Origin of the sequence: Microcoleus sp. S13_C5 (genome assembly GCF_036700845.1) — a bacterium.
GTDB lineage: Bacteria > Cyanobacteriota > Cyanobacteriia > Cyanobacteriales > Microcoleaceae > Microcoleus.
In genome coordinates, this window is record NZ_JAUBPR010000011.1 from 20,402 (window position 1) to 78,072 (window position 57,671).

Consider the following 57,671-nt stretch of genomic DNA (forward strand, 5'->3'; position numbering starts at 1 on the left):
TGTCGAAGTCCCCGTCATCGTTGTCGAAGTCCCCGTCATCGTTGTCGAAGTCCCCGTCATCGTTGTCGAAGTCCCCGTCATCGTTGTCGAAGTCCCCGACGACGGCGTAGGCGACGGCGCCGTGCCGCTATCCAAACTATCCCCGTTCTCATCGGGTAGTCGCCCTTCGAGAAAAATTACTGGTACTGCACCTGGCATTGTTCCGCCTCCTTGCGACGCTACTCAAAAACTACTAAATAAACTTAAAGTCAGATGCAGTAATGACGGTGCTGAGCGCTCCCGGCACTGTAGGAATAGAATTCAACACTGCCAAATCGAAAGCTGGGAGACTGTCATCTGCTACATTTGGGTCAAACCCGAGAACGTACTTGTTAAAAGTATTGTTCAGGTACACGAAGAAAGCTCCCGTTTTGCTCGAACCGTTTTGATTTTTCAACACTGCATTTACTGCTTGAGCGTTGTCAAATTTAGATTCAAACAAAATGACTGATTGCTTGCTAATGTTGTCGCCGCTAGACCCGATATTCCTGACGATAAAACTGGTGAAATCGAGAGTAGTTCCTGAGTTGGTTAAACCTGCGAAATTTGACGACCTGAACAAAAATCTGTCTGTCTCGCTGCCGTTAGCGTTAAAGTCAGCAATCACGTCCACGCCTTCGCTGGGAGTTTCGTAGTAGAAGAAATCATTGCCAGCATCGCCCGTGAGCAAGTCAGAACCGTTACCACCGCCCAAAATGTCATTGCCGGCACCCCCGGAAAGCGAGTCGTTGTCATCGCCGCCCAATACCAAGTCATTGCCGAAGGCGCCGCTGAGACAGTCGCTGCCGACACCGCCGTCGAGAGTGTCGTCGCCCGCTTGGCCGTCGAGGGAATCGGTGCCGGCCTCGCCCAACAGGTAGTCATTGCCCGAACCTCCCAGTCCCGTGTCGTTGCCCGAACCTCCCAAAACCGTGTCATCGTTGTCGCCGCCGGATATGGAATCGTTATTCATACCGCCGTCAAGCAAGTTTCTGCCCAGTCCACCGTCGAGGATGTCGTCGCCTGCACCGCCGTCTAGGGAGTCGTCGCCAATGCCACCAAGTAAGGTGTCAATCCCGGCGCCACCAAGTATCGAGTCGTCGCCGGATTCTCCCAATATCGAGTCATTGCCTGTTCCGCCGTCAATGGTGTCGTTGTTGTCACCGCCCAAGAGGATGTCATTGTCATTGCCGCCGAACATCAGGTCGTTGCCCAGTCCGCCGATTAGCGAGTCTATGCCGTCTTGGCCGTCAACGGTGTCGTTGCCCAGTCCGCCGTCAACTGTGTCGTTGCCGATCGCACCCACCAGCGAGTCGTTGCCTGCTTCACCGAATAGGAGGTCGTTGCCGCCATTACCATCGATGATGTCGTTGCCGTCGCCCCCAGAGAGGGTATCGTCGCCGGCCCCGCCGAGGATGAAGTCGCTGAGGTTGCTGCCTGTAAAGCTGCTGGCCGGGAGTGCGCTGCGATCGACAATATTATCTACCACCGTGATGCTGAAGGATGCCGGCCCAACAGTTGCAGACCCGTCGGAGGCTGTAAACGTGAAACTGTCGCTGCCACCTGTCGCCAGCAAATTGTATTTGACGATGTTGTTGTTGATATCGTCTTGCGTGAATTTGCCACCGACGTTGAGAAAGGTGGTGCCCCTTTGGACAAAACCTCTGGTAGCGTCGGGGGCTTTGGTAATCGTGTAAAAGATTTCCGACGGCGTGTTGTCGGGATCTGTCACTAACAAATCCGCAGCGGTGATTGTCTGGGTAGGATTACTTTTGGCAACCACCACACCGTCGTTAATTACTAGCTGCGGGGGGCTGCTGACGCGGATGGTTGCTACCGCCTGACTTGTGCCACCGTTACCGTCTGAGATCGAGTAGCTGAAGCTGTCAGTACCCGAGAAGCCCGGATTCGGGGTGTATTTGAATACGCCGCCGCCCACGGGAACCAGGCTCCCCTTGCCTGTTGGACTAAAAGTCGTGACAGTCAGAGCACTTTGTTCCGCGTCAGTGTCGTTCAACAGAACGTTGAGTGTGAGTGGTTGACCCGCAACCGTGGTGAAGTTATCGTTAACTGCTTTTGGAGGTTGGTTAAGGATGGGCGTCGGACTTGGTGTCGGTGTCGGACTTCCTGTCGGCGTCGGCAACCCCGGTGTCGGGAACGTCGGTGTCGGGAACGTCGGCACCGGCTCAGTCGGCGTCGGACTTGGTGTCGGTGTCGGACTTGCTGTCGGCGTCGGCGTCGGTGTCGGACTTGCTGTCGGCGTCGGCGTCGGTGTCGGACTTGCTGTCGGCGTCGGTGTCGGACTTGCTGTCGGCGTCGGTAAGGGAAGCGGAGTTGCGCTGCCGGGAACTGTGGGGGCAATTACAAATGAGCTTCGCCCTAGGGTTCTGCTGTCCACTCCGGGCAATACTGCTAAAAAGTCGCCGCTGACGCCGTTGCGAATAATCGTACTGCCGGCTTTGGTCTCGGTGCTTTGGAAGATTACCAAATCTTCAAACTTGAGGTCGCCACTTAACCCGATTAAATCTTCGCCTTGGCGAAAGTCTGTGAAAATGTCGGCATCGGCGATATCGGGGCCGCCTGTAGTGAGAAATGCCGGGTTAGTGCCGTTGCTGCTGCCACTGGGGGAACTGAAGGCACCGATGACGAAGACATCTCTGCCTTCGCCTCCTGCCATTATGTCTTTGCCTGCTTCGCCCCAAAGAACGTCGTTGCCTGCACCGCCGTCCACGATGTCATCACCGTCGCCGCCGAATACGATGTCGTCGCCGTCGCCGGAAAAAAATGTGTCCCCGCCGGCGTTTCCGTAGAGCCAGTCGCCTCCTTCGTTGCCAAATAGCAAGTCTTCGCCGTCGCCACCGAAGAGCGAGTCGTTGCCTTGGTCGCCCCAGAGAATGTCGTCGCCTCGATCGCCCAAAAAGCTATCGTCGCCAGCACCGCCCCGCAAGCTGTCGCTGCCTTTGCCGCCGTAAGCCGTGTCTCTGCCTTCGCCTCCGATTACCGTGTCGTTGCCGTCATTGCCGTACAGCAGGTCAGGGTTATTTCCTCCGTCTAGGGAGTCGTTGCCTTTGCCTCCGTAAAGGGTATCGAGTCCTAAACCGCCGTCGAGAACGTCGTTGCCTGGCCCCCCGAACAACACATCATCATCATCGCCCCCGAATACTAAATCGTCGCCGTCGGCTCCTTGCAGGTTGTCGTTGCCTTGCAGCCCGGAAATCACGTCGGGCCCGGGACTGCCAACTAAGGAGTCGTTGGTTTCGGTGCCGCGGACTACGCCGCCGATGACTCCAGGCGAGGTACCCGAACCTCCGCCCAATGTGTCGTCTATGCCGCCAAATGTGTCGTCCCCGGAGGGAGTTGGAGTTCCCGTCGGAGTGGGTGTTGGTGTTGGAGTCGGAGTTGGTGTTGGAGTGGGTGTTGGTGTTGGCGTCTCTGGTGTTGGCGTCGGTTCTGGTGTTGGTGTTGGTATAACTACTACGGGCACTGCACTTGGCATTATTTTGGCTCCTTTAAACGACGATCCCGATTAACTTTAAGAACTGATTAGTATCAGTTTGTTGCCACAAATCTGGCTTAAAATTGATTAATAACCCCATCATTTCTAACATACTAAATCAAAACTGCAACGGCTATAGATATTTTTTAAGCGCGGCATCTTTTGATCTCAAAATATTAATGATTGCACGTTTTGATGACTATCTTGGGTATACTTTAATATCGCGCCATTTCGATAGAGCCTAGAAGTCGGGCTTTGAGTCAGCCCAGTGTATTTATCCAGAATCAGAAAAAAGAAAAATCTTCGCCGTCATAATTTTTTCTTTCCGAATGTTCAATGCCGAATACATCTGTGCCTCTTGCCTTCAGAAGCCGACTGTCTTATGCTGACTGCTGACAAGAAACAGAGCTGTTAATTAGGGGCAGAAGTGGCCCGGTTTGTTCTTGTCCACTGACGGATAGTTCGCTGTGGCAAAGGTAAAGCAGAGAACAGCGACTTAACAAATCTAGCAGAATTCGCCGCAGTCGCTGTTGGTCGGCAGCCGTTTCGTCTTCGGTTTCCCAGGGACGCCCGAGTTGGGATCGCAAAAATAAGGGAGCGCCAAACAATGTCGCCGCACCGCCGCTCAGCCACAGGGGCGAGCCGGCATCGAGCCAAAAGTGCCATTTGTGGGCGCGGCGGCTGCTGCGGTACTGGAAGATGTTGGCGAGGGTGACGGCTCTGGCTGCTGGGCCTTCTGGACGCACTGGAAAGGGGTTGGCGGTGACGGTTCCTTGGCGCAACAACTGGATGAACCGGGCGATCGTTTCTGAGTCGCCGCCGTTTGTTGGTTCTACGCGCTGCATTCGCCCGTTGATTTCCCAGTAGTGGGTGGCGGTTTCCATTAACTCGCGCAGGGCTGCTAGCCGATCGTAGGGCAGGTATCTGTCGTTCATGAGAAATTTCTGGATGGCTCGATCGAGCAGGGCAATTGGACTCGGCAACAGCCGCTCCTGCTGTTGCGACCGCTGTTGTTCGATCCACTCGACAATCTGCTCGTAGGCCCTGGCTGCTCTGTGTCCCAGTCTGTCCCACCGGGGAAAAGCTGTAATTGGCAGCAATTGAGGTCGATCGATATCTGGGCAAAAACAGTGATCGGCGATTAAACCTGCTCTCACTTGGTCGATCGATTTTTGATTGTGAATTTGAGATGTTAGATTGAAAGTTGAGTTGGAATCTTCTGTTTCCAATGAACTGTGTTTCTGGCTGCCCAACACTACCAGCATTTCGGCTGCGCCGTCTCGATCGACTAAACGGCCGAGTCCCGGATAAACTAAGGCTAACAAAGTGAGTAAAGCTCGAATCTCTGGGGTAGCCGAGAGGGGACGCTGATCGTTGAGAGATACGGCGGCGATACCATCTCGCGCGAGAATTTCCGTTAAACTGTAACGGGCGATCGCATCCATCCCGGGGGCAATTACGGCGATTTCCTGCGGTTCCACGGCTTGTGACTTCACCGCATCCACGATGATTTCGGCGGTTTCTCGCAGCAGTTGAGCCCGGGAAGTGGTTTGGAGCGATCGAACTTTACCGGGCAAACTCAAGCCTAAAGGATAAAAACCCTCAGAATTAACTGCTAAACTTACCGCTAAATCTCCAATCTCTGGGGCTAAACCGGCTTGTGCGTCCAAATTTTCCACGCTTTGACAGCGGTCTTCGAGTCGGGCTAGGTATTCGGTGTCAGCGCCCAAGCCCAAACGCACTCCTCCATCCGGATTGTAGGAGAAGGCCCCCGCTGCACCTAGGTCGAGCATTCGATCGAACAAATGGCCACTGATCGCGGGATAATCGTCAACATCGTCTGCGATCACAGCTTGGTATCTAGAGGCTAAATGCTGCTGGTAACTGCCATCCGGCAACAAATAGCGCCAGTAGAGTTCGCAAACAATCCCGTAAGTCAGGAACCCCCGCGTCAAGCACCATTCCCGCCACCTTTCGAGCAACTCTCCCATGCTAGTCCACAGGTTGGTCGAGCCGCCTGAGATAGCAAATCCCTGTTCCAGAATGCTGGGAATCTCTTCTCTGGGCGTACCGCTGACAGCAGCAAGTTGTAATAAGTCTAGTGTTCGACGCACCATTCGGTTTGGGCTTACCCCTGTTTGTTGCAAAATGCCTTCGTCTAGTTCGCGACGCCAGAGTCTGGCTGCAAGTTCCAGTTCTGTTTCAGGTTGCAGCCGCAGGGGAAATTGAGCCCTCAAATCCAGCGACTGAACTAGCAGCGGCCAAAATAGCAATACCTCCTGCTCAAAAAAACCGAAGGGCGTTGTGGAGTGAAAGGTATATTTTCCTTCGGTAGCGACGGCGATGCGATCGGCCAATTCTAGCCGGTTGTCTCCGTTAGCTGCTAAGACTAAAATTGCTGGGGCAGCTTGTCCAGCCCGCCGCCGCCCGGAACTCGATCGCCCTGAAACTGTTGTGGGCAGGGGCTTGACAGTTTTGCTCCAAATGCAGAACTGCTCGACTAAACGAGTGGTTTTGCCACTGCAGGCAGATCCGACAATCCAAATTGAATCCTCGGTGGCAGTTCTCAATTTAGGTAAATTTGTTACCATACCGTGAATAGTTTAATCACTAATGTCTACAGCCAACTAACCAGCTTTAGCTATGAATACTTCTTTGTGGAACAGGATTGTAAAATATCTCTACAGCGCTAACCAATGGTATCGAGAAACGCCTGAGAGGGCCCTAGAACAGGCCTACGATGCTGCGTTAGCAATTAAGGCTATCGAAGACGAGCATTTTGGGGGCCAAGGAATCTCTGAGCGATCGGGAGATTACGGACAAAGCACCCTGTCTTACTTTAAATCCGAACTGCAAAAATACCTCAAGGTCATCCAAACCAGAATGGTTGAGTTTAATGCTAGCCGTTCTTTTTTGGAACTGCCGGAGCGAGTGGGGGCCAAACCGAAAACGGGGCACAACGCTGACCGTCACCAGCACGGATTAGATCTCAACAATAAAGATAGAGCCTCCCTTGTATTTGAGAAGCTAGAGTTTATTGATGGAGTCATCGACAAGTATATTAATAATAGTAGATCAACGGCCATTGTTCCGGTTGTCAGTTCAGTAAATCTGCAGGCAAAATCTACAACAAATAGCAGCTCTCCACCTGACCCCAAAAATAAAGGTTCAGCTAATTCGGTTCAAATTCACGATGGTGAGGTTGACACTAATTATGAAGAAGTGAATTTATTACCGCGATCGCTTTTGGGAACTTTGAATCGAATTACTAAAGATTTAGACCCGGAAGCGGAAAAAGAAGTAGTTAAGAATTTCCGCAATTCCAAAGTAAAAACAATTATTTCTCTGAGATTCATTTTGCTTTTGATTTTAGTTCCGCTGTTGACGAATCAAATTTCCAAAAACTTTCTAGTCGGACCGGTAGTTGACCATTTTAGAGGTCGAGAAAATGCCCCAGTTTTCCTAAATGTTAACCTGGAAGAAGAAGCATTCCAAGAACTGGAGAGATTTGAGCAACACCTCAAATTTGAAAGGTTAATAGGCACTGCTCCGTCGCTTTCTTTAGAGGAAACGGAAAAGATGATGGCAGAGAAAGCAGTTGAGCTAGCGGAGGAATACCGTGGTGAAAGTGGTGGAGCTATTAAAAATATTTTTGCCGATTTGATTTCCTGCATAGCCTTTGTCGCGATCATCGTCACTAACAAGAAAGAGATTGAGATTTTAAAGTCTTTCATGGACGATGTGATTTACGGCCTCAGCGACAGTGCGAAAGCTTTCGTAATTATTTTGTTTACAGATGTGTTTGTCGGATTCCACTCGCCTCATGGTTGGGAAGTAGTTCTCGAAGGTATATCGAGGCATTTGGGACTGCCAGAAAATAGGCAGTTCATATTTTTGTTCATTGCAACGTTTCCAGTGATCTTGGATACGGTATTTAAGTATTGGATATTCCGTTATTTAAACCGGAGTTCCCCTTCGGCTGTTGCTACGTACAAGAATATGAACGAGTAATCAGATGCGAAGGAAGTTCGGCAACGGATTCTCTAACGGATGTCATGAAGAAGGAAGTTCGGCAACGGATTCTCTAACGGATGTAACGGATGTAACGGATGTCAGGAAGAAGGAAGGAGGAAGAAGAAAGGAAGAAGGAAGAAGGAAGGAAGAAAAAAAAGTAATAATAGCAATGGTTTCAGGCATTGATAACGTCCTCAGTAGGGCGTCCATGGCAGAGAGTGTGGCTTACCCCTAGCGCACAAAAGCATTTATTGTTTGCGTCAGGAGTGGTTGAATTAAGTTGATGTACTTAAGGTGTTGGGCATCTAAATTTGATTTGGGGGCGGGTTCTCGCGCGCACCCCACAAGAATTTTATCAAACTTAAGTGTCCTAAAGGCTCCGCTCAGGAACCGTAAAATTTAGATGCGCCTAGGCCGAGCAAAAAAAAATGCGATCGCCCGCAGAATTTCTCGAAAGAAATCAAAAGGGCGATCGCATTCCCAGAAGCAATTACCAATGACCTAATTCCAACGCTTCTTGCGCTGTCGCTGGCTTGCCACCGCCTCCACCAGCCCCAGGCCGAGAAAATTACTCAGCAGCGACGCATTCCCGTAACTTAGGAAAGGCAGGGGAATACCCGTAACCGGAGCCAAGCCAATGTTCATCCCAATATTTACGAACACCTGAAAAATCAACATTGACAGTATGCCGATCGCCAGCAAAGAACCAAAATTATCGTTAGCAGTTTGAGCGATCGTCACCAACCGGAAACACATTATCCAGAACACCAATAGCACGCAAATGCAGCCAATAAACCCCAATTCTTCGCCAATAGCGGAAAAGATAAAGTCCGTATGCTGTTCGGGAATAAAGTTAAGCTGAGTTTGCGTTCCGTGAAACAAACCCCTGCCTTTTAGTTCCCCAGCCCCAATAGCAATCCGAGATTGAATCAAGTGATATCCGCTGCCTAAAGGGTCTTTCTCCGGGTTTAAAAACCCTGTCAGGCGCATTTTTTGATAATCCTTGAGCACATTCCAAAAAATATGTCCCAGGTGTCCAGAAACAACGTTCACCAACACAGTACCGAAAGTCCCTAACCAGGGCCAAGGCAGGGTTCGCCAAGCGATAATACCCGCAACAACTACCCAGGCTATCCAAATCGGTGTAGACAGGTTATTGAAGAGAACTGACAGTAGAGGAGAGAATAGCAATATTAGCCAGCCGGGATTGACATTACCCCAGTAAAACATCCCCATTGTGATTGCGCCAAACACCAAGGAAGTACCTAAATTTGGTTCGGCAAATATCAATCCCCAGGGTACAGCCATAATCGCCAGCATCCTCAACATATTACCCACCGTGGGGACAGTCTTGTCGTGCAGGAGAGCTGCTAAAGTGACAATCATGCCTACTTTGGCAAATTCTGACGGTTGCAGGTAAAAGCCGCCGATGTTGATCCACCGCTGGGCACCGAGCCCTGTAGTACCGATAAAACGCACTGCGATCAGGGACAAATTGATTAATATGTAAATCGGCCATTTCCACTCAAGCAGTATTTGGTAGCGGCAGCGGGAAATGATGATGGCGAGGAACAAACCGACTGCCCCAGTTACCCAGTGTCGCCACCAGTCGATCAGCCCCTGGTTGATTTCGACGCTGCGGATCATGATTCCCCCGAAGATGGTGAGGGCGATGCAAGCGGCGAACAGCCAAGGGTCTGCTTCTTCCCAGGGTTTGAAGATGGATTTCCAGCGGTTTCTGACTTGTATTCTCTGCAACATGAGGATTTTAGATTTTAGATTTTAGATTTTAGATTATCGAGCTGATTTTCGGAACTTGTGGATATATTTCTGATTCACAGCCTGCACCTTAAGGTAGAAGCGTCGGTGTGAGTACCTCACATTATTCGGGGAGTTGCAGCGAGGTTCCGGGCCGTCAGCAATCGGTTAGGAGTGGGCCGACACACTAATCTGTAGCGTGCGCGGCCTGGCGCACCTTACGCGGATTTAGCCCGCTCGCGATCCGCAAGTCCGAAAATAGTCAGGCTGGTTCGTAAAGATACTCGAAGCCGTTCCCATCTGGATCTCTGCCGTAGAAGGATGCAGTACCGTCGCGGTGTTCGTGAATGTGGGTGACGGAAACACCATCGGCTTTGAGTTGTTCGTAGGCGGATTCCATTTCGGTACGATCGTCAAATACAAACCCAAAATGCGCCCCTGCTTGGTCGTAACTCGGACTCAACAGCGCCAATCCGTCCTCTCCTGCTTTCAAATAAGCCCAGTCTGCATCTTTCCAGACTAACTCCATACCCAAGTTGCGGTAAAATTCAGCAGACTTCTCTATGTCTTGCACGCAGACGGCTACGTGTCCCAATCGTTTTAGTTTCATATCTACAAAGTTTATGGTTGTTCTTTCGTTTATTGTATCTATTTTCTGATTTTTTGCTCGATTAATTAGGTATTTTTTCTGTTTTTTTTGTCGCGGCTAACTGTACTTTTTCTACTTGTTTGCTAGCGTCCATTTCGCTGAACAGTTGAAGGGCGCGCTCAAAATTTTCTTGACTTTTCTCAATGTTACCAAGTTTTTGTTCTGTTAGTGCTAGTTGATAGCAAGCTTCGGCTCGGTCTAATTTGGCGGTAGCTTGATCGAGTATTTCTATTGCTTCTGCATGGTGCTGTAGGGCTTGGTCTAATTCTCCCCGTTCTCGGTACAGCGCTGCTATACCGCTGAGAGATTTGGCTTTGATGGTGCTGTACTGGTTTTGATCGGCTTGGGCGATCGCTTGGCGGTACAAGCTCAAAGCTTTATCTGTCTCTCCCAGGTTTTGATAGGTGGCGGCGAGAAAAACTAACTTGTATCCCGTACCCACCAACTGACTGTTTTCCCGATCGGCATACAGTTTTTCGGCGAGTTCTTCCGCCTCTTTTTTGGCTCCGATACAGGAGTTGAGGAAAGCTAACCCGACATTGAGCGAATAGCTATTAATCCCGATTTCGTCCCGCGAATTTTTCAGCTTGACAAATATCTCCATAGCTGATTCTAATTCCCGCATTTCTATTTTACAAAAACCTATATTAATTGCAGCGTTAACTTTCCAGAATTCTAGATTAGCTTGTTTGTCATTTTCCGGTTCGCTGCTTTTCGCTATAATTTGCAAAGACTTAGTTGCTTTTATTTCCGATATTTGGTGGCATTCTATGGCTTGATTTATCTCGCCTAATATCCGGTAACAAACGCCTAAAATACTGTAAAGACCGCTCAAATAATAGTCAGAAGTTACATTGTTGACGATGCGAGTAGTTGCTGAAATTATTGGCTGCAAGAAACCTAATTTGTAGAGCGCTTGACCGAGCTTGTAATCTTTTGCAAACTGGATATTTATTTTTTTGAGGATGACGCTAGCGGCCTGCTCGAAACAGCTAATTGCCACATAATGATAGTAAGCTTCAAAAGCTTTCAGCGCATCTTCTACAGTTTCAATAATCTCGACACTCTCTGTCCAGAACTCGGCTGCTTTGCGGTTTGCAGTTTCCCAGTCTCCGGGCGAGAGGCGATCGACCGCTTCTTCCCGAATTGCTGGATGCAGCCAGTATTCGCCCTTCTGAGACTCGACTAGCGATCGGTGCAACAGCGATTTAATGATTTGTCGGCGTCCGGCTTCGGGCACGTCCCACAGCAAACACAAAAGTCCGTCAGTAGGGACTGTCGGCACGTCTTGATACCGATAACAGCCCAAGCGACAGAGGAGTTGATAGGCTTCAGGATCGAGTTCGAGGAGGCGGTTAAATTGACTGGTAACTAAATTTTTTAAGTCTGTTTCAACGAGGGGATGGTCGCTGTTTTCCAGCCAGTAAGCCGCCATATCTCCGTCAAAATCTTCTCGGATCGTGCCGCAAATAATGCCCATTGCTTTGGCATTGCCGCCGTAAACTTTGTGCATTTCCTTGAGGGCGACATCATCTATGTTGATGTTGCGGCAGCTAAAAAACTGCCACCAAACTTCAACTTCCAATCCCGGAAGCAGGTAGTGTTCGACGGTGACATCAGAATCGCACAGTCGATCGCGACTGGTAATCAGCGTTACCGACTGCACTGCTGCGTCTGCCAAAACTCGCAACAGTTCCACGTAAAGCCGATGCGGTTCAATAAACTTACCTTGTCCGTCGAGTGCGGCTTCCAAATTGTCAATCAATACGCCGACTTTGTGAGTCTGAAGCTGCCGCTTGAGCCGCCCCAAGGTGACGCCAAAGTCTGGGCCGGGTTCTTCCTGAAAGTCTTGCTTGAGCCATTCTTCGATCGCGCTTTCCAAAGCTGTGATGTTTTCTGTCTCTTTTGCCATCAACAGTTCAATTACTCGATCGAACCCTTGAGATTTGAGATACTGTCTGGCCAAAGTTGTTTTGCCGATACCGCCGGCACTTTGGATGACAATCACTTTTGCACCTTGGGCGACAAGAGTATTGAGATCTTCGATCGCCCCGAACCGGCCCAAAAAATTCGGGTTTTCGATTTCCAAATCCGCATCAAGTCCAGGAGATACTTGGGCCGGAACAGTTTGTCCCGACTGCGGTTCAAGTTTCGAGTAGCTGCGCCAATACCGCTCTACAACCGCTTGAAGGTTGTCTCTTTTTACTTTTTCTCCTTCTCCAAACAGCGCTGAAAGCCGCTTCCACAAATTAGAGGCAGCATCCTTAACAGTCCCTACTCCATACCCTTCACTATCTGCAACCTGTTGGTACGTCCTGCCTTGCACTCCCATCCAAGCTTCGCGAAAGATAGCGCTGTCAAGGTTGTCGAGAGTTTTCAGGTTTCGAGCCACAAGTAACGAATTAGTAAAATCCAGTGCACGATCGGCTTCCATTGAGTCACCAGGTTTAGCGTTACCCATCTGACACAACTTTAACAGACTTTTTCCGACTCGCTTACACGCTCAAACAGTGGACTTGTATAGACTTTTCCCGACTGACACGGCCGAGGTTGGCCGGGGATACTGTTGAGTGTGGAGGGGAAGTTGACAGACAAGCTTCTAACTTACACGCCTATTGAGTCGAGTTTATATTTTGGAGCAAGCAGCTATGTCTATTAACGATGTTGAAACAGCGATCGTAGATGAACAAATTCGCCCTCAAGAATGCGGCCGCGTTCGTTTCCAAAACAGTTGGTGGCCGGCGAAGTGCGATCGAGACATGACTTTTGAACCTGGTGAGGTAGTTCGCGTCGTGGGAATTGAAAATATTACTTTGATTGTTGCAGCGTCGTTTGCGATCAATTCTGAAAGTTAAGGCAAATCTACAATCGGGAGTAAGCAATCATGAATTTTGACAATTCCGAAAAAGCGATCGTGGATGAAGAAATTCGACCTAATGAGCCCGGTCGCGTTCGTTTCCAAAACAGTTGGTGGCCGGCGAAGTGCGATGGAGACCTGACTTTTGAACCCGGTGACGTGGTTCGCGTAGTCGGAATTGACAATATTACTTTAATAGTTGAAGCGTCGTTATAAATCAATGGGTTAGGGAGTCGAGCTATAGGTTTATAGCATCCCAAAGTTCAGGCCAACCTAGAAGCAGGAGAAAGTAATCATGACTGTCAGCCATTTAGAAAGAGCGATCGTTGAAGAAGAAATTAAACCCAATCAGTCCGGCAGTGTGCGATTTCAAAGCAGTTGGTGGCCTGCCAAGTGCGTTCGAGAAATAACTTTGCAACCCGGTGAAGTTGTTCGCGTCGTGAGACTTGAAAACATTACTCTGATAGTTGAAGCGTAGTTGAGAAACGATCTGTAGGTGGGGAGTTATCGGAGGGTAGAAAAAATAAAGTTGCGATCGCGTTCCTATTTCGATACATTTCTCTTCAAGCGCGCGATCGCACTCCTCACCTCTGTTAATTTCAATATGACTTACGCAAGTACGCCCGATCGGGCGTACAACGGCAATGGCGATCGCAGCCTCTAGCTACTGTAGGATCGCCAAAACTGAAAAATCTCGGAATGGACGATTATTAATAATAATAAAATAGCTTAAGGATTCAGCTCCCCAATTGTGGTAATCTGACAACAATCCACTTTCATTTTCGATCGAGTGCGTGCAGCTATGCGAATCGGTAAAAAATTACAAAAGTTTCTGCTTTTTACAATAGCGTTATTTTTCGGAGTATCACTGTTGATTAAAGTTACTAAATTTCACAATTATTTCGGCATCAACCGTGCCGATACCGAAGTTAAAGTTGTTGCCCTCACCTACGACGACGGGCCCTATCCTCCCTACACAAATCAGCTTTTAGATATCTTAGACCGCTATAAAGTTAAAGCCACTTTTTTTGAAATCGGCCGCAATATTGAGAAACATCCAGAAATCGTGAAAATGATTATCGCGAGGGGAGATGAGTTGGCAAACCATTCCTACTCTCACAAAGATATGATGTTTAAACCCCGGGAAGTTTTGGTGTCTGAGATTGAAAAAACGGACAAACTTTTGCAGGAAGTTGGGGTTAAGCAAGACAGTATTAGTTTTCGGCCACCTTGGGGTAGGCGATTTGTAGTTTTGTCTTATTTGGTATCCCAAATGCACAAAAAACTGATAATGTGGGATGTGGATTCTCAAGATTATGAAAAAACACACACCGTAGAAGATATCGCAAAGCGGGTGATTGCAAATGTGCGATCGGGTTCGATTGTGGTGATGCACGACGGCGGGGGCGATCGCTCGAAAACCGTAGCAGCAACCGAGATGATTGTCAAGGATTTGCAGTCGAAAGGTTACGAGTTTAAAACTGTTTCTGAGCTGTTGAAATAGCAGTAGGGTGCGTCAGCCACAATTATTTTTGCGATCAATCAACAATCTCATACTGACGCACCAGGAAATAAATGGTGCGTCAGAATTAGACTTTTTGTGGCGCTTGAAAATTTCAAACCTGACGCACCCTACCACAATCAATAACCCAGATAGTTTGCCACGTAATTAGCAATTTTTATGCTGCCGCCCGATCGCCCCATTCTTTCTAAACCATTGTGAATGCAACTGGCTAAATATTTATCATCTTGCAAAGTGCGCTCGACTGCCAAAGCAGCTTCCTTGATAATATCACAATTCACAGGTTGTGTGCCAAGAACCTGCACCGTATCACCTAAAAGCCGATTTTGAGCCTCCGCAAACCGATAGGTAAATGCAGGGCCGTTTCCCGGTACTGCAATTACAGGTTTTCCCAAGCCCACAGCTTGTTCGACAGCAGTTCCAGTCATCCCAATTACTAAACTAGACTGCTGCAAAATATCGGCGAAAGCATCGGCTGAGGAAATTACTTCTAGTTCTAATTTTTGTTCGCGAAAAGACCGTTTGATTGCTGGAAAAATGAGCTTGCCCGATCGGTGTTGCCATCCAGAGCGCGCCGCAATATCATCTAATTGAGGTATCAAAGCCGGAACTAAAGCTGCCCGAAACTGCACCAGTAAAGTAGAGTTACTAGCAATTTCTTTAACCAGATCCAGGAGCAAAACGAGGTTGTTAGTGGCTTCCGGGAGGCGAGAACCGGGAAGAAGGGCGATCGTCCGAACTCCGGGAATTAACTGCAAATCTTTGCCCGTAGAATTGAGGTTGTCCATGACAGGATTGCCGACAAACTGAGCTTTCTTTAAACCCTGTCGATTTAAGTCAGCAGCAGTCAAAGCATCTCTAGTAAAAACCGCCAGACATTTCTCTGAGCAAAGCAACTGCCACAAGATTAAACCCAAATCGACTCGCCCTTCGTAATAACTAGAATGGGCCGATAGAAAAATTATATAGGGGCGGTTGCTGGCATGGGCGATCGCCGCCGCGACAATATCCCCAGTCGCCACCACCAAATCGCAGTGGCGCGAATGCCTCCAAACAGCCTGCAATTGCTGCCAAGTCAAAGCAATTAGCCCTGCCCCAATATCTTTGAGGAAAAACAGGGGATTCATGTAAAAAACTCCCCCAGACGGCATTTGACTGGTGGGCCCAATAATTGGCACGGTCGATCGGCGGTAAGCAGCCCCGTCACCTACAATCGGCATTGCCGAAACATCAACATCCGCGCCAGATACTCTCAAAGCTTTGAGAATTTGACAGTTAATCGCGTCTTCCCCGTGGCCGTTGCTGAGGAAAAGTATCCCCTTCGATTTCATATAATCAGAATACAATCAGAATCAGTGCCGAGTTTTTTTGAAAGACAGCCGTGCGATAGCTAAACTCCGGCGGGCTAACTTTTTGTTACTCTAATTTAAATACATTGTGGAAGTGAAACAGCGTGAATATTGAAATTGGGCGGGGCAAAAGTGCTCGCCGAGCTTACGGCATAGATGAAATTGCGCTCGTACCAGGACAGCGCACCCTCGACCCGAGTTTGGCAGATACCAAGTGGCAGATTGGTGGGATCGATCGAGAAATCCCGATCATCGCCAGCGCCATGGATGGAGTAGTCGATGTCCGCATGGCCATTTTGCTGTCGGAATTGGGAGCACTGGGCGTGCTCAACCTAGAAGGAATTCAAACCCGCTATGCCGACCCCCAGCCAATATTAGAGCGCATCGCCAGTGTCGGGAACCACGAATTTGTTTCCCTGATGCAGCAACTCTATGCCGAACCCATCAAGCCAGAATTAATCGACCTGAGAATTAAAGAAATTAAAGCTGGAGGAGGGATTGCCGCCGTCAGCGGTACACCAGCCGGCGCGAGCAAATACGGCCGGACGGTTGCTGAATCTGGAGCCGATATATTTTTTGTGCAAGCAACTGTAGTCTCGACAGCTTTCCTTTCCCCTGAATCAATCTCATCTTTAGATTTGACACAATTCTGTCAAGAGATGCCGATACCAGTAATTTTGGGCAACTGCGTCACCTACGAAGTCGCCCTGAATTTAATGAAAACCGGCGCCGCAGGCATTCTCGTGGGCATTGGGCCGGGGGCTGCTTGCACGTCTCGGGGCGTATTGGGTGTCGGCGTTCCCCAAGCCACAGCGGTCGCAGACTGCGCCGCCGCGCGGGACGACTACTATCGCGAAACTGGCAAATACGTGTCGGTGATTGCTGACGGCGGTTTAATTACTGGCGGCGATATCTGCAAGTGCATTGCCTGCGGTGCCGATGGAGTGATGATTGGTTCGCCCTTTGCCAGGGCCGCCGAAGCTCCCGGCCGCGGCTTTCACTGGGGAATGGCCACTCCCAGCCCGGTTTTGCCGCGCGGCACTCGCATTCGCGTGGGGACTACGGGGACTGTGGAGCAAATTTTGCGCGGGCCTGCGCTGCTAGATGACGGTACCCACAACTTGCTCGGAGCTCTGAAAACTAGCATGGGTACCTTGGGCGCTAAGGATATTAAGGAGATGCAGCAAGTGGAAGTGGTAATTGCTCCTTCTCTGCTGACTGAGGGTAAAGTCTATCAAAAAGCTCAACAGTTGGGCATGGGTAAGTAGATTTACCGATCAAATACCAGCATACCTTGACAAAATTTGTTCAAGAGTCTCGAAATTTACAGAATATTGTGGAATTATCCAGAAGGAGATGTCACAATATAAGAAGCGGAGACGAATGTTTCCGTTCACTCCTCACACCACACTCCGCCCGGACTACTGTTCGGGCGGTTCCTTTTTTGCCGGAAATCTTCGCTCTTGCTTACTAGATACAGAACTGAGGCTTGTAGCTCCGGAGAGGCCCAGAGTGGGAGAGTGGGAGAGTCTGGGAGTGGGAGAATTTTTCTTCTACATAAGTCCATTCTGCCTTCGGAAACATAAGTGCCTTCGGAAACATAAGTGCCTTGTTCCTTCAGAAACCTTGTGCCTTCTTCCTCCTACCGTCTTCCCTCTTGCTTCTACCGTCTTCCTTCTTCCTTCATAAGCCTTCTCTTAAAATCGTTGACGCAAGTGGTTACACTTTTTGCTAGACTTGTTATCCGAGAAATAGTATTTACAAGGATGGCTAGGGATGTCAGCAGCCGCGCAAGTAACCGACTCTACCTTTAAGCAGGAAGTGCTCGATAGCGAAGTTCCAGTTCTAGTGGATTTTTGGGCTCCCTGGTGCGGGCCCTGTCGGATGGTGGCGCCCGTCGTAGACGAAATTGCCCAGCAATATGAAGGGCAGGTCAAGGTAGTAAAAGTTAATACCGACGAGAATCCTAACGTGGCCAGCCAATACGGTATCCGCAGCATTCCGACGCTGATGATATTTAAGGGTGGTCAACGTGTGGATATGGTGGTTGGGGCAGTTCCGAAAACTACTTTGGCCAACACTCTGGAAAAGTACATTTAACTGAACTACGAGCGGTTTCGCGCTGTTCTTTTTGGGCCGCGACAGCTAACTCGCTTCAGAACTGGGGCAAAGCTACTGGAAAAGTTATTAGTTGCCAGCAGGGCAATTTGCTGGTCGCTATTAGCTTCTAAATTTAGCTTGCCCCTTAATTTTTAGTAGCGACAATTTGTTATCGTTTCGGAAAAATTCATGATTCGTTCTGGGTCTGGTCAAGGTTTTGAGTCCCTCCAAGCTGAAGTGATGGATTTGCTCGATCGCTTGCCAAGGTTGAAGCACTCTGAGTGGATCGAACGATCGCTCTCTACTATAGTGCAAATGGCCCGAGAGGATCTCGATCGCCTAGACTTGAAGATTATTGCTGCGTCGCTCCGAGATATGGAGAGCGCTTTTGAGCTGTTTTATCCTTACCGCCACGTTCGCAAAATTGTGATTTTTGGTTCGGCGAGGGTGTCACCGCAATCGGCGGAATATTTGATGGCCAGAGACTTTGCGCGGGCGATGGCCCAGCAGGGGTTTATGGTGATTACTGGCGGCGGTGGGGGAATTATGCAGGCGGGGAACGAGGGGGCGACTGCTGAACGTTCTTTTGGGCTGAACATTCAGTTACCTTTCGAGCAGAGTTCTAATCCTTTTATTGCCGGCGATCCCAAATTGCTCAATTTTAAATATTTTTTCACTCGCAAATTATTTTTTCTCCGGGAGAGCGATGCTTTAGCTCTGTTTCCGGGCGGTTTCGGCACTCTCGACGAGGCTTTTGAGTGTCTGACTTTGACTCAAACTGGCAAGTTCGGGCCGGCTCCTGTGGTATTGATCGATCGACCGGGAGGAGATTATTGGCACGATTGGAATATTTTTGTGCAAAAACAATTGCGGGGCCGGGGTTTGATTTCAGCCGACGATCGCAGCCTGTATACGATTACTGACGATGTAAATGTCGCTTGCGAGGCGATCGGCAGTTTTTATCTGGTTTATCACTCCTGCCGCTACGTGCGCGAAAAATTGGTAATTCGCTTAAAAACACAGCTTTCTGAGGAGAATGTTGATCGGCTAAATACTGATTTTAGCGATATTGTGGTCACCGGAAAAATTGAAAAAAGTCAAGCTTTGGAACCGGAAATAGGAGATGCAACTTTCGATCTGCCGCGCCTGACTTTGCATTTCAACCAGCGGGATTTTGGGCGGCTTTATCAGCTAATTGCTGCTATTAATCAAATGGGTGCAGCTTCGCCGGCGGCGACCCATCCAGAACAAAAGTAGTTATTAGTCATTAGTTATTAGACTTGTAGGGAGCGTCAGGCTTTCGTTAGAGGGCCATTATTAATGGTTTAGACCTCAGACGCACCATAGTATATGTGTCAGTTGCGTAAGTCCTAATAAAGTAAAAACTCAAGGGTAAAATGTATGGCTTACAGCGATTTTAGTTTGGCAAGCGTCAAAAAAACTTTGAATTTAACGATTTCGCCGAGGCAAGATTTGTTTTCGACCGTACCTGCTTTAGAATGCAGCAATCATTTAACAGAAACTTTAGCTTATAATGTTCCTTTTGCTCTGGCGAGTAATACGGAAAAATCACGCTCAGAAATGATTATTACGCCGATTTTACTGGAACTTACCAAACAGTTTCCCGATCGCATTAGTTTGTTTTCGGGAGTCGATTTTACGGTTGACAGCGACTTGGGATTAAACGGCAGTTGCGATTTTCTGATCAGTCGATCGGTAGAGTTCCTGATTGTTAGCGCGCCGGCGATTTTAATCGTTGAGGCTAAAAAGGAAAATATTAATGCTGGGTTGGGTCAGTGCGTAGCGGAAATGTATGGAGCTCAACTGTTTAACGAACGGGAGGGAAATCAGGTATCGAGGATTTATGGGGTTGTGACAACGGGAGAAATTTGGAAGTTTTTAATGCTGGAAGGGCAATCAGTTCAAATAGATTTATTGGAGTATTTTTTGAATCAGGTTGATAAAATTTTGGGAATTTTAGCGATGGGCATTCAAAATGGGTAGTTGGGCGGAGCGAAGCGGAAGGATGGGGCATTAGGCCTTGGGTAATAGGTAATAGGTAAGCAGTAAAAACAAATCTAAAATCTAAAATCTAAAATCTAAAATCTAAAATCGCATGACTCAAGATGCTAGACCTGCTGCTAATGACAACTTTGGGATTTCTCGGCAGTTTCGGTCACTGCGCGGGGATGTGCGGCCCGCTGACAATGGCGTTTTCTCTTTCTAATTCCGGCAACGATAAATTAGCTGCTTTCCGCTTTCATTTGCTGCTAAATTTGGGGAGAATTGCTGCTTACGCTTTGGTTGGTGCTGCAATTGGCGGGCTGGGTTCGGTGTTAATTGCTGGCGGACTTTTGGCAGGTACGGGTAGCGAATTGCGGCGGGCGATCGCACTTCTGACGGGCACGATGCTGATTTGGTTCGGAGTAGTGCAAATTCAACCGGGTTTGCTGCCGCAATTGCCGCTGCTGCACCCAATGTCGCACGATCAAGTCGGACAAGCAATGAGCAAGCTTTCGGCACAAAAAAGCTGGTGGGTGCCGGTTGCTTTGGGTTTGCTTTGGGGTTTGATTCCCTGCGGTTTCCTCTACGCGGCGCAGATTAAGGCGGCGGAAACCGGAAACCAGGTTTTGGGTGCGGCGACGATGCTGGCTTTTGGACTCGGCACACTGCCAACTATGCTGGGAGTGAGTTTTTTTGCTGGCAGATTGAGTGCGGACAAGCGCAGTCAACTGTTTCGTGCGGGTGGGTGGGTGACGGTGGCGATCGGGATTCTTACCTTGCTGCGAACCGATGAAATGGTCGATTTTACCGGCCACGCAGCGCTGCTGTGCTTGATGCTAGCACTGTTGGCGCGTCCGGTTAGCAAGTTTTTGCCGCAACTGCTGCGCTACCGCCGCGCCTTGGGTGTGGGCGCGTTTGTCCTAGCAGTCGCCCACACGTTTCATATGCTGGATCATACGCTGAAGTGGAATTTTGACGCGCTATCTTTTATGTTGCCACAGCACCAGTTGGGAATGGCGGCTGGGATGACGGCGCTGCTGTTGATGTTGCCGGCGGCGGTTACAAGTGTCGATCGCATTCAAAATTATTTAGGCAAGCTGTGGCGAATGCTTCACCTGTTAAGCGTTCCAGCTTTCTTGCTGTGCGCTGTACACGCGGCACTCATCGGTTCCCACTATCTCGGCGGCTTTGAATGGAAGTTGCACAATCAACTGCTGACAGCCGTGTTAGCCGTGGTTGCGGTGTTAGTTATGTTTGTGCGATCGCGCTTGTTTTGGTCAATTTTATCACTGGAGAAGTTCTATGTTTCGCCTGTCAAACAAAAGTAAAAGTTTAGGATTGTTAGTTTTTTTGGGATTGCTAATTGAAGCAACAATTCCCAATGCGCCGCAGTTAAACTCGATTTCTGTTTTGGCGCACGAAGTCGAAGTCTCCGGAGATGTCGCCGCTACCTTTCACCTAGAGCCGAACCACAACCCCCGCGCCGGACAGCCTTCCAGAGTCTGGTTTGCACTGACTCGCAGGGGCGGTCAAATTATCCCTTTAGAGCAGTGCAATTGCAAATTAGCGGTTTATCCGAAAGAACGCAAAGAAGCGGATAAGCCACTGATGCAGCCGCCTTTAAAAGCCGTATCTGCGGAGAAATATCAAGGAATGCCAGGAGCAGATATCGTATTTCCGAAGGTTGGCTTTTACGAACTTGAATTGAGCGGAATAGCGAAAAATAAAGCTAATTTTCAACCGTTTAAACTGAGTTACACGGTCACGGTTAGGTAATACCATTTTAGATTTTAGATTTTAATGACTGATCGAGAATTTTTATATTAATTAATCGCCAATACCACAAAGACAGGAAACAAGAGGAAGATTGAAAGCAAGTTTTCTATTTGAAGTGGATATGGGCACCCTAGCCATAATTTTGTTAAATTACTATTATAGCAACTCCCAAGAGGGTTATGACGTGATTCATTGCTGAAACCCTTAATTTTGCGCTTTCCTTCTTCCTTCAAACTGCAAATCTTAATTTTTAATAAAGATAAGTCGGTTCATTCTGCACTAAGTAAATTTCTGCGTTACCTTGTCAATGTCCATTATGGAATTTGTGCAAGCTAACCTCTTTTGAACTGAGCAAAGGATATAACGATGGATATCTTATCTAACACCGTGGCGCTATCGCGGATGCAATTTGCCCTAACCGCCATATTCCATATGCTGTGGCCAGTTCTGACTACTGGAATGGGGATTTATCTGGTAATTGTTGAAGGAATGTGGCTGAAAACTCGCAATCCCGACTACTACCATCACGCTCGGTTTTGGTCTAAACTATACGTCCTCAACTTCGGTATTGGAGTAGCTTCAGGAATTCCCATGGAATTTCAATTTGGCACGAATTGGGCACCATTTTCTGAAGCAGTTGGTGACTTTTTTGGCAGCATTTTGGGATTTGAAGCTTCCATGGCATTTATGCTAGAAGCCGGCTTTTTAGGCATTATGCTGTTTGGTTGGGAGCGCGTTCACCCGATCGTCCATTATTTCGCTACAATCATGGTAGCCTTCGGCGCTAACCTATCCACAGTCTGGATTTTAGTCGCTAACTCTTGGCTGCAAACTCCTGCGGGTGGAGAAATGGTCAATGGCAAGTTTATTGTCAGCGATTACTTTCAAGCAATTATGAACCCGTTCGCATTAAACAGCATACTCCATATGTTTTTTGCGACCTTAGAAACTTCGCTGTTTGTCATTGGCGGCATTAGCGCTTGGTACATTCTCAATAAGCGCAACCAAGCGTTTTTTTCCAAGTCTTTAAAAATTGCCATAGCAACAGCAATCGCCGTTGCACCTTTGCAAATATACATCGGACATTTGAGCGCCGAACAAGTTTATCACTATCAACCCACTAAATTAGCAGCAATCGAAGCTAAGTGGGAAACCTCACCAGCGGGAGAGTCAGCCGATTGGACTTTGCTAGCTTTGCCTAATGAAAAAGCCCAAAAAAATGACTGGGAAATTAGCGTGCCCAATGGCTTAGGATACGTTCTGGAATTCAAACAAAAACTCTCCGAACCCGTACTCGGATTGAAGGAATGGAAGCCAGAAGATAGACCGCGAATGGTGGGTTTAATCTACTATTGTTTTCGCATCATGTCCGGGATTGGATTCTTCTTTTTAGGACTGATGCTATTCAGTATAATTCAGTGGATGCGAGGCACACTTTCTCCTGAAAATATTAGCAGTCAACCTTGGCTGATGCGCGCTTGGGTATTAGCTGCTCCCCTGGGATATATTGCTGTAGAATCGGGTTGGATTGTCCGCTGTGTCGGCAGACAACCGTGGGCTTTATACGGGCAAATTCGCACTGCTGACGCGGTGTCAAACATCCCCGCCAGCAATGTTTTAACTTCTCTCAGTTTCTTTGCCGTTGTTTACAGCTTTTTGTTTGTTTGTGCCTTGTATTTTGGCAGCCGAATTATCCGCCAAGGGCCTAATTTAAGTCTTCCTGTGCCAGGTTTAGACAATGAACCTGCAATCGAAAGTCAACCCGGAGAACACCTTCCCGATCAACGTCCCGTAGAAGCACAACAATAGGAGATTGTATGCAAGCTTTGGAGCATTTTCTCCCGCAAGTTTGGTTTGTAATTTTGGCTTTATTCCTATTGCTTTACGTCATGCTAGACGGTTTTGACTTAGGAGTAGGCATTCTGTCTCTCACTGCTTCCGATGAGGAACGCAGGGGCATTTTAATGACGAGTTTGGGCAACGTTTGGGACGCGAACGAAACGTGGCTGGTTTTAATGGGTGGCGCTTTATTTGGCGCATTTCCCCTCGCTTACGGTACGATTTTGACAGCGCTGTACATACCGATTTGCATGATGCTTTTTGGTTTGATATTTCGGGCTGTAGCCTTTGAATTTCGCGAGCATTCTAAGCGCAAATTACTCTGGAATTATGCCTTTGGTGCTGGCAGTTTTTTAGCAGCTTTAGCTCAAGGATTTGCCCTCGGTGCGGTGCTCGAAGGCATTGCGGTTGATGAAGCCGGTCATTTTGTAGGTTCTACTTGGGATTGGCTGGATTGGCGATCGATCTTGGTTGCTTTGACGCTGATTCAAGGCTATGTTTTGATCGGTTCAACCTATCTAATTATGAAAACGGAGGGCGAACTGCAAACAAATCACTATCGCACGGCTAAAATTGCAGCCGTGACAACTTTAATCGGAGCGATTTTAATTACGATCGCCACTCCGATTTTTTACGATAGTGCTAGAGCCAGGTTGTTCGAGAAACCGCTAGTTTATGTCTTTGCCACGATTCCTTTGTTGGGAGTGCTGTTGGTGGGACTGCTGCTGAAAAGTCTCGCCAGCAAAGAAGAACGAACGCCGTTTATCTGGACGATTCTAATTTTTTTGCTGACTTTCATCGGCTTGGGATTGATTGTTTTTCCCTACATTATTCCCTCGCAAATCACGATTTATCAAGCCGCAGCTTCGCCCAGCGCCCTGGTATTTATGATTGTGTTTATGGGCATTCTGCTCCCGATTATGATTTTTTACAACATCTACAATTATGTTGTGTTTCGGGGTAAGGTTGTCGGTGGTCACTACGGGGAATAAAGCATAATACAACCGCAGAGGTCGGCAAATATACGCAGATAGTCTCAAGTTTATATGCTGGTTTATCTGCGTATATTTGCGGTTAAAAATTACCAATTATGGTTTTATGATACCATCACAACTTACGCAACTATACTATACATACCATAGCGTAAATAGTGCAGAATAGGCAAAGGAACGGGTTGAGAATTAGCGATCGCACGTCATGCCACCTGAAAGTAGAAATTTGAGATTTGAGATTGCTCCCACGGATGAGTCCGGGGGGTTACGATCATGATGGCGAGGTGTTTTCACAGGTACACGGATGAATCCGGATGATTGTGACCAAATTGCTTTCGGTTAAATAATAGTTGATAAACATTGGGGAAAAATTACAGTTAATTCTGTCCCTCGTAAGGGTGCATAGTTGGCGATCGGTATCTTTGTCAAATAATAAAATACAATGGAATAGAAGCTTTTAATTTAAGTGTTTTATAATAGAGGGTCAACCAGTTATGGATGCGATCGCAAATTTTTCAGGTTATCAGATTACAGAGAAACTTTATGTAGGTACACGTACCCTAGTCTATCGAGGCATCCGTACCCGTGACCAATACCCAGTCGTAGTCAAACTGCTGCGAAACAAATACCCCACCTTCAACGAGCTCGTCCAGTTTCGCAACCAATATACCATTACCAAAAATCTCGACTTCCCTCACATCGTCAAAGCCCTGACGCTGGAAGTATACCAGAATAGCTATGTCCTAGTAATGGAAGACTTTGGCGGAGTCTCCCTATGTACTTATCTCAAAACAGCAACAAATGAAACCCAACCATCTGAAGCTTTACCTTTAGCAGAATTTCTCCAACTCGCCATACAACTCACAGACATTATCCACTATCTCTACCAAAAGCGAGTGATTCACAAAGATATTAAACCCGCTAATATTCTCATTAATCCAGACACCAAAAAAATTCAACTAATTGACTTTAGTATTGCATCCCTCCTACCACGAGAAACCCAAGAAATACAGAATCCCAATATTTTAGAAGGAACATTAGCCTATCTCTCTCCCGAACAAACTGGACGGATGAATCGAGGCATTGACTATCGTAGTGACTTTTATTCCCTGGGTGTGACCTTTTATGAATTGTTGACAGGACAGTTGCCATTTATCTCCGATGATCCGATGAAATTGGTGCATTGTCATCTCGCCACACAGTCGAAACCGATCCATCAAATAAATCCAGAGATACCCCTAATTTTAGCAAAAATTGTCAGTAAGCTGATGGCCAAAAATGCTGAAAAACGCTATCAAAGTGCATTAGGACTCAAGCACGATTTAGAGATTTGTTTGGTTCAGTTACAAAAAACAGCCAAAATAGAATATTTTGAACTCGGAAAGCGAGATATTAGCGATCGCTTTACTATTCCTGAAAAGCTCTACGGTAGAGAAAAAGAAGTTGATCAACTATTAGCTGCCTTTGAGCGAGTCAGCACAGGTAGCACCGAAATGATGCTAGTAGCAGGTTTTTCTGGAATTGGGAAAACCGCCGTTGTCAATGAAGTTCATAAACCCATTGTTCGTCAGCGCGGTTATTTTATCAAAGGCAAATACGATCAATTTCAACGCAACATTCCCTTCAGTGCCTTTGTGCAAGCCTTCCGCGACTTAATGGGTCAATTGCTATCAGAATCGGATACCCAACTGCAAACATGGAAAACCCAGATTTTAGCAGCAGTGGGAGACAACGGACAAGTCTTGATTGACGTGATTCCTGAGTTAGAACGTATAATTGGGGCTCAACCTCCTGCAACAGAATTGTCAGGAAGTGCCGCCCAAAATCGCTTTAATCTGTTAATGCAGAAATTTTTGCAAGTTTTCACGCTCAAAGAACATCCTTTAGTGATGTTTTTGGATGACTTGCAATGGGCGGATTCAGCATCTCTGAATTTGCTACAATTATTGATGATGGATACTGGGTATTTATTAGTATTGGGGGCCTATCGAGATAATGAAGTTTCGCCAGTGCATCCATTTATCTTAACAGTGGATGAGATAGTTAAAACTGGGGCAACAGTGAATAGGATTACTTTGCAAGCGTTAAGGGAACCAGATATGAATTTGTTGGTGGCGGATACGCTGAATTGCGAATTATCCCTTGCCCAACCTTTGACAAAATTAGTATATCAAAAAACTCAGGGTAATCCTTTTTTTGCCACTCAGTTTCTCAAGGCATTACATGACGATCAGCTCATTAGTTTTAACTGGGATATTCGGCATTGGCAGTGTGACCTTCCCCAAGTCAAAGCCTTAGCAATCACTGATGATGTCGTTGAATTCATGGCGTTGCAATTGCAGAAGTTGCCCAAAGAAACTCAGGATGTTCTCAAATTAGCTGCGTGTATAGGAGCACAGTTTGATTTGAATACGTTAGTAATTGTCAGTGAGCAATCTGCTGGAATGACGGCTACTGCTTTATGGAAAGCATTGCAGGAAGGTTTGGTAATTCCCACGACCAAAATCTATAAGTTTTTTACCCAATCGGATAGTAATGAAGTTTTCAAGGCTTCAGCTAATCCAACTTATCGCTTCTTGCATGATCGCGTCCAGCAAGCCGCATATTCGCTAATTCCCGATTCACAGAAAAAAGCAACGCATCTCAAAATAGGACAGTTACTCCAGCAAAATTGCCCCGAGATAGAGCAAGAGGAAAAACTGTTTGATATTGTCGGGCATTTGAATCGAGGAATTGAGTTAATAACCGAACCGAATGAACGAGAAGCCTTAGCTCAACTAAACTTAGAAGCCGGACGCAAAGCCAGAAATTCTACAGCTTATGCTGCGGCAAGAGTATATCTACAAACTGGGATTGAGTTACTCACAGCCAACTGTTGGCAAAGTCAGTATAAATTGACCTTAAAACTCTATGTTGCTGCTGCTGAAGCCGCCTATTTGACTGCTGACTTTGACGGCATGGAACAGATGGCAGAACAAGTGTTAGAGAATGCACAGACAATCTTAGACAAAATCAAAATTTACGAAATTCAAATCGCTGCCCAGACAGCACAAAGCAAGTCACTAGAAGCCATTGCAGTAGCAACAGATGCACTCTGGCAATTGGGGATTGAACTACCCACTGCACCTGACGAAGCCTTGATTAGCCAAGCGCTACAAGCCGTTGCCAGCCAACTCCAAGGTAGACGGATTGAAGACCTAGCTAATCTGCCGATGATAACTGATGCCAAAGCTCAGGCTGCCATGCCACTATTAGCAACATTATATTCTCCTATCTTTCTGGGAATGCCCGGTTTGCTACCCCTACTTAGCTGCAAGATGGTGAGTTTATCGCTCTCCTTTGGGAACACGCCAGCATCGACGGTGGGGTATGGCATTCACGGACTGGTGTTGTGTGCATTTTTGGGAGAGGTGGAAACAGGGTATGCCTTTGGTAAATTAGCACTCTTATTGCTTGATAGGTTCAATGTACGGGAATTCAAGTCCATGATTCTGAATCTATTTGGAGCCTTTATTCAGCATCGCAAAGAAGCAATGAGGGCAGTGATGCTGACGACGAAAGATAGCTATACGGCTGGCATGGAAACTGGCGATTTTCTAAGCGCTGGCTACAGTATGGTCACTTACAGCTATATGAACTTTTTCAGTGGAGTAGAACTGAGCAATTTGGAATCAGAAATAGCAAGTTACAGCGCCGCCTTGGCTCAGGTAAAGCAATATTCGGCTCAGATTTATGTAGATATGGTGCGGCAGACGGTGAATAACTTAAAGGAAGTCGAGATTCTGTCGGATTGCTTAATCGGCCCGGCCTACGATGAAACAGTGATGATGCCCAAGCATAATCAGGATTATGAATTCACTGCCATCGCCGAGGTTTATATCTACAAACTGTTGCTTGCTTACTGCTTTGGTAACTACAAAGAGGCGAGCAATTACATTAGCCAAGCCCAGCCATATTTGATAGCAGTACCGGGATGTATTTTTATTCCCATTTTCCATTTCTATGCAGCCCTGACGCATCTGGCGCTTTTACCCACACAGCCAGAAAGTGAGCAAGCGGATATTCTTACTCAGGTGGAAATCCATCAAACGACTTTGCACCAGTGGGCGCAAAATGCTCCGATGAATCATCTGCATAAGTGGTATTTGGTTGAAGCAGAATGGCAGCGGGTTTTGGGTTCCAAGGCAGATGCACTGGAAATGTACGATCGCGCGATCTCCCTCGCTAAAGAAAATCTATTCCTCAACGAAGAAGCCCTCGCCAACGAACTCGCCGCCACATTCTACCTAAAATGGGGCAAAGAAAAAGTAGCTCAAGCCTACATGATTGAAGCATATTATTGTTATGCCCGCTGGGGAGCTAAAGCCAAAATTGACGATTTGGAAAAACGTTATCCTCGCCTACTCGGTATTATCATTCAGCAAGCTCAAGCCTTTAGTTCCTTTAAGGAAACGATCGCCCGGGGAACAATTACTTATAATACCAACTCTTCTAGCAGCAACTCTGAATTTCTAGATTTGCCTACTCTGATCCAAGCCTCTCAAGCCATTTCTGGGGAGATTGAACTAGATAAACTCCTGACTACTCTTTTAAAAATAGCGATCGCGAATGCTGGGGCAACTAAGTGTGTCTTATTGCTCAAACAAAAACAGTATTTACAGGTAGCAGCTCTTGTAGAAGAGGGACAGCAACCTGAGCTATTACCATCAATACCTCTAGAATCAAGTCAGGATGTAGCAATTAGTTTGGTTAACACTGTCAAGCGTAGTTTGAAACCTTTGGTAATAGTTGATGCTAGGGTAAGTTTACAGGTTGCGAGCGATCGCTATATTGAACAGCACCAGCCGATCAGTATTCTTTGTATTCCAATTCTTAATCAAGGGCAGTTGATAGGAGTTTTATACCTGGAAAATAATCTGACGGTAGGGGCGTTTACTAGCGATCGCATTGAAGTGCTAAATTTGCTGGCTTCTCAAGCTGCTATTTCTTTAGAAAATGCCCGTTTGTATCAAGAATCTCAACAAGCATTTACCGAACTCAAACAAGCACAAATAAAAATAGTTCAAAGCGAAAAGATGTCAGCCTTGGGAAACTTAGTGGCTGGGGTTGCTCACGAAATTAATAATCCGGTTGGTTTTCTGGTTGGTAATATTCAACCCGCCTTAGATTATATAAAAGATTTGTTTGGATTGCTCGATTTGTATGAACAAAAATATCCGCAACTCGATCCAGAGATTCAAGAGGAAATCGAGAACATCGATCTGGAATACATCCGGGAAGATTTACCGAAATTAGTAGATTCGATGCGGGAAGGCGTGAAGCGGATTCGGGATATTAGTACCAGTCTACGGACATTCTCCCGTGCGGATAGTAACTATCCCGTAGCTTGCAATATCCACGATGGCATCGATAGCACCATTATGATTCTGAAACATCGCCTCAAGGCTAACGAAACTCGTCCAGAAATCAAAGTGATTAGGGAATATGGGAATTTGCCACCAGTGGAGTGTTATGCCGGACAGTTGAATCAAGTATTTATGAATTTGTTAGGTAATGCGATCGATGCTTTGGATGAATCAAATCAAGAACGACCTTATGCACAAAATGTCAAGGAAATTACCATTAAAACCGACATTTATTGGGACAAAAAACAAGCGATGATTTGCATTAAAGATAACGGGGTGGGCATGAGTGAGGCCGTTCGAGAGAAGATTTTTGATGAGTTATTTACTACCAAGGAAGTAGGGAAAGGGACGGGGTTGGGATTGCCGATCGCACGGCAGATTATAGTTGAGAAACACGGCGGCACAATAGAGGTAAATTCTGTATTAGGAGAAGGGACGGAGTTTACAATTTTATTGCCGATGAAAGGATAAGACTATGTTGATAGATGTCAATCTTTCTCTTCAAAACTGAAAAAAAATAAAAGCGGTAGAGTCTGTCTGTTGGAGATCTCGTAGTTCTATTTTCCTCAGACTCCACCAATAAAAGTGTATACTTAGTTACAAGAGTCAAGGTCTAAGATGGAGTAATCCAGAGGAGTGCAGCAGTGGATTTGACAAACCGAATTTCTGGATATCATCTGGGTGAGCAATTATACTGCGGTTCGAGAACTCTAGTTTATCGAGCCATTCGAGAAACAGATCGGCTTCCGGTTGTCATTAAACTATTAAATCGAGACTATCCCAGCTTCAGCGAACTGCTGCAATTCCGCAACCAATACACCATTGCCAAAAACCTACGTCTCCCTGGAGTCGTTGAACCCTACAATTTGGAGTCCTATCGCCACAGCTATGCTCTAGTAATGGAGGATTTTGGTGGCATTTCTCTGCGAGACTACGCCCAAGAACACTCGCTGACTCTGGCAGAAATATTGGCGATCACCATTCAAATAACAGACATCCTGGACGGACTGTACCAAAACCGAGTCATCCACAAAGATATTAAGCCAGCTAACGTCCTCATACATCCCGAAACTAAACAAGTCAAACTCATAGACTTTAGCATCGCCTCCCTACTTCCGAGAGAAACTCAAGAAATTCAAAACCCCAACGTTTTAGAAGGAACCCTCGCCTATATATCTCCCGAACAAACTGGACGAATGAACCGAGGCATTGACTACCGCACCGACTTTTATTCTCTGGGAGCAACGTTTTACGAACTGCTGACAGGAAAACTGCCATTTGAATGTGACGACCCCATGGAGTTGGTTCACTGCCATATTGCCAAACAACCTCCTGCAATCAACAGCCAAGAAATCCCGCAGGTGATTTCGGATATTGTCATGAAGCTGATGGCAAAAAATGCCGAACAGCGCTATCAAAGTGCCTTGGGATTGAAGCATGACTTAGAACGGTGTTTGCACCAATACCAAGAAACTAGAAAGATTGAAAGCTTTCAATTAGGACAGCGCGATATTAGCGATCGCTTCATCATTCCCGAAAAGCTTTATGGACGAGAACGAGAAATACAGCAACTTTTAGCAGCCTTTGAAAGAGTAGCACAAGGGAACAGCGAAATGATGCTCGTTGCCGGCTTTTCCGGCATCGGAAAAACAGTTGTAGTCAATGAAGTTCACAAACCCATTGTCCGACAGCATGGCTATTTCAGTAAAGGTAAATATGACCAGTTCAATCGCAATATTCCCTTGGGGGCATTTGTGCAAGCATTCCGCGATTTAATGACACAATTGCTCAGTGAAAGCGATCTCCAAATCCAAGAATGGAAAACCAAAATTTTAGCAGCACTCGGTGACAACGGTCAAGTCCTTATCGAAGTAATTCCCGAACTAGAACGGATTATCGGACAACAACCCCTAGCCCCAGAATTATCGGGAATGGCGGCTCAAAATCGGTTTAATTTGCTATTCCAAAAATTTATTTCTGTCTTCACCACCAAAGAGCATCCCTTAGTGATGTTTTTGGATGATTTGCAGTGGGCAGATTCAGCATCTTTAAAGTTGATGCAGTTGCTCGTAGGTGAGTCGCAGTCCAGTCACTTGTTACTAATTGGAGCCTATCGAGACAATGAAGTTTCCGCTGCCCATCCCTTGATGCTGACCCTAGATGAAGTAACTAAAATAGGGGCAATTGTCAATACCATCACACTGGCACCGCTCGCTCGAAACAGTTTGAATCAATTGGTAGCAGATACGCTAACCTGTTCTCCGAAATTGGCAGAACCCTTGACGGAATTAGTCGAGCGTAAGACCAAAGGAAACCCATTTTTTGCGACGCAGTTTCTCAAAGCATTGCATCAAGATGACTTGATTACTTTCGACATCAAAGCTGGATATTGGCAGTGCGATATTAGCAAAATTACAGAAGCAGCCCTAACGGATGATATCGTTGAATTCATGGCACAGCAGTTACAAAAATTGTCCGTTGAAAATCAGTCAATTTTAAAAATCGCTGCTTGCATTGGCAATCAGTTCGATCTGAAAACCTTAGCAATTGTTTTGGAAATTTCGGAGACAGAAACGGCAACGGCATTGTGGAAAACTTTACAGGAAGGTTTGGTTTTACCTCAGAGTGAGGTTTATAAATTTTATGTAGGGGAAGAAGACAATATTGAGCGAGCTACTTTTCAAACAGTTTACTATCGTTTTTTGCACGATCGCGTCCAACAAGCTGCCTATTCTCTCATTCCCGACCAGCAAAAACAAATCACTCACTACCATATCGGGCAACTACTGCTACAACAAATTTCCCCCGAAGCCACAGAAGAACGCATTTTTGAATTGGTCAATCAATTAAACTATGGAACGGCTTTAATTGCACAACAAACCGAACGCGACGAACTCGCCCAACTCAACCTCACGGCTTGCCGCAAAGCCCGATCGGCAACCGCCTATCAAGCAGCCCGCGAATATGCCACAGTGGGGCTGAAACTGCTAGCAACTGACTGTTGGCAGAATCAATACGAACTTACTTTAGCTTTGTCCGAGTCGGCGGCAGAGACAGACTATCTCAACGGCGAGTTTGAGACAATGGAAGAATTAATTGAGGAGGTATTGCGAGAGACGCGATCGCTATTAGACCAAATCAATGTTTACGAAGTCAAAATACAAGCTTATACAGTCCAAAAGCAATTTATAGAAGCGATTCAAACGGCTTTTTCTATTTTAAAGTTATTGGGAATAAGCTTTCCCGAATCGCCAACCGATGCAGATATTGAACGGGAATTTGCGTTAACTAAATCTCACTGGAGCGAGCGTGAAATTAAAGAATTAATCCATTTGCCAGAAATGAAGGAGGCGGAAAAAAAAGCAGCTTTACGGATTCTCAATAGCATTGTTTCGCCAGCCTATATCGCTCTCCCTCAATTTTTACCCCTAATTGCCTGTGAGCAAGTGAAACTATTAATTAAAAATGGCAACGAGCCGAATGCTGCTTTTGCTTATGGGAATTACGCCGTCATGCTTTGTGTGATAGTTGGAGACATTGAATCAGGTTATCAATTTGGTCAACTGGCTTCCAGCCTATTGTGTAAATTCAATGCTAAAGAAATTACAGCCAAGGTAGTTCTCTGTACTGACGGAGATATTAAACATTGGAAAGAACCCGCCAGAGAAACTATCAAACCTTTACTCTCAGCCTATCAAATCGGTTTAGAAACGGGAGATATAATTTTTGCTACATATTGTGCTTTTTACGGTTTTTGTAATTCGTATTTCGCTGGCACAAACTTGACCGAACTAGAACGGGAAGTAGCAAGTTACAGTCAGGCATTTCGGGAACTAAAACAGGACACGGTTTTTTCGTGGAACGAACTTCATAGGCAGGGAATTTTAAACTTAATCAAACCCAGTATCAACCCAGGTTGTTTGGTGGGGGAAGCTTACAACGAGGAACAATATCTGCCGGTTCATTACTCGGTCAATGATCGCCTCGCTCTCCATATCATACATAGCCACAAACTCATTTTAAATTATTTGTTTGAAAAAGTAGATGAGGCCGTGGAAAATGCCGCTACCGCCGAAAAATATTTAAATGGAGTCACGGGGATGTTTGTGATTCCCGGATTTTATTTATACGATTCCTTAGCTCGATTGCGATGCTTAAATAATCGGGATACTGCCAACGTAGAAACGCAACTAGCAAAAGTCGCAGCCAATCAGCAAAAAATGCAAACATGGGCTAGTCACGGACCAATGAACCATTTGCACAAATTTAATTTGGTAGAGGCGGAAAAATGTCGAATTTTAGGACAAAAAGCCGAAGCGCTCGAACTCTACGATCGCGCGATCGCAGGAGCCCAGGAAAACGGTTATATCCAAGAAGAAGCTCTCGCCAACGAATTAGCTGCAAAGTTCTACCTTGACTGGTGCAAAGAAAAAGTTGCAGCCAGCTATATGCAGGAAGCGTATTACTGTTATGCCCGTTGGGGAGCTAAAGCCAAAATAGAAGACTTAGAACAACGCTATCCCCAATTACTTCAGCCTATCCTTAATCAGCCCAAACTTCGCTTTAATCCTCTAGAGACGCTGGCAACGATTAGCCACTCTTCGCAGACTTCCAGTAATAGCAGCACCAGTATTTCCGATGCTCTTGATTTCGCATCTATTGTGCAAGCTGCTCAAGCTTTATCCAGTAAAATTCAGCTTGATGAATTGTTCGGTAGCCTCAACCAAATTATTTTAAAAACTTCGGGCGCAGAAACTTGTGCTTTGCTACTCCCCCATCAGGATGAATGGCAAATCCGCGCAATAACTCGCATCAATCCAGATAACGAGTTACCCACAACATTACTACAAACCCAACCTATAGATGGCTCGGCGGTGATTCCGCTCAAACTGGTTTATTATGTCAAACACACCCTGGAAACTGTGGTTATTGAAGGTGGCAAGACCGATATTCCGGGTTTAATGAATGACTGTACGCTCCAGTACCACTCTCAGAGTATGCTATGTACTCCGATTCTCGATCGCGGGAACTTAGTTGCGATACTTTATCTCGAACATAGCTCGACAAAAGGAGTGTTTACTCGCGATCGTCTCCTCGTCCTCAACTTCCTGTGCACTCAGGCTGCCATTTCCTTAGAAAATGCACGACTGTATCAGCAAGCGCAGGATTATGCCCACCAGGTGGAACAATCTCAACTGCAATTAGTACAGAGCGAAAAAATGTCGGCCTTGGGCAATTTAGTAGCCGGGGTAGCCCATGAAATTAATAATCCAGTCGGATTTATTTCTGGCAATATTCATGAAGCGATCACCGCCGTCAAAGATCTAACTAAATACCTGCAAGTCTACCAAGAAAAATTTCCCCATCCTGGAGATGACATCGAGCAAATAGCAGAAGAACTTGATATCGAATATCTCTTAGAAGATTTACCCAAAATGTTGAATTCGATGCAAATCGGGTGCGATCGCATCCAAGGTATCAGCACCAGTCTTCGTACCTTCTCCCGAGCCGACAAAGATTACAAAGTTCCTTTCAATATTCATGACGGAATTAACAGTACGATTTTGATTCTCAAACACAGATTGAAAGCGAACGACCAGCGTCCAGCGATTGAAGTTGTGAAAGAGTACGGGAACTTGCCCTCAGTGGATTGCTTCCCCGGACAATTAAATCAGGTGTTTATGAATATATTGGCAAATGCCATTGATGCAATGGAAGAATCAAATCGGGAACGGAGTTTAGAGAAGATTAAAGCGCCAGCCAATTGCATCACGATTCGCACCGAAAGACAGTCTAAGGAGTGGGTGACGATTCGCATTCATGACAACGGGCCAGGAATATCAGATGAGATAAAAGGTCATATTTTTGACCACTTATTTACAACTAAAGGTGTGGGTAAAGGGACGGGATTGGGTTTGGCGATCGCACGGCAGATTGTAGTTGAGAAACACGGCGGTACAATCGAGGTAAATTCTGTATTGGGAGAAGGGACGGAGTTTACGATATCATTGCCGACAACCGGATGAAGTTAATTATGCGATCGGCGTATTTAACCCTTACACATAGAGACGCACATTAATTTTTAGCAGTCAATATTTGAGATTAGGATAGCCAAAATGAATGCAGGTATAGATTTAACCAGACCAATTGCCGGATACCGTCTAATCGAGCAACTGTACAGTGGTTCTAAAACCCTGGTTTATCGAGCCATTCGAGAAATTGATCGGCTTCCAGTTGTCATTAAACTATTAAATCGAGATTATCCCAGTTTCAGCGAACTGCTGCAATTCCGCAACCAGTATACCATCGCCAAAAATCTACGCCTGCCGGGAGTCGTTGAACCTTACAGTTTGGAATCCTACCGCAACAGCTATGCCCTAGTGATGGAGGATTTTGGCGGCATTTCTCTACGGCAATACGCCCAAGATCGATGCCGAAAACGGCTCGGTGAAACACCTACGCGGACTTTAGCAGACATCTTGGAAATTGCCATTCAAATAACAGACATCCTGGACGGACTGTACCAAAACCGAGTCATTCACAAAGATATTAAGCCAGCTAACGTCCTTATACATCCCGAGACTAAACAAGTCAAACTCATAGACTTTAGCATCGCCTCCCTACTGCCGAGAGAAACTCAAGAAATTCAAAATCCCAACGTTTTAGAAGGAACCCTCGCCTATATTTCTCCCGAACAAACTGGACGAATGAACCGAGGCATCGACTACCGCACCGACTTTTATTCTCTGGGGGCCACCTTTTACGAACTGCTGACAGGAAAACTGCCATTTGAATGTGACGACCCCATGGAGCTGGTTCACTGCCATATTGCCAAACAACCTCCTGCAATAAACAGCAAAGAAATCCCGCAGGTGGTTTCGGATATTGTCATGAAGCTGATGGCAAAAAATGCCGAACAGCGCTATCAAAGTGCCAGGGGGTTGAAGCATGACTTAGAACGGTGTTTGCACCAGTACCAAGAAACTGGAAAGATTGAAACTTTTGAGTTAGCAACGCGGGATGTATGCGATCGCTTCCTCATCCCCGACAAACTGTATGGACGAGAAACCGAAGTAGAAACGCTCATACAAGCCTTTGAAAGAGTCAGCGAAGGTGCAGCAGAAATGATGCTCGTTGCGGGTTTTTCAGGAATTGGAAAAACGGCTGTAGTCAACGAAGTTCATAAACCCATTGTGCGGAAACGGGGTTATTTTATTAAAGGGAAATATGACCAATTTCAGCGCAACATTCCCTTCAGCGCCTTTGTGCAAGCATTCCGCGATTTAATGGGGCAATTGCTATCCGAATCAGATTGGCAATTAGAAACATGGAATAGCCAGATATTAACCGCATTAGGAGAGAACGGACAAGTCTTAATTGACGTAATTCCTGAGTTAGAAAATATTATCGGTAAACAGCCCGCCGCCCTTGAATTATCAGGAACAGCCGCCCAAAATCGCTTTAATCTCCTGTTTCAAAAATTTGTGCAAGTCTTTACCAGTAAAGAACATCCGTTAGTCATGTTTTTAGATGACTTGCAATGGGCCGATTCCGCATCACTGAACTTGCTGAAATTATTGATGCAAGATGGGGGGTATCTATTAATATTAGGTGCGTATCGAGATAATGAAGTCTCCCCTGTACATCCATTCATTTTAACAGTGGATGAAATTGTCCAAACTGGGGCAACGGTGAATACAATTACTTTACCACCGTTAAGGGAACCTGATATGAATCAGTTAGTGGCAGATACACTGAATTGTGAATCATCTCTAGCCCTGCCTTTAACAAAATTGGTTTCTCAAAAAACTCAAGGTAATCCTTTTTTTGCAACCCAGTTTCTCAAAGCATTACATGATGACAAGTTAATTAGCTTTGATTGGAAAATTCAATCTTGGCAATGCAATCTTGCCCAAGTCAAGGCCTTAGCAATTACTGATGATGTCGTTGAATTCATGGCCTTGCAATTACAGAAATTGCCCAGAGAAACTCAGGAGAGTCTCACACTAGCAGCTTGTATTGGGGCGCAGTTTGATTTGAATACCTTAGCAATTGTCAGTGAGAAATCACCAGACAGTAGTGCAACAGCTTTATGGAAAGCCTTGCAGGAAGGTTTGGTAATTCCTACTACCAAAATCTATAAGTTCTATACCCAATCTGATAGTGAGGAAGTTTTCAATGATTCCGCTAATCCGACTTATCGATTTTTACACGATCGCGTCCAACAAGCGGCTTATTCATTGATTCCTGACGAGCAAAAACAGCAGACCCATTACCATATTGGGCAACTACTCCAACAAAACTTATCAGAGATAGAAAAAGAGGAAAAGCTGTTTGATATTGTCGGGCATTTGAATTTAGGAATTGAGTTCATGACTCAAGCAGAGGAACGGGAAGCCTTAGCCAGATTGAACTTAGCAGCCGGACAGAAAGCCAGAAATTCTACAGCCTATGCAGGCGCCAGAAGTTTTGTGAAAACAGGGCTGGAGTTACTCACAGAAAACTGTTGGCAAACTCAGTATGAGTTAACCCTGAATCTTTATGTGGCTGCGGCTGAAACGGCTTACTTAAATGCCGATTTTAATGGCATGGAAGAAATGGCAGCCCAGGTTTTGCGATCGGCCAAAACAATACTAGATAAAGTCAAGATATTTGAGATTCAAATCAACGCACTGACAACTCAGAGTCAGATGTTAGAAGCGATCGCTATCGGCACCAATGCCCTAGCACAATTGGGGATTGAACTCCCCTATGAAACTGACGAAGCCTTGACACGCATTGCATTACAAAACCTTGCCAACCAACTCGAGGGCAAACAGATTGAGGAACTGGTTAACCTTCCCGTGATGAGCGATCCTCGGACAATCGCGGCGATGCAATTGTTAGGCATCTTGTTTCCGGCTATTTTTATGGGAAATCCGGCCTTGCAGCCTCTACTTTGTGCCACAATGGTCAGTCTATCACTTCAATTTGGCAATGCACCAGCATCAACAATCGGGTATGTGGGCTATGGCATTGTGCTGTCTGGTTATTTCGGAGAAGTTGAAAAAGGTTATCGCTTTGGGCGAGTAGCACTAAGCTTACTCAATCACTTGAATTGGCGAGAATTTAAATGTATCACTTTAGTTTGGTTTGGCTGTTTTATCCAGCATCGTCAAGAAGCACTGAGGGCAACAATCCCAACGGCGAAAGAGGGCTATGTTGTCGGAATGGAAACAGGTGATTTTCTAAATGCTGGCTATAGCATCAGTTGTTATTTATATAATATTTTTTTCTCAGGAGTAGAGCTTGATGATTGGGAAGCAGAAATAGAAAATTACTGTGTTGCTTTAGCGACTGTGAAGCAATATTCTCCTATGGTTTACGTCAAGATCACACAACAGACGGTGCAGAACTTGAGGGAAATTGTCAATCAACCGGATTTGTTAATCGGTAAGGCTTATGATGAAACCGTGATGTTTCCTCAGCACAATCAGGATAGTGAATTTACTGCGCTCGCTGTTGCCTCTAACTACAAACTGATGCTTGCCTATCTCTTTGGCAACTACACTAACGCCCTAGACTACCTTGCTCAAGCTAAAGCCTATTTGATGGTAGCGGCAGCAATGATTCATACTGCGGTTTTCCATTTCTATGCTGGGTTAACCTACTTGGCACTATTCTCTACACAGTCAGAAATTGAGCAAGCTAACACTCTCGCTCTGGTGGAAACTCATCAAACCACTCTGACTCAATGGGCGCACCATGCACCGATGAATTACCAACATAAAGTTGACTTAATAGAGGCAGAAAAATGCCGGGTTTTAGGCAAGAATTATGAAGCTGGAGATTGGTACGATCGCGCCATTTCAGGAGCCAAAGAAAATGCTTATATCCAAGAAGAAGGTTTAGCCAACGAACTAGCTGCCAAATTCTACTTAGATTGGGGGAAAGAAAAAGTGGCGCAATCTTACATGATTGAAGCCTATTACTGTTATTCCCGTTGGGATGCAAAAGCTAAAGTAGCTTATTTAGAACGCCACTATCCACAACTACTGAAAGCTATTGTCCAGCCTGCTAAGTTGGCCATCACATCTGGGACAACCATCAACCCGACCTGGATGGGAAGCCTAACTAGCGTCAGTAGTAGCGAGAATTTATGGTTAGATTTTCCAGCAGTAATGATGGCGGCACAAGCCATTTCACAAGAAATTGAGTTAGAGAAATTATTAGCCACTTTGATGCAGATTATGCTTGCGAATGGGGGAGCACAAATCGGTTGTTTAGTGCTTCGCCAAGACCGACAATGGTTAGTCGTCGCTCAAGCCGCACAAAAGCAGACAAAAATATTAGAAATTCCTTTGGAACAATATCAGGAAATTCCTCAGAGTTTGATTTATGCGGTGGCACGAACTCAAGCGACTGCTGTTTTTGACAACTTAAGTAAAGCCGACCAATTTGCAGGCGATCGCTATATTATCGCTCATCAACCTAAATCAGTTTTATGTACTCCAATTATTCGGCAAGGAAAGCTCGTTGGTATTGTGTACTTAGAAAATAACTTAACAGTGGGAGCATTTACTAATGAGCGAGTAGAAATTCTCCAGATGCTCGCAGCTCAAGCGGCGAGCTCTATTGATAATGCTCGTTTATATAAACAAATAGAGAAATATTCTCAAAGCTTAGAAGCAGAAGTAGCGCAAAAAACGGAAGATTTAAGGCAAAAAGCTTTTGATTTAGAGCAAGCATTTAAAAACTTACAACAAACCCAAGCACAATTAATTCAGAGCGAAAAAATGTCATCTCTGGGTCAACTGGTAGCTGGGATTGCTCACGAAATCAACAATCCAGTAACATTTATTCGTAGTAATGTTGCACATATAGAGGATTATGTCAAAGACTTGCTTATTTTACTTGATATTTATCAACAAGAGTATCCTAAACCCAGTAAAGTAATTCAAGCGAAAATAGAAGAAATGGATTTAGAATTTATCTGGAAAGATTTAATTAAAATTCTGGAATCTATGAAAGCAGGGAGCGATCGCATTAGCCAAATTATCCTGAGTTTGCGTAACTTTTCCCGCTTAGATGAAGCCGACATGAAAGCAGTAGATTTACATACCGGAATTGAAAGCACTTTGCTAATTTTACAAACTCGCTTAAGACTGAGCGATGGCAAATCAGAAATACAAGTTATTAAAGAGTATGGAAATCTGCCCAATGTCATTTGTTATGCTAGTGAGATAAATCAAGTATTTCTGAGTATTATCAGTAACGCTATTGATGCTCTTCACTCAATTAATAAAACAGATAAAAACCCTGTAATCAGGATTCAGACTGAATTCATTGAAAAAGACAGGGTTAGAATTAAAATCACTGATAATGGTGCCGGTATCCCGGCGAATATTCAATCCCGAATATTCGATCCATTTTTTACAACTAAACCAGTGGGTAGCGGTACAGGTTTGGGTTTATCTGTTAGCTATGGTATTGTCAAAAAACATGGCGGTAAATTAACCTGTAATTCTAGAGTTGGAGATGGTACAGAGTTAGCGATCGAGATTCCTATCAGCTATATTAGAGCCTAAAGAAGCTTCTTACTGCTACGCCCTTTGGGAGGTCAAACAAAAGATATTGGATTATTTATTGACGACGAAAGCAGTGGGAAAAGGAACGGGTTTAGGATTGGCGATCGCACGGCAGATTGGAGTTTAGAAACACATGGAGGAACAATTGATGTTAACTTAGAGTTCAGAAAAGGAAGTTAGTTTATCATTACTTTACCAAAGCAATATTAATTAAACTCTCCCAATATTATCCTCCATCCTCTTTTCACGCCTGCCTTTTCTGTCCTGCTTCTAATATCAATATAAGGTGTGCTTGAATAATATATAAAACCTTGCCCTGTCAGCTTTTATATTTAGGCAGATAGGATTTTATGTGAAGTTTAAAAAACGATTTTAGGATGACTATCAATCTATCAATATTCAATTTAAGGAGCTTCTAGTTATGCCCGCCAATTCACAGAAACGACTCAATTCATTAATGAAGCTGCCGATAGTTATAATTAGCCTAATATTCCCTCCATTAATGACGAATATGACAGGGTGTACCACTCAAACTTCTAGTAACAACAATTCTCAGCCAACACAAAGGAGTCAAGTAAGTATTGAAAAAATACCATCAACCTTAAAGATTGTCTTTATGGGCAGTACAAATGATGCACAGAGACAAGAACGACAAGAAACTTTAGCTGAATACCTCAAGAAAACCCTGAAACAACCTGTCTCTATTGAAGGAACCAAAGACTACAATACTGCTGTCGATCTCTTAGTAGAAGAAAAGGTGCAAGTCGCTATATTAGGGCCACTGACTTATCTTCAAGCAAAGGAACGGAATCCAAAAATCGAGCCGATTGTTGCTCCTATCAGTAAAACTACAGGACGGCCTTGGTATAAATCCGTGATTGTCGTTAATTCTGCAAGTGGGATCAAAACCCTTGACGATCTCAAGGGTAAGCGGCTGGGTTTAGTCAATAAACAATCAACATCAGGCTATATGTTTCCTGTCGTTCACCTATTAGATATAGGTTTTAATCTTGATCGCGACTTTGCCTCCGTTGAGTTTTTTCAATCTCACGATAAAACATTAGTGGCGCTGTTAGATGGAAAAGTTGATGCCGTAGCTATTGAGTCAAAGTTCTATGAACAAGCCAAGGAATCTGGCACAATCAATGATTCTTATCCGGTTATTTGGCAATCGGAACCCATTCCTGAACTTCCTGTGGTGGTATCTCAAAAACTATCACCCCAGCTTATTATTGAATTGAAAGAAGCATTTATTAGCGCTCCTATTGGAATGTTAAGTCTTGAGGGTATCCCTTCTAATGGATATACCCTAGTGCAAGACTCAGACTACGATGGAGTTAGGCAAGTTAAAAAACAACTAGATGAAAAATTGGGTAATAAACAATGAAAATTTGGCAAAATTTTTTAGGTGCTTCTGTCCTAACTATAGGGACGATCGTCATTGCGATAGGAACGAGTAATATTCTGCTGCTGGAAAGGGCGCGTAATAGAGTAGAAGAGTCCTATTATAAAAGTATCAAATTGATGAGTGACGCTCAAAGCCTAGATGCTCTCCTAGCGCATCAAATTATTATACTTAAAGATTTGCTAGTGCTAGAAAATCCTCAAGCTAAAATTGCTGAATATGCAACGGAAAAGCAAAAAGTTTTATCTACATTAGATGAAATGCACAAACTAAGTTCCGAGACAAAAGAGTTAGAGATTGTATATCGTAAATATCAAATTTTAGATCGCTTAGCTACTGAAATAAATCAATCTGTTCTTGTCAAGAATAGTCTATTAATGACAGATATTAAGGAAGACTATAAAGCAATTAATAGTTTTAGCCGAGACATTAATTTTTTTACTTCTAAGATTATTAGAATTTTTCAGCAAGAGCAAAAACTAGCCATTGAAGCTGGAAAAAATCTGAATCAAACCGAACAATTTGTCAAGTGGGGGATTCTTGTTTTTACTTTTCTAGTTCTTGCTGGATTGTTTTTCCTAATTCTATTACCAGCCGTGCGGTCTATCAAAAAACTTCAGCAAGGAGTGGCGACCATTAGAGAAGGTGATTTGGACTACAGATTAGATATCCAGACTGGCGATGAAGTCGAAGAATTAGCCAAAGAGTTCAACCGTATGACCATCAAGTTAGCCGAATCTTATCGCGATTTAGAGGAAAAAAAGGAATATGCTAATGCGGCCAATCAAGCTAAAAGTGAATTTCTTGCTAACATGAGTCACGAACTCCGCACCCCTCTCAATGGTATCTTGGGCTATGCTCAAATTCTCGGACGTTCCAAGTTTATTCCTGAAAAAGAACGTCACGGTATAAATATCATTCATCAATGTGGTTCTCATTTACTCACCTTAATTAATGATGTTCTTGACCTCTCTAAAATCGAAGCTCGCAAACTTGAACTCTCTCCCAAGGGCATTTATTTACCTTCACTGCTGCAAGGTGTTGTTGAAATTTTCCAAATTCGCGTTCAACAGAAAAGTATTAATTTCTACTATGAGCCTGATGCTAATTTGCCGAGTGGTATTATCGCCGATGAAAAACGCTTGCGACAGGTACTTATTAACTTATTAGGTAATGGTATAAAATTTACCGATAAAGGCAGCGTTACCCTAAAAGTGGAACGATTAGACTCAAATAGTAATCAACTTTCATTCACCCATTTGCGCTTTTCCGTCATAGATACCGGAGTGGGTATTGCCACAGAGGATATGCCGAAACTATTCCGAACCTTTGAGCAAGTAGGGGATAGAAGTCGTCAAGCGGAAGGCACAGGTTTAGGACTCGCAATTAGCCAACAAATCGTGCAGTTGATGGGTGGACATATTCAAGTTCAAAGTCAACTGGGAGAGGGAAGTCAATTCTTTTTTGAAGTAGAGCTACCTTTGACAAATGATTGGATACAACAGCAAATTGATGATGCTGGCAATATTATCAGTTATAATGGTACGCTGAAACGGCTTTTAATTATTGACGATCGTTGGGAAAATCGCAGCGTAATTCTCAATTTATTAGAACCTCTTGGTTTTGTAGTTAGAGAAGCTAAAAACGGACAAGAAGGTTTAGAAAAAATGCGAGGACAGTTACCGGATTTAGTCATTACAGATTTGGCAATGCCGATTATGAATGGCTTTGAAATGCTGAAACAATTACGCAATGACGAGCAGTTAAAACATTTGAAAGTTGTGGTTTCATCTGCTTCAGTGGCGCAAGCCGATCAACAGATGAGCCTAGAAGCCGGAGGTGATGATTTTCTAGCGAAACCCGTGAATGTTGGGGATTTATTTAATGCCTTGGCTAATCATTTACAAATTACTTGGAACCATGAAGAAACAAAAACGAAAGGAAACTCGAATATTCCGGTAGGAGTTTCGTTATCAGAACTGATAATCCCCGATACAGCCGACTTACAAGTATTATTGGAATTTGCTCAAGAAGGACGCTTGAAAAAATTGGCAGAAGTGGCAGAAAAGATTGGAGAAAAGGACGAGCGCTATCAACCTTTCATTCAGCAAGTTTTAGAGCTTGCGAAGCAATTTAAATCAGAAAAAATTGAAGAATTAATTCAATATTATTTACCTAAAAATCCTATTTAAGGAGAAAGTAAAAATGAGTGCAGTAGTTACTGGTTTAATTTTAATTGTGGATGATATCCCTGCTAATCTGGATGTCATTTCAGACGCTTTGAGCGATATGGGTTTTGATGTGGCGATCGCCACTAGCGGTGAACGGGCCCTCCAGCAAATTGAGCGAAAATTACCGGATTTGATTTTATTAGATATTATGATGCCCGGAATCAACGGTTTTGAAACTTGCCGACGATTAAAAGCAAATCCCCGTACCTGTGATATTCCTGTTATTTTTATGACTGCTCTCGCTGATACTGATAGCAAAGTCCATGCCCTGGAGTTAGGTGCTGTTGATTATGTTACTAAACCTTTTCAAGAACAGGAAGTATTGGCGCGGGTAAAAACGCATTTACAACTCCGTCAATTAACTCAAAACTTAGAACAGAAAGTTGCACAAAAATCTGCCGAACTACAAGCCTCCCAACTCCAATTGATACAAAGTGAAAAAATGTCAGCTTTGGGCAATTTAGTGGCTGGGGTTGCCCATGAAATGAATAATCCTTTGGGATTTATTTTTGGTAGCTTGGAGCAACTTAAACTAAATATAAATGAAGTTTTTGAACATTTGAACCTTTATCAAAAATATCTACCAAATGCCAGTGATGAAATTCTCGATCATGCTTTAGATATTGAGTTGGATTATCTTTTAGAAGACTTACCGAACACCGTTAATTCTATGGTGATGGCGTGCGATCGCCTGAAAAATATCAGCACCAGTCTATGTACTTTTTCCCGTGCAGATAGCGATCGCCCTGTGGCTTGCAACATTCACGATGGTATTGACAGTACCCTTCTGATTCTCAAACATCGCCTCAAAGCTAATGAACGGCGACCTGAAATTCTAATAGTGACAGACTACGGAGATTTACCGCCAGTAGAGTGCTATGTGGGACAATTGAATCAGGTATTTATGAATATTCTAGCAAATGCGATGGAGGCGATCGATGAAGGCAATCAAGGACGTACTTATACCGAAATTCAAGCCCAGCCTAACCAAATTATCATAAAAACAGAATTGTCACCAGAACAACAAGCTGTGATTCGGATTCAAGATAATGGTAAGGGGATGACTAACGAGGTAAAGGAAAAGATTTTTGATCATTTATTTACGACCAAAAGTGTTGGGAAAGGAACCGGATTGGGATTAGCGATCGCACGGCAGATTGTAGTTGAGAAACACGGCGGTATGCTAGAAGTAAGCTCAACTTTAGGTCGCGGTACAGAATTTATAATTTCACTGCCATGTTGAGGATTAGCGCGGTGTTTTTATACTGGTGGGGAGGGTAGAAGTGGGTGATTGAGTTGCCGATTGGCGAGTTAAAACAAGGGTAAATTCGGCTCTGTAAAAGTGGGGTTGTTGATCAATTAGACTTCTGTTAAACTTTTTAGGAAATTCAGCAAGTCGCGCTGTTCTTTTACAGTTAACTTAAAGCACGAAACAAAATTACTTTTGATATTCCATGTGTGAGCATCAGAATTATTCATATCTCTCTTCTCCACCTCTGCGTGAGTCAGCGTCAATCCCTTGTCATCTGCAGCCCGAGAAAGTCTCTTTTTTTTTACCGCAGATGAGGGCATATCAACACAGATTAACGCAGATGAATTATATCAAGTCCGGTTGCACCGTCGGTGATTGTTGACTGTGGACTGGATTTTATGCCCGACGATGCTAACGGACTTTATCTGAGCTGGTTTTCACTTCCTACTCCAGCAAAATTTCATTTTTTGATAGTTCTACCGCCCGATTTAGAGTCAGCGATAACTTCTGCCAAATCCTTGATACTTCCGTCGCACTAATTCATAAAGGAATCTCGATCGCAAATTCCGTACCTTCTCCTACGGTGGAACGGCAGCTCAAGGCTCCGGCGTGTTTTTCCGCGACAATTCGGTAACTGATGGCTAACCCTAAACCAGTGCCTTTTCCCATCGGTTTTGTCGTGAAAAACGGGTCAAATAATCGGCTACGCACGTCTTCTGTCATGCCGATCGCATTATCGGAAATGCGGATGCAAATGCTATTTTCGTTCAGGGCTTCTGTGCGAATGCTAATAGTTGGTTTCCAATCCTCGCCGCCGGCTGCCGCTCGCCTTTTTTGGTTGCAAGCATCTTCCAAGGCGTCAATACTGTTGCTAAGCAGGTTCATAAATACCTGATTTAGCTGACCCGCATAACATTCTATTAAAGGGAGTTGACCGTAATCTTTGATTATTTTTATTTCTGGATAGTCGCCTCTGGCTCGGAGTTTGTTATGCAATATTAAGAGCGTATTGTCTATGCCTTCGTGAAGGTTGGTAGGCTTTTTTACCGAGTCGTCTAAACGCGAGAAATTTCGCAAGCTCAGAACTATTTCGCGAATGCGATCGGCTCCCATTTTCATCGAAGATAATATTTTTACTAAATCTTCTCTCAGAAATTCTAAATCGATATTGTCAATACATTCTTGAATTTCTACCTCTGGCTGAGGATAGTGTTTTTGGTAAAGTTCCACAAGCTGCAACAAGTCTCGGATATATTGGCTGGCGTAGGAAATATTGCCGTAGATAAAACTAACAGGGTTATTAATTTCGTGAGCTACTCCAGCTACCATTTGACCGAGACTTGACATTTTTTCGGTATGAATTAGGTGAGCTTGAGTTTCTTGGAGTTCTTTGAGAGCGATTTCTAGCTGCTGGGCTCTGTTGTTGGCGATCGCCTCGGAGAGCCGCAAAGCATCCTCCGCTGCTTTGCGCTCTGTTATGTCAAAAATGGCACCGTTGAGGGATAAAACTTCACCGTCTGCGTTGAAAAGGGCTTGACCTTTCTCTACAACCCACCGCACATTTCCGTCGCAGTGAATTAGGCGATATTCGATGATGTAAGGTTGTTTTGTCTTAATAGCCCGATCGATCATTGTCTCCATCGGCTCAGCGTCATCGGGATGAACTATACTCGGAAAAGCCTGCACCGGTTTTTGCATAAAGTTAGCTGCAGGATAGCCGGAAATAGCTTCTATGCCACTGCTGATAAAAGTTAGGCTCGATCGCCCAGCAGGGCTGCACCGATAAACCGCACCGGGAATGTTAGAAACTAATGACCTAAATTCTTCTTCTCTTTCTCGCAAAGCTGCCTCAATCCGCTTGCGTTCGCTAATGTCGCGAGCAAACGCGCACTGATATTCTTTGCCGTTAAATTCCAAATGGTTGATCGTGATTTCTACCGGAAAAATGCGACCGTACTTAGTGATGTGGTGAACTTCAATATTAACCGAACCACAGCGTTTTAAGACTTTCCAGTGCAAACTCCAAGCAGTTTGGGGAAAATCGGGATTGATGTCGTGTACGGTCATCGAGAGCAATTCAGCGGTAGAATATCCCAATGAAGAGCAAGCGGCGTCGTTGACGTACAAAAATTTACCGTCGGGCCCGATCCAGAATATCGCATCTGCCGATCTGTCGATCGCAAATTGAGTCAGTTGCAACTTTTCCTCAACCCGGTGGCGATCGGCAATTTCTTTTTCTAACTGTTCATTAAGCGAATTGAGAGCTAAAGTGCGATCGACAATAGTATCTGAAGGGCAAAAATTGAGAGCTTGTTTTGCCAATTCTCCTTTCTGGATATCATGCTGGTGCTGATTTTCTTCTACCTGTTTTAATGACTGTTGTTGAAATTTTTCTTTTTGATTGAAACCAGACTCGGCAAGTGCTTTAGGCATGAGGGCGAGGGCGAGTGTCGCTAAAAGCCAAGAAATCAAAGCACTTGCAGCTTTGAGAGTTACCGACAGCCAATATATGGAATGCCAAAGCGTCCAAACTTCGGTCAATTTAGCCGCCCCCCAGGCAAAAAAAACAACGGCAAACACCCGGAAAATCTTGCGGTGAGAACCTTGGCGGGTAAAATAAACTAAAGATAGGGCGATCGAGCAATAAGCCAGTGCCGTCAGCGAGTCAAAAACAGCGTACAGTCGCAACTCCGGCACCACGTTGCAGGCGAGTCTAGAAGATACAGCAACTGTTGAAAAAAAAATTGTTAATTGTTCTTGCATAAAGTTCAAGAAAAAAATTATCTGTACCAATGCAAATCCGATCAAATCTAATTATTTGATTTCGGCTAGTGAAATATTTACATAATTATATACTTTTTTCATTTTTATGAAACAGCTATTTTTTCAGGAAATGTCAAAACTGTCGAGGTGGCGCCCTGGGAACGAAGCTTTTCTCAAGTATGAGAAATGGTGAGCGTCACGGCTAGCAACGCTTACGTTGCTCCCTGTGACGGAATACATAGGTTCGCCTACTGATTGCTTCAGAAACATTTAAATTGTTAATGATCACTATTAAATTTTCTTTTAGATTACTTAAGCAGTGAGCCAGGGGTTTTTAACCGCTGGCTCACAGATGGACTAGCAGACTTTTAAGGCAGAGAAAATCTCAATTTTTGCACGGGAAATCTACAATTAAGCGCCGCCCAGCGCCCAATGCACCAAAGTCCGAACTCCAAAACCGGTAGCCCCAGGGCCATTGTAGCCATTTTCTTTGTCACTCCAAACCGTGCCGGCAATATCTAAATGCGCCCAAGCAGTATCCTTCACAAACTGCTTCAAAAATAGCGCCGCCGTAATCGAACCGCCGGGACGTGGGCCAGTGTTTTTCATGTCGGCGTGCAATGCTTTCAAGCCCTCAAAATATTTTTCTTCCATCGGCATTCGCCAAAATTTTTCGCCTGCCACTTCTGAGGCGGCGACTATTTCGGCGGCGACGCTATCTTGAGGACTCCACAAACCCGCGATATCGTCGCCTAAAGCAATTACGCAGGCCCCGGTTAGAGTTGCTAAATCGACAATCGCGTCAACTCCCAATTTATCAGCAAATACCAAAGCATCAGCCAGGGTTAAACGACCTTCAGCATCGGTATTGTTGACTTCAATTGTTTTGCCGTTGGAAGCTGTAAGGATGTCTCCAGGGCGCATGGCGCGGCCGCTGATCATGTTTTCAGTGACGGCGCTGATAAAGTGAACTTCCACATCTGGTTTGATGTGTCCGATCGCCTTTGCTGCTCCGAAAGTAGCCGCAGCGCCGCCCATATCTACTTTCATCATTTCAATGCCGCTGCCTGCTCCTTTGATGTTCAAACCGCCAGAATCAAAGGTCAATCCTTTGCCCACAATTGCTATTTTGCGACGCGGTGTGCCTTCTGGTTTGTAAGTCAAATGGATGAATTTGGGTGGTAAATCAGATGCTAGTGCTACCCCGAGAAAGGCTCCCATTCCTAGTTTTTCACAGTCTTCCCGCTCCAATATTTCTAATTCTAAACCGCATTCGGCAGCGAGACTTTGAGCGGTTTCGGCCATTGTAATCGGGGTAACAAAATTTGCTGGCGCTGCGACTAATTCCCGTGCTAAAATGACTCCGGCAGTGATTTGGCGGGCGCGGGCGATCGCACTTTCGGTACCGGCAAAACCGAGCAAATGAATTTGTTCGAGTTGCGGGCTTTTGTCTTCATGTTCCGATTTGAAACGGTTGTCTTGATTCAAGGAGAGCTCTACACCTTCGGCGATGGCGCTTGCTGTAGAATCCGGCGCGTTTTTCCACACGGGAAAGCTAATTCCGAGGGTTTTGCATTTCTCTTTTTTGGCTAACTTGGCGCAAACACCCGCAGCTTGCCGCACGGTGTCTAATTTTAAGTCCTCTGTTTTGCCCAAACCCACGATCGCAATTTTGCGAATGGGATTATTGCCGCCGACGCGGGTAATGGCGCTCGTGCCCACTTTGCCCTTAAAATCTACTTCCTGTAGCAGCTCTTTCAAAGTGCCTGCAAGCTTTTCATCTAATTGTGCCAGCTCGCCGGTGAGTTCCAAGCCGTCCTCAAATAGACCAATTGCCAGGGCGTCTCCTGTCCAAACAGAGCGGGGCGTATCGGTGACTAGAAATTCCATGTTTTGATTTACACTTTAGATTTTAGATTTTTGATTGTACTTTGTAGTGGGTGGTTTGGGCTTTTTCCTTGGTGCGGGGAAATAGATCGATCGCACAAATTTTCGGCTCCACATCAAAATAAATTCTGCTACTATATCAGCCAAGTCCGCCTGCGATCGGATCTTCCACCAATCTCAATCATCTGTTTGGGGGTCGGCTGTCCGTTTTTGCCCCACTATTAACATTTATTTCTCGTTGAACAGGCATCCCGCCTGTGATGGCGTGGAACACGCATCCTGCCTGTGATAGCTCTTGACAAACGATCGGTTCTCTATATCTTATTCTCTTAAATTTTCCCATGCTAAAACGACGCCGGGCCCGATTTTCTGTTTTAATCAGTGTTTCAGTTTGCGTTATTGCGATCGGCTCTTTGGTTGCTGCGATGAAATGGATGGGTTTTGGCTCGGTCCAGAAGGCTCAGCAGCCCCTGAATGCAGCGAATTCCGAATCGCAAGTCAAGATGTTGGTATCGCTATCACCGAGCGAGCGATCGGCGAAATTAGTTGAACTCGCAGCCAGTCAGTCTGCAAGTACGAACCCGCAGCAGGAAATCTCCCCTCAAAGCCGTGCCCGCTACCTGCTGGCCAGCGATTTAATCCAGCAAGGAAATGCCGCCAAAGCATTAAAATTATTGGACAAATTAGAGCAAGAATATCCGGTTTTAGCTGCTCACATTGCCCTAAAAAGGGCGCAAGCTTACCAATTAAGCGGCGACAAAGGTAAAGCCCAAAAAGCTTGGCAGGAACTGCTCAAAAACTATCCTAGCGACCCGGTAGCAGCGGAAGCTTTATATGTTTTAGGCAAGTCAAAACCGGAATATTGGCAACAGGCAATTACTGAATTTCCCGCTCATCCCCGCAGCGTAGAAATTGCCCTCCGCAAGTTAAAAGAAAATCCCAATCAGCCGCAGTTGATGCTGCTCGTAGCAAAACACGGTCATTATGTCCAAGACTACGGGACAATTTTGGAACAACTGGTGCAGCGAAACAGCGCCGCTTTAAAACCAGAAGATTGGGAAGAAATTGCCTTTGGCTATTGGGAAAAACAAGATTACGGCAAAGGAGCTATTGCTTACGGGAAAGCTCCCCGCAACGCCAAAAATCTTTACCGCAAAGCTCGCGGTTTGTGGCTCGACGGAAAAATCCCGGAATCTAAAATTGCCTATCAAGAATTAGTGCGTGAGTTTCCCGATGCCGAAGATACTGGTTTGGGTTTAATTCGGCTGTCGCGGCTGAGCGAGCCAAAGGATGCGATCGTTTATCTGGATCAAGTTATTAGCAAATTCCCCAATTATGCCCCCGAAGCTTTGTTAGATAAATCCCAACTTCTCGACAAAGCACGCAGTGGTCAATCCGCTTCAGAAACCCGGAAGTTGCTCTTGACAAAATACAATAATTCTGATAAAGCAGGCGAATTGCGGTGGACGATCGCCCAGCAGTTTGCCAAAGGCGGAGATTTAAAATCAGCTTGGCAGTGGGCGAGAGAATTAACCACCCACAATCCCGACAGCGAACAAGCTCCAGAAGCAGCCTTTTGGGTCGGGAAATGGGCAAAGCAACTCGGCCGCGAAGAAGACGCCAAGACTGCCTTTGACTACACAATCTTACGCTATCCAGAATCATATTTTGCGTGGCGATCGGCTGTACTTCTCGGCTGGCCCGTCGGCGACTTTACCACAGTCCGAGATTTGTCTCCCAATGTAGTGCGGCCCCCTCAGCGCCCCGAACCAACTGCAGGTTCTCCTGCGTTGAAAGAACTCTATCAATTAGGTCAAGATAGAGATGCTTGGACGCTGTGGCAAGTAGAATTTATCGATCGCGTAGAACCAAGTATTGCGGAACAGTTTACCGACGGTTTAATGCGAGTAGGAGTTGGAGACAATTTAGACGGTTTGTGGATGGTTGGTAGTTTGAGGCAGCGCGATAAACCAGATGATAGAACCCAATACCTGGAACTCAGACAGCAACCTATTTATTGGCAAGCCCTTTATCCTTTTCCTTACTTAGAAACCATTGTCAAATGGTCGCAAAATCGCAAAATAAATCCAGTATTAGTAACAGCATTAATCCGACAAGAATCGCGGTTTATGCCCACTATCAAATCAGCAGTGGGTGCCACTGGTTTAATGCAAGTAATGCCGGAAACAGCAGCTTGGGTTGCTAATAAAATCAGCCTCAAAAAGTATTCATTGGAGAATGTGGACGACAACATTAAACTGGGTACGTGGTATTTAGATCACACTCACGACGAGTACAAGAATAACTCGATGTTAGCTGTGGCGAGTTATAATGCCGGACCCAATGCAGTATCAGATTGGTTGAAGAGGTTTAATTTTAGTGACCCGGATGCCTTTGCGGAAAAGATTCCGTTTCCTGAAACGAAAGGATACGTAAAATCGGTGTTTGAGAATTACTGGAATTATCTGCGGATTTACAATCCAGAAGTTAATCAGTTAATGAGTGAGCATTATGCGGCTGCTCAGAAAAAAGCAAAGCCTTAGTAAATTTAGTTTAAGCTAAGCTTTCAGGAACGGACTCTCCGACCCGTTCTACAAATAAATTTATTTTGTGTATTGATTTTGTGGGGTGGGCTTCTAGCCCGCCCTAAAAAGATGAAAATGGCATCAGGAACAGGCATCTTGCCTGTTCCACCATCAAATTTATTTTGTGTATTTATTGATTGTGGGCTGGGCTTCTAGCCCGGAACAGGCAAGATGCCTGTTCCACAAAAAAATTTATTGGTTGTATTCGTTGTGGCGTGGGCTTCTAGCCCGCCCCTATCAATATTCCACAAATTGAAATTATGGGATGATAAAATAAATCAGCGGCAGCCCAAAGAATCGCGAGTAGAAATCCTTGTTTGAGAATTAATCCCACTTGCCTTTGTGCACAATTCTTTAACTTGTGATCCGTCCATAATTGCATCAGTAAAGTCAGCGCCGGTGATATCAGCTCCCTCAAAAGTAGAACGCAACAAAATTGTTTCTGCTAATATTGCATCGCTTAAATCAGCCTTAGTAAATTTAACTTGATCTATCATTGCATTAGTTAAATCTGCTCCGTGCAAATTCGCCTGAGTCATCACCGAAGCGCTCATAATTGCTCCCCGCAAATCGGCATTAGAAAAATTAGTCAAGTCCATATTAGCGTTAGAAAACTCAGCGGCCCGCAGCATTTGACCAGAAAAATCGCGTCTTGTCAGTTCGGCGTTGCTAAAGGACAAGGGCGGAGCGTAATATTTAGATTGAGCCTGGGCTGGTTGCGGCAGGATGAAGATAGTTAGCGCCAAGAGGAATGCTGCTAGTTGCCGGAGTTTCATAAGTCTGATATTCTCGCAAGGTGGGTATTTCGTAGTGTATCCCGAACTTTGGTCGATCGACTAAACAGTTACAATCTTAATTAATAGTGATGGAGATGGAAAAAAAGATATGCTAAGTTTTTTCTTAACTTGGATAGTAGCAGCGGTTTCGCTGATCATTACCGCTAACATTGTACCAGGTATTGCGGTGGTTAGCTTTCCGGCGGCGATGCTGGCTGCTGTTGTTATCGGATTGGTGAACGCGGTTGTCAGACCGATTCTTACATTGCTGACGCTGCCTTTGACCATTATTACTTTAGGTTTGTTTTTATTCGTTGTGAATGCAATTTCGCTTTCCCTGGCTTCCTGGTTAGCGGGTGCGTTCAATATCGGCTTTGCGGTTAACGGTTTTTGGCCGGCTTTGTTGGGTTCCATTGTGTTGTCATTTGTTTCTGGGTTGATTGGTCGATTTGTGAATGCCAATACTTTGTCTCAGTAATACATTATCCCAGATACTCGATCGGGCAAACTGCAACCGCTACTGTTACCGCAGAACCCGCCCTAACCCCTCCTTGTGAAAGGGGGGGATTTTTGCTGCGAAATATTTGTTTAGGGACTAAAAGCTTTTCACGGGCGGGCACCATACCCACCCCACAAGCAGATTCACTCTTTGTGGAACAGGCATCTTGCCGGTTGTTGAGAATGGTACAAGATATCTGTTCGATCGCACAAAGTGCCGCGGCTTCTGCTACGCTGGGCGTGCCGACTTGTTTGACTACAATATTTGAAGGATTGGGGACTTCTACGGAACTTAAAATGTCAGCAGCAAAGGTTTTTAACGGCCAATTTCGCTCTTGACAAAGTTCCAACAAGCCGACTTCACCTGCTTTAGTGTCTATTGTAGCAATACCTGCGATCGCACTTTCGGCTAAATGATAAGCACGGCATACTTGTTTAATCGCTGTTTCGATTAATTCTCGCCCTGTTCCGCCTTCACAACCTATCCCTATCCACAACACTCTCGGATGCCACTGAACTTTTGGCAAAGCAGATTCCGGGGAAAATCTTCTCTGCGTGAAACTAATCCAAATTCGGGCTTTGATAGTTGATAGATTTTCCCCATCCCAATACAAAGAATGTTTTTCTGGCAGGCTGTTTTGCCACAAAGTAGAACCAACTTCTTGAATTACTTCGACAGTTTCCCCTCTAGCAAGAGCCGCCGCCACTCCTGCCCAGTCACCTTCCCCGCGCTGCCAGCCGCTGGGAATGCCTAGCATATCTAAAGTAAATTCATCGCTCATTATTCAGTTATCTATTCTGTAGTTTCACTGCGACCGCAATCTGTCAAAAAATTAACACTCTGTTTATTTAAACTTATGGTAGAATTGTAGCACAAACTACAAAAAGTCAAACATTTAAGATGGTAGAACTAAATCAGTTAGTGTTAGAGCTTGAAAGCAACCTCAAATCGGAAGGAGTGAAAAAAGAATGGAAAGAGCGCCGGTCAAGTTGGGTGAGCGATGTGGCAGCATCAGTTAACCTGACATATCTATCAGAATTGCTAGTTGAATTTGAATCTAACTTGCAGGGGAAATCGGTGAATATTCAGTGGGGAGAGCGCCGGGGCCGTTGGGTAGAAGAATGTCTGGCAGCATCGATTGTTCAAGAAGTATCAACTTTATTGCTGGAACTAGAAACCAATATCAATTCGGAAGCTATGGCTGATGAATGGCAGCAGAATCGCGAGAATTGGGTACAGCAAATGCACAAGTTTAAGGAGTAGTTTCGAGGAGTCAGAGCCTGTAGATATGCGTTTTCAGGCTCTAAAATTTCCTAAGGACTCATCACTAATTCTTCATCTTTCAGCAAAACCCCATTTAGAAAAATATCTGCGAGTCCTTCAGCCATTTCGTGCATTTGCTGCCAAGAAGAATTCGGCTCCATAATCGTAGTTGGACTGACTGAAGGACGCGACTGCCAACATTCCCACAAATACCTGAGCGACAATTTTCGGATTCATCTTTGGATAAACTTGTTTTTCCATCGCCGTTTCCAAATAAAGCCTCAGCCACATCGCTCATTATAAAAAACCAACAGTCTAAATCAATAAAATTTGTACAATTATAGCACAAACTGCAAACAAGACAAAACTTGATATGGTAGAACTAAACCAATTACTGTTAGAGTTTCAAGCCCACCTAAACGGGGACGCAGTGACGGAAGAATGGAAAGAACGTCGCAACTGTTGGATGAGCGAGGTGTCGGCAGCAAGTGACGAACAACACCTAGCAACCTTGCTAGTTGAATTAGAATCAAATTTTCAGCGAGAAGCGCTACAAAGTCTCTGGAAAATGATCCGTAAAAGTTGGGTAGAAGAATGTCATATAGCATCGACGCTGGAAGAAGTATCCAGTCTATTGCTGGAACTTGAAAGCAATACAACTTGGGAAGTAGTGACAGATGAATGGCAGAAACACCGGGAGAATTGGGTACAGCAAATGTACGAATTTATAGAGTAATAATTCACTTAATCAAAATCCACTTTCATGGTGAATGATGTCCCTCCTGTGCGGTTGATTGTCTCGCTTCCGTCAATTACTTTAAATCCTGATCGCTCGTACAAACTCAGGGCTCGATTCGAGCTTCTGACACTCAGGGATACCGATCGATAAGAGACTTTTGCTGCTGACAACAAACGATCCAGCAACTGCGTTCCTACACCCTGATTTGTATATTCTGGAAGAACGGCGATCGCCAATTCCGGGATAGTATCGTCAACCCAGCCAAACCCCTTGTCATCCTTTGTAAACAAACGCAGCCAGGTGGCTCCTACTGGCTGGCTCCCGTTCAATTCGATTGCTGCGAAGCCCAAATCGTTGGCACGTCCCCAATTCTTGACATATTTGGCAATTAAAGGATGATTGACAACCCCTTGCACCGTTGATTCGCCTTCTTCTGCCATGTGCGCCGCTTCATATAGGATTTGCCACAGAAAAGGCTCGTCTTCCTGCGTTAGCGGCCGAATAGAATAGTGCAAAATTAGACCCATAACAACTTTTCCCTGTTGACCTAATTATTCATCTTTCTGCAAAACCCCATTCAGAAAAATATCGGCTAATCCTTCAGCCATTTCCTGCATTTCCTGCGGAGAAGCATTCGGCTCCATAATCGTATTTTGACTGAAACCCGCGACTGCAAACATTCCCAAAAATACCTGAGCGACAATCTTCGGATTCATCTTCCGATAAACTCCTTTTTCCATCGCTGTTTCAAAAAAAGCCTCAGCAACATCGCTCATTTTTCCGATGACTTCCAACTGAATTCTGTCGCGCAAATCCGGGTGAAATTGCGCCTCCAAAAAACACACCCGCATCATGTCGCTATTCTCGCGGATATTCAGCATCCGTCGCCGCATCACCTGAGCCACTGCTTTGTAACTGCCCATCT

Annotated in this window: 38 protein-coding genes and 1 pseudogene (1 of these 39 cut by a window edge); 25 read left to right on the top strand and 14 right to left on the bottom strand. The window is 45.2% G+C overall.

The features are described 5' to 3' along the window. From QUA04_RS04995 to QUA04_RS05005, 3 genes are all read right to left on the bottom strand, one after another. On the bottom strand, positions 1 to 198 hold a 198-nt coding region (locus QUA04_RS04995; protein WP_333254350.1), incomplete at its 3' end, for a hypothetical protein. Positions 199 to 232: 34 nt separating this feature from the next. Continuing rightward, positions 233 to 3,514 (bottom strand): Ig-like domain-containing protein, encoded by a 3,282-nt coding sequence (locus QUA04_RS05000; RefSeq protein ID WP_333254352.1) that lies wholly within the window; start codon positions 3,512 to 3,514, stop codon positions 233 to 235. 380 nt (positions 3,515 to 3,894) lie between these two features. Next, entirely contained in the window at positions 3,895 to 6,105 is a 2,211-nt protein-coding gene (locus QUA04_RS05005; protein WP_333254354.1) for a recombinase family protein, read from the bottom strand. Positions 6,106 to 6,157: 52 nt separating this feature from the next. On the opposite strand from QUA04_RS05005, the gene QUA04_RS05010 reads away from it, so the two are divergent. Continuing rightward, complete coding sequence (locus QUA04_RS05010) at positions 6,158 to 7,525, top strand: proton extrusion protein PcxA (RefSeq protein WP_333254356.1); 1,368 nt, start codon at positions 6,158 to 6,160, stop codon at positions 7,523 to 7,525. 4 nt (positions 7,526 to 7,529) lie between these two features. Beyond that, entirely contained in the window at positions 7,530 to 7,763 is a 234-nt protein-coding gene (locus QUA04_RS05015; protein WP_333254359.1) for a hypothetical protein, read from the top strand. Positions 7,764 to 8,029: 266 nt separating this feature from the next. Here the strand turns inward: QUA04_RS05015 and rodA are convergent, their stop codons facing one another. From rodA to QUA04_RS05030, 3 genes are all read right to left on the bottom strand, one after another. Beyond that, the gene (gene rodA, locus QUA04_RS05020) at positions 8,030 to 9,289 is read right to left on the bottom strand and encodes a rod shape-determining protein RodA (protein ID WP_333254361.1); all 1,260 of its coding nucleotides are present in this window, start codon (positions 9,287 to 9,289) and stop codon (positions 8,030 to 8,032) included. A gap of 259 nt (positions 9,290 to 9,548) precedes the next feature. Continuing rightward, positions 9,549 to 9,896 carry a VOC family protein gene (locus tag QUA04_RS05025; protein ID WP_333254363.1) on the bottom strand — a complete coding sequence of 116 codons (348 nt, stop codon included), beginning with the start codon at positions 9,894 to 9,896 and terminating at the stop codon, positions 9,549 to 9,551. Between the two features lie 61 nt (positions 9,897 to 9,957). Further along, entirely contained in the window at positions 9,958 to 12,396 is a 2,439-nt protein-coding gene (locus tag QUA04_RS05030) for a tetratricopeptide repeat protein (RefSeq protein ID WP_333254365.1), read from the bottom strand. Positions 12,397 to 12,583: 187 nt separating this feature from the next. Here QUA04_RS05030 and QUA04_RS05035 point away from each other — a divergent pair, with 187 nt between their 5' ends. The 5 genes from QUA04_RS05035 (at position 12,584) to QUA04_RS05055 (ending at position 14,296) form a co-directional block, all read left to right on the top strand. Beyond that, entirely contained in the window at positions 12,584 to 12,790 is a 207-nt protein-coding gene (locus QUA04_RS05035) for an NfeD family protein (protein ID WP_333036967.1), read from the top strand. A gap of 29 nt (positions 12,791 to 12,819) precedes the next feature. Continuing rightward, positions 12,820 to 13,008 (top strand): NfeD family protein, encoded by a 189-nt coding sequence (locus tag QUA04_RS05040; protein WP_333254367.1) that lies wholly within the window; start codon positions 12,820 to 12,822, stop codon positions 13,006 to 13,008. A gap of 79 nt (positions 13,009 to 13,087) precedes the next feature. Next, on the top strand, positions 13,088 to 13,270 hold the full coding sequence (locus tag QUA04_RS05045; RefSeq protein ID WP_015175752.1) for an NfeD family protein: 183 nt from the start codon (positions 13,088 to 13,090) through the stop codon (positions 13,268 to 13,270). A gap of 18 nt (positions 13,271 to 13,288) precedes the next feature. Beyond that, complete coding sequence (locus QUA04_RS05050; protein ID WP_333254370.1) at positions 13,289 to 13,456, top strand: hypothetical protein; 168 nt, start codon at positions 13,289 to 13,291, stop codon at positions 13,454 to 13,456. A 207-nt stretch (positions 13,457 to 13,663) separates the two neighbouring features. Continuing rightward, the gene (locus QUA04_RS05055) at positions 13,664 to 14,296 is read left to right on the top strand and encodes a polysaccharide deacetylase family protein (protein WP_333254372.1); all 633 of its coding nucleotides are present in this window, start codon (positions 13,664 to 13,666) and stop codon (positions 14,294 to 14,296) included. Positions 14,297 to 14,433: 137 nt separating this feature from the next. On the opposite strand, the gene QUA04_RS05060 is transcribed toward QUA04_RS05055, so the two are convergent. Then, a complete protein-coding gene (locus QUA04_RS05060) occupies positions 14,434 to 15,645 on the bottom strand; it encodes a lipid-A-disaccharide synthase-related protein (RefSeq protein WP_333254374.1) in 1,212 nt (403 codons plus the stop codon). A gap of 122 nt (positions 15,646 to 15,767) precedes the next feature. On the opposite strand from QUA04_RS05060, the gene QUA04_RS05065 reads away from it, so the two are divergent. From QUA04_RS05065 to QUA04_RS05130, 14 genes are all read left to right on the top strand, one after another. After that, positions 15,768 to 16,931 (top strand): GuaB3 family IMP dehydrogenase-related protein, encoded by a 1,164-nt coding sequence (locus tag QUA04_RS05065; RefSeq protein WP_333254376.1) that lies wholly within the window; start codon positions 15,768 to 15,770, stop codon positions 16,929 to 16,931. A 508-nt stretch (positions 16,932 to 17,439) separates the two neighbouring features. Beyond that, positions 17,440 to 17,763 carry a thioredoxin gene (gene trxA, locus QUA04_RS05070; RefSeq protein WP_006631199.1) on the top strand — a complete coding sequence of 108 codons (324 nt, stop codon included), beginning with the start codon at positions 17,440 to 17,442 and terminating at the stop codon, positions 17,761 to 17,763. A gap of 189 nt (positions 17,764 to 17,952) precedes the next feature. Then, the gene (locus tag QUA04_RS05075) at positions 17,953 to 19,020 is read left to right on the top strand and encodes an LOG family protein (RefSeq protein WP_333254378.1); all 1,068 of its coding nucleotides are present in this window, start codon (positions 17,953 to 17,955) and stop codon (positions 19,018 to 19,020) included. 144 nt (positions 19,021 to 19,164) lie between these two features. Continuing rightward, positions 19,165 to 19,767 carry a hypothetical protein gene (locus tag QUA04_RS05080; RefSeq protein WP_333254380.1) on the top strand — a complete coding sequence of 201 codons (603 nt, stop codon included), beginning with the start codon at positions 19,165 to 19,167 and terminating at the stop codon, positions 19,765 to 19,767. Positions 19,768 to 19,889: 122 nt separating this feature from the next. Continuing rightward, positions 19,890 to 21,095: an urease accessory protein UreH domain-containing protein gene (locus QUA04_RS05085; RefSeq protein WP_333254382.1), complete on the top strand. Its 1,206-nt coding sequence runs from the start codon at positions 19,890 to 19,892 to the stop codon at positions 21,093 to 21,095. Beyond that, positions 21,070 to 21,543 (top strand): hypothetical protein, encoded by a 474-nt coding sequence (locus QUA04_RS05090; RefSeq protein ID WP_333254385.1) that lies wholly within the window; start codon positions 21,070 to 21,072, stop codon positions 21,541 to 21,543. Before QUA04_RS05085 ends, QUA04_RS05090 begins: the two co-directional genes overlap by 26 nt. A 366-nt stretch (positions 21,544 to 21,909) precedes the next feature. After that, positions 21,910 to 23,352 carry a cytochrome ubiquinol oxidase subunit I gene (locus QUA04_RS05095; protein WP_333254387.1) on the top strand — a complete coding sequence of 481 codons (1,443 nt, stop codon included), beginning with the start codon at positions 21,910 to 21,912 and terminating at the stop codon, positions 23,350 to 23,352. A gap of 8 nt (positions 23,353 to 23,360) precedes the next feature. After that, complete coding sequence (cydB, locus tag QUA04_RS05100) at positions 23,361 to 24,374, top strand: cytochrome d ubiquinol oxidase subunit II (RefSeq protein WP_333254389.1); 1,014 nt, start codon at positions 23,361 to 23,363, stop codon at positions 24,372 to 24,374. 494 nt (positions 24,375 to 24,868) lie between these two features. Beyond that, positions 24,869 to 30,250 carry an AAA family ATPase gene (locus QUA04_RS05105; protein WP_333254391.1) on the top strand — a complete coding sequence of 1,794 codons (5,382 nt, stop codon included), beginning with the start codon at positions 24,869 to 24,871 and terminating at the stop codon, positions 30,248 to 30,250. Positions 30,251 to 30,423: 173 nt separating this feature from the next. Next, a complete protein-coding gene (locus QUA04_RS05110) occupies positions 30,424 to 35,805 on the top strand; it encodes an AAA family ATPase (protein WP_333254394.1) in 5,382 nt (1,793 codons plus the stop codon). A gap of 90 nt (positions 35,806 to 35,895) precedes the next feature. Next, positions 35,896 to 41,346 (top strand): AAA family ATPase, encoded by a 5,451-nt coding sequence (locus tag QUA04_RS05115; RefSeq protein WP_333254397.1) that lies wholly within the window; start codon positions 35,896 to 35,898, stop codon positions 41,344 to 41,346. A 421-nt stretch (positions 41,347 to 41,767) separates the two neighbouring features. After that, positions 41,768 to 42,733: a phosphate/phosphite/phosphonate ABC transporter substrate-binding protein gene (locus QUA04_RS05120; protein ID WP_333254399.1), complete on the top strand. Its 966-nt coding sequence runs from the start codon at positions 41,768 to 41,770 to the stop codon at positions 42,731 to 42,733. Next, on the top strand, positions 42,730 to 44,943 hold the full coding sequence (locus QUA04_RS05125) for an ATP-binding protein (protein WP_333254401.1): 2,214 nt from the start codon (positions 42,730 to 42,732) through the stop codon (positions 44,941 to 44,943). The genes QUA04_RS05120 and QUA04_RS05125 overlap by 4 nt, the downstream gene beginning before the upstream one ends. A 13-nt stretch (positions 44,944 to 44,956) precedes the next feature. Then, positions 44,957 to 46,225, top strand: coding sequence for a response regulator (locus tag QUA04_RS05130; RefSeq protein WP_333254404.1), 1,269 nt, complete (start codon positions 44,957 to 44,959; stop codon positions 46,223 to 46,225). 549 nt (positions 46,226 to 46,774) lie between these two features. Here the strand turns inward: QUA04_RS05130 and QUA04_RS05135 are convergent. Next, positions 46,775 to 48,997: a PAS domain S-box protein gene (locus QUA04_RS05135; RefSeq protein ID WP_333254406.1), complete on the bottom strand. Its 2,223-nt coding sequence runs from the start codon at positions 48,995 to 48,997 to the stop codon at positions 46,775 to 46,777. Between the two features lie 411 nt (positions 48,998 to 49,408). After that, positions 49,409 to 50,887 carry a leucyl aminopeptidase gene (locus tag QUA04_RS05140; RefSeq protein WP_333254409.1) on the bottom strand — a complete coding sequence of 493 codons (1,479 nt, stop codon included), beginning with the start codon at positions 50,885 to 50,887 and terminating at the stop codon, positions 49,409 to 49,411. Positions 50,888 to 51,225: 338 nt separating this feature from the next. Between QUA04_RS05140 and QUA04_RS05145 the strand changes: the two genes are divergently transcribed. Next, positions 51,226 to 53,427, top strand: coding sequence for a transglycosylase SLT domain-containing protein (locus tag QUA04_RS05145; RefSeq protein WP_333254411.1), 2,202 nt, complete (start codon positions 51,226 to 51,228; stop codon positions 53,425 to 53,427). Positions 53,428 to 53,747: 320 nt separating this feature from the next. Here the strand turns inward: QUA04_RS05145 and QUA04_RS05150 are convergent, their stop codons facing one another. Then, positions 53,748 to 54,245, bottom strand: a complete 498-nt coding sequence (locus tag QUA04_RS05150) for a pentapeptide repeat-containing protein (protein WP_333254413.1) — start codon at positions 54,243 to 54,245, stop codon at positions 53,748 to 53,750. Positions 54,246 to 54,354: 109 nt separating this feature from the next. Here QUA04_RS05150 and QUA04_RS05155 point away from each other — a divergent pair, with 109 nt between their 5' ends. Continuing rightward, on the top strand, positions 54,355 to 54,723 hold the full coding sequence (locus QUA04_RS05155) for a phage holin family protein (RefSeq protein ID WP_333046840.1): 369 nt from the start codon (positions 54,355 to 54,357) through the stop codon (positions 54,721 to 54,723). A 4-nt stretch (positions 54,724 to 54,727) separates the two neighbouring features. Here QUA04_RS05155 and QUA04_RS05160 read toward each other — a convergent pair whose 3' ends face one another. Continuing rightward, positions 54,728 to 55,525: a cobalamin biosynthesis protein gene (locus tag QUA04_RS05160; protein WP_333254416.1), complete on the bottom strand. Its 798-nt coding sequence runs from the start codon at positions 55,523 to 55,525 to the stop codon at positions 54,728 to 54,730. A 119-nt stretch (positions 55,526 to 55,644) separates the two neighbouring features. On the opposite strand from QUA04_RS05160, the gene QUA04_RS05165 reads away from it, so the two are divergent. Beyond that, positions 55,645 to 56,007: a hypothetical protein gene (locus tag QUA04_RS05165; RefSeq protein ID WP_333254418.1), complete on the top strand. Its 363-nt coding sequence runs from the start codon at positions 55,645 to 55,647 to the stop codon at positions 56,005 to 56,007. 50 nt (positions 56,008 to 56,057) lie between these two features. Here QUA04_RS05165 and QUA04_RS05170 read toward each other — a convergent pair. Beyond that, positions 56,058 to 56,305, bottom strand: a pseudogene (locus tag QUA04_RS05170) (TetR/AcrR family transcriptional regulator); the annotation flags it as partial. A 75-nt stretch (positions 56,306 to 56,380) separates the two neighbouring features. On the opposite strand from QUA04_RS05170, the gene QUA04_RS05175 reads away from it, so the two are divergent. Further along, complete coding sequence (locus QUA04_RS05175) at positions 56,381 to 56,743, top strand: hypothetical protein (protein ID WP_333254422.1); 363 nt, start codon at positions 56,381 to 56,383, stop codon at positions 56,741 to 56,743. 8 nt (positions 56,744 to 56,751) lie between these two features. Here the strand turns inward: QUA04_RS05175 and QUA04_RS05180 are convergent, their stop codons facing one another. Next, the gene (locus QUA04_RS05180) at positions 56,752 to 57,273 is read right to left on the bottom strand and encodes a GNAT family N-acetyltransferase (protein WP_333254424.1); all 522 of its coding nucleotides are present in this window, start codon (positions 57,271 to 57,273) and stop codon (positions 56,752 to 56,754) included. A gap of 24 nt (positions 57,274 to 57,297) precedes the next feature. Continuing rightward, on the bottom strand, positions 57,298 to 57,671 hold the 3' portion of the coding sequence (locus QUA04_RS05185) for a helix-turn-helix domain-containing protein (protein ID WP_333056383.1). It continues 244 nt past the right edge of the window; the window shows 374 of its 618 coding nt (coding positions 245-618); its start codon lies off the right edge, out of view — the gene reads right to left on this strand; the stop codon is at positions 57,298 to 57,300.

Coding starts and splice junctions, on each gene's coding strand:
- QUA04_RS05000 (WP_333254352.1), bottom strand. CDS start 3,514: ATGCCAAGTGCAGTGCCCGTAGTAGTTATACCAACACCAACACCAGAA.
- QUA04_RS05005 (WP_333254354.1), bottom strand. CDS start 6,105: ATGGTAACAAATTTACCTAAATTGAGAACTGCCACCGAGGATTCAATT.
- QUA04_RS05010 (WP_333254356.1), top strand. CDS start 6,158: ATGAATACTTCTTTGTGGAACAGGATTGTAAAATATCTCTACAGCGCT.
- QUA04_RS05015 (WP_333254359.1), top strand. CDS start 7,530: ATGCGAAGGAAGTTCGGCAACGGATTCTCTAACGGATGTCATGAAGAA.
- rodA (WP_333254361.1), bottom strand. CDS start 9,289: ATGTTGCAGAGAATACAAGTCAGAAACCGCTGGAAATCCATCTTCAAA.
- QUA04_RS05025 (WP_333254363.1), bottom strand. CDS start 9,896: ATGAAACTAAAACGATTGGGACACGTAGCCGTCTGCGTGCAAGACATA.
- QUA04_RS05030 (WP_333254365.1), bottom strand. CDS start 12,396: ATGGGTAACGCTAAACCTGGTGACTCAATGGAAGCCGATCGTGCACTG.
- QUA04_RS05035 (WP_333036967.1), top strand. CDS start 12,584: ATGTCTATTAACGATGTTGAAACAGCGATCGTAGATGAACAAATTCGC.
- QUA04_RS05040 (WP_333254367.1), top strand. CDS start 12,820: ATGAATTTTGACAATTCCGAAAAAGCGATCGTGGATGAAGAAATTCGA.
- QUA04_RS05045 (WP_015175752.1), top strand. CDS start 13,088: ATGACTGTCAGCCATTTAGAAAGAGCGATCGTTGAAGAAGAAATTAAA.
- QUA04_RS05060 (WP_333254374.1), bottom strand. CDS start 15,645: ATGAAATCGAAGGGGATACTTTTCCTCAGCAACGGCCACGGGGAAGAC.
- trxA (WP_006631199.1), top strand. CDS start 17,440: ATGTCAGCAGCCGCGCAAGTAACCGACTCTACCTTTAAGCAGGAAGTG.
- QUA04_RS05075 (WP_333254378.1), top strand. CDS start 17,953: ATGATTCGTTCTGGGTCTGGTCAAGGTTTTGAGTCCCTCCAAGCTGAA.
- QUA04_RS05080 (WP_333254380.1), top strand. CDS start 19,165: ATGGCTTACAGCGATTTTAGTTTGGCAAGCGTCAAAAAAACTTTGAAT.
- QUA04_RS05085 (WP_333254382.1), top strand. CDS start 19,890: ATGCTAGACCTGCTGCTAATGACAACTTTGGGATTTCTCGGCAGTTTC.
- QUA04_RS05090 (WP_333254385.1), top strand. CDS start 21,070: ATGTTTCGCCTGTCAAACAAAAGTAAAAGTTTAGGATTGTTAGTTTTT.
- QUA04_RS05095 (WP_333254387.1), top strand. CDS start 21,910: ATGGATATCTTATCTAACACCGTGGCGCTATCGCGGATGCAATTTGCC.
- cydB (WP_333254389.1), top strand. CDS start 23,361: ATGCAAGCTTTGGAGCATTTTCTCCCGCAAGTTTGGTTTGTAATTTTG.
- QUA04_RS05105 (WP_333254391.1), top strand. CDS start 24,869: ATGGATGCGATCGCAAATTTTTCAGGTTATCAGATTACAGAGAAACTT.
- QUA04_RS05115 (WP_333254397.1), top strand. CDS start 35,896: ATGAATGCAGGTATAGATTTAACCAGACCAATTGCCGGATACCGTCTA.
- QUA04_RS05120 (WP_333254399.1), top strand. CDS start 41,768: ATGCCCGCCAATTCACAGAAACGACTCAATTCATTAATGAAGCTGCCG.
- QUA04_RS05125 (WP_333254401.1), top strand. CDS start 42,730: ATGAAAATTTGGCAAAATTTTTTAGGTGCTTCTGTCCTAACTATAGGG.
- QUA04_RS05130 (WP_333254404.1), top strand. CDS start 44,957: ATGAGTGCAGTAGTTACTGGTTTAATTTTAATTGTGGATGATATCCCT.
- QUA04_RS05135 (WP_333254406.1), bottom strand. CDS start 48,997: ATGCAAGAACAATTAACAATTTTTTTTTCAACAGTTGCTGTATCTTCT.
- QUA04_RS05140 (WP_333254409.1), bottom strand. CDS start 50,887: ATGGAATTTCTAGTCACCGATACGCCCCGCTCTGTTTGGACAGGAGAC.
- QUA04_RS05145 (WP_333254411.1), top strand. CDS start 51,226: ATGCTAAAACGACGCCGGGCCCGATTTTCTGTTTTAATCAGTGTTTCA.
- QUA04_RS05150 (WP_333254413.1), bottom strand. CDS start 54,245: ATGAAACTCCGGCAACTAGCAGCATTCCTCTTGGCGCTAACTATCTTC.
- QUA04_RS05155 (WP_333046840.1), top strand. CDS start 54,355: ATGCTAAGTTTTTTCTTAACTTGGATAGTAGCAGCGGTTTCGCTGATC.
- QUA04_RS05160 (WP_333254416.1), bottom strand. CDS start 55,525: ATGAGCGATGAATTTACTTTAGATATGCTAGGCATTCCCAGCGGCTGG.
- QUA04_RS05165 (WP_333254418.1), top strand. CDS start 55,645: ATGGTAGAACTAAATCAGTTAGTGTTAGAGCTTGAAAGCAACCTCAAA.
- QUA04_RS05175 (WP_333254422.1), top strand. CDS start 56,381: ATGGTAGAACTAAACCAATTACTGTTAGAGTTTCAAGCCCACCTAAAC.
- QUA04_RS05180 (WP_333254424.1), bottom strand. CDS start 57,273: ATGGGTCTAATTTTGCACTATTCTATTCGGCCGCTAACGCAGGAAGAC.